Here is a 40,375-nt window from a genome sequence, read left to right as displayed (position 1 = left end):
TCGGACCGCCTTCCAGCGGACCCTCCGGGCTTCGTTCTTTCGTGTTTCCAGCTTATCAGATGTTTTCCGCTCCGTTTTCCGGAGTTTCATTCATCGGATTTGCTTTCCGCTTTGCCGCCCCGGTCTCCCGCGGCGACTCCGGAACTGTACGGGGACCGGCCCGCCACATGCAAATCGCCCCTGCCCGGGGGTCCGGGCAGAGGCGATCAGTGCCGGGTCGATGCCGGTCGGAGCCGGGTCAGCGGACCTCGGTGATCTCCGGACCGCGCGCGAACGGGTCGAGCGAGGTGCCGCCGAAGCGGTTGTCGCCCTCGCCGGCGGCGGCGGCCCCGCCACCGTCGGCGACCATCTGGGCGTCCTCGGGAAGCTTCAGGACGATCGGGTCACGGGGAGCCATCGGGGACTCGCCGCGCACGACGACCGTCTGCCGGAAGACCTGCTCCAGGATCCCGGCCATCTCCGGCTGCACCGCGGCCTGGCCCGAGATCACACCGCGCAGGAACCAGCGCGGGCCGTCGCAGCCGACGAACCGCACCAGCTGCACCCCCTGGGTGCCGTCCGGCAGCTGCACCGGGACCTGGGCGCGGAGGTGCCAGCCGAGCGGGCCCTCCTCCTCCTCGATGAGGCCGCCCTGCGAGGTGATGCCGTTGGCGATCTCCTCCCGGACCTCCCCCCAGATGCCCTCGGACTTCGGGGCCGCGAAGGCCTGGAGCTGGATGGCGCTGTTGCCGAGCACGAGGGTGGCGGCCACGATCGCGTCACCGGCGACCTCGACGCGCAGCTCCATGCCCTCGACACCGGGGACCAGCAGACCCCCGAGGTCGACTCGCCCCTCCTCGGGGTTCTCGAGCTCGGAGTGGTCCCACGGACCGTCCGGCCGGGGGGCCGGCGGCAGGCCGACCCTGTCGGCCGGGTCCAGCTCGGTCACGTTCTCGCTCTCGGCGGAACCTTCGACGTCATCGGCCGTCTCGTCGGCGCTGATGGCGTCGTCGGCGAGCTGCTCGACAGCGTCCTCGCTCTTCTGGCGACGACGGAACACGGTCACTGTCCTTCCCGGTCCAAGACCGATGCGAATACCTGCTCGGCTTCCTGCGAGGCCGCGGGCATGCTAGACCGCGGCGTGGCCGCCGGTCGACCCGAACCCGCCCTCGGCACGTGCCGACCCAGGCAGCTCCTCCACCTCGTGGAAACGGGCCTTCTCGACCTGCTGGATCACCAGCTGGGCGATCCGGTCCCCTCGGCGGAAGCTGACCCCCTCGCGCGGGTCCAGATTGACGACGATCACCTTGATCTCTCCACGGTACCCGGCATCGACCGTCCCCGGGGCGTTCACGAGGGCAACGCCGCAACGAGCTGCGAGCCCGGACCTGGGGTGGACGAAGGCCGCGTAGCCGTCCGGCAGGGCGACGGCGATGCCGGTGGGCAGGACGGCCCGCTCGCCGGGCGCCAGCTCGGCGTCGACGGTGGTGCGCAGATCGGCACCGGCGTCCCCGGGCTGCGCGTAGGCGGGCAGCGGCAGCTCGGGGTCGATGCGCTTGATCAGGACGTCCAGCTGCGGGCGGGGGGTATCGCTCAAGGGTTCACCTCAAAGGCTCGTGCGCGCTTCATCAGATCCGGGTCGTCGAGGACCTTCTCGATGTCCTCGGGGCGACCGTGCGTGGTGAAGTGTTCCAGCTTCACCTGGATGAAGAGGGCCTGCGCGCGGACGGCGAGCGGTCCGTCCGGACCGCCGATCCGCGCCTCGGCTGCGCTGTAGATCTTGCGGCCGTGCACACCGGTGATCCAGGCGCGCAGGTGCAGCACCGAGTCGACGGGCACCGGGCTGAGGAAGTCGGTCTCCAGCCGGCCGGTCACGGCGGGGGCGTGCAGCAGCCAGTTGAGCGTGCCGAGGGTCTCGTCCATGGCGGTGGTCAGCAGCCCGCCGTGGGCCAGGCCCGGGCCGCCCTGGTGGGCGTCGCGGACGGCGAACTCGGCGGTGACGTCGAGTCCCTCGCCGGCGACCGCGTCGATCCGCAGGCCGCCGGGGTGCTGCGGGCCGCAGCCGAAGCAGTGCTCGTAGTGGGAACCGAGCCGGGTACCGGGGGCGGGCGCCCGGGGGTGGCGCTCCGGCAGGACGGCGTCCGGCGGCGGGGTGGTCGGGGTCGGCGGCATGACGGGCGCCGGCCGGTCGGTGGGGGTGCTGGGGGCTGTCGTACCGGTCACGGGGGCCAACCCTACCCAGGGGTAGGGAGCCTCCGGTGGGGGTGGCGTCCCGCGCCGGACGTCAGGGCGACCACAATGGGGGGCATGTACGACGAACGCCTCACGGTGCCGCGTTCCTGGTGGCTGCTCCCGATCGCGGTGGGTCTCACGCTCGCGCTGATCCTGATCCGGGTCAGCGGTCCGGCCGCGCTGATCGGGCTGGTGGTCGGCATCGCCGCCGGCGCGGTCGCGATCAGCAGTTACGGCTCGGCCCGCATCCGCGTGGTCCAGGGCTCACTGGTGGCCGGCCCGGCCCGGATCCCGGTGGACGCGCTCGGCGACGCTCAGGCGCTGAGCCCCGCCGAGGCGGCGGCCTGGCGCGGCCCGAAGGCCGATCCGCGCGCCTTCATGCTGCTGCGCAGCTACGTCCCGACGGCGCTGCGGGTCGAGGTGACCGACCCGGCCGACCCGACGCCGTACCTCTACCTGTCGACCCGCTCGCCGATGAAGCTGGCGGAGGCCCTGGAGGACGCCCGGCGCGGCGCCCGCACCTGAGGCGGGCCCGAGCCGGCCGTGAGCCGGCCGGGCCCGGACCCGGGCCGGACGAAGGGGCCGGCCGGACGAACCGAAGAGGCCGGACAAACCGAGAGGGACGGTTCCGCTGCTGCGGGACCGTCCCTACGACTTTGTCCTGACCGGGTCTCCGGCCGACTCCGTCCTCCCGGGCCCGTCCTGCCGGACGGTACCCGGACCTGCCGTCCGGCCCCGCTGCCCGGGGCCGGAAGGAGCGGTGTGCCGGTCCCGCGGGCGCAGCCGCGGGCACCGGGCCCTGTCCGCCGCGGTGCTCAGGCGCCGCAGTCCCGGCAGATCGGGTTGCCGTTCTTCTCGCTGTAGAGCTGGCTGCGGTGGTGCACCAGGAAGCAGCTCATGCAGGTGAACTCGTCGGCCTGCTTCGGCAGGACACGGACGGCGAGTTCCTCGTTCGAGAGGTCGGCGCCGGGAAGCTCCATGCCCTCCGCGGCGTCGAACTCGTCGACGTCGACAGAGCCGCCGCCCTTGTCGTTCCGCCGAGCCTTGAGCTCTTCGATGCTGTCCTCGTTGACGTCATCGTCGGTCTTGCGTGGGGTGTCGTAGTCGGTTGCCATTTGTCGCTCTCCCCCTCCGGGTTGTGCGGTGTGTGCGGTATCTCCAGCGCACGTAACGCATGGGGGGTCGGTCTTGTGCCCGACCCGAGGCGGAGATTTTGCCTTACTTCAAGCCCTGTTACTCAATCGACACTCAGCCCGGGCTCCATCGGGGTGATCCCCGGGCCTGCGGAAGGCCTCACGCTGGGCCATCGCCGACCCCTGTCGGACCCGATAAACCAGACACGCACAGTGAGCAAGACCGGTGCGGGCGCCTGGGAAATCCCGTGCCCACCAGGGAGACCGACCGATCCCGTGGACCGGCCGGGGGCCGAAATCCGGTCACGGACGGCGATCGGCACCCCTGGGCCGGTGATCACTCTCCGGGGTTGCCCGGAATCGCGGAGCGACACGATGTGACCTTGGTCACGTTAAGAATCTTCCTGGTCAAATCACGGAAAATCCACCCACTCCGACCGCCCGGTGCCGGGCCTCAGCCGGCGGTCTTCCGAGCCGCGCGGCGGGCCAGCAGGGCGGCCTGGCGCTCCTCGAACTTCCGGGCCTGGTCGTCCAGCCCGTCCAGGAAGACGCCCAGCTCGTTCTGCGCCAGCAGGCCCTCCGGGCCGAGCCCGCCGATCTCCATGACCCTGAGGTGGCGCAGCACCGGCTGGAGCACGTCGTCGTGGTGGATGCGCAGGTTGTACACCCCGCCGATGGCGATCTGCGCGGCGGCGCGCTCGAAGCCGGGGATTCCGTGGCCGGGCATCCGGAAGTCGGTGACCACGTCGGCGACGGCCCGCATGGCCTGGTCCGGGGCGATCTCCAGGGCGGCCTTCAGCAGGTTCCGGTAGAAGACCATGTGCAGGTTCTCGTCGTTGGCGATCTTCGCCAGCAGCTGCTCGCAGAGCGGGTCGCCGGCGTACTTGCCGGTGTTGCGGTGCGCGATGCGGGTGGCGAGCTCCTGGAAGGCCACGTACGCGACCGAGTGCAGCATGCTGTGCGCGTTGTCGGACTCGAAGCCCTCGGACATGTGGCTCATCCGGGCCCGCTCCAGCTCCACCGGGTCGACCGCCCGGGTGGCGAGCAGGTAGTCGCGGATCGCTATCCCGTGGCGCCCCTCCTCGGCCGTCCAGCGGTGCACCCAGGTGCCCCAGGCGCCCTCGCGGCCGAACATGGTCGCGATCTCGTGGTGGTAGCTGGGCAGGTTGTCCTCGGTCAGCAGGTTCACCACCAGCGACACCCGGCCCACCGCGGTCACCTGGGACTGCTCCAGCGACCAGGCCTCGCCGCCCAGCACGCCGTCGAAGTCGCGGCCCTGGCTCCACGGGACGAACTCGTGGGGCATCCACTCCTTCGCCACGGACAGGTGGCGGTTGAGCTCCTTCTCGACGACCTCTTCGAGGGCGAGGATCAGCCGCGCGTCGGTCCAGCCGCTCGCGACGAGCGGGGAGCTGCTGCTCTGCACAGGGGCGATGGTCACGGTCTTGCTCCTGAGGGGACGGCACGCGCTGGGACGGGCGCGTTGAGACGGGGACACTTCGTGCGGACCCGCCGGCGGGCCGCCGACGGATTCACCTACGGTTGCGTAGGTTACGACACCGTAAGTTGCTTGGGCCGGAAAAGACAAGCCGCCCCCGCCAGGCCTTATGTCGTCTTGACGGGCCTGGCGGGGGCGGCTGGGAACGGTCGCCTACGGAAGGGTCGTTCGACCCTTACGGAGAGGGGATGCGGACCCTCATGGTGAGTCCGCCACCGGCGCGCGGCGTGGCCTCGATGGTGCCGCCGTGGGCGCGCACCACCGAGCGGACGATGGACAGGCCGAGTCCGACCCCCTTGTCGCTGCGGGTGCGGTCGGCGCCCTTGATCCGGCGGAACGGCTCGAAGATGTGCTCCAGCTCGTACCCGGGCACCACCGGGCCGGTGTTGGAGACCACCAGCTCGCCGCCGCCGGGCACCGCCGTGGTGGCCAGCTCGACCCAGCCCCCCGGGGTGTTGTAGCGCACGGCGTTCTGCAGCAGGTTGAGCGCGAGGCGCTCCAGCAGCACGCCGTTGCCGGCGGCCATGGCCGGATCGAGCTTCGAGCGCAGCTCGACCTCGCGCTTGTCGGCCTCGCCGCGGGTCTGCTCCAGCGCCCGGGTGGCCACCTCGGACAGCTCCACCGGGCGCCGGTCGGTCAGCTCGTTCTCGCTGCGGGCGAGCAGCAGCAGGCCCTCGACCAGCTGCTCGCTGCGCTCGTTGGTGGCCAGCAGGGTCCTCCCCAGCTGCTGGAGGTCGGACGAGGCCGCCGGGTCGGAGAGCTGGACCTCCAGCAGGGTGCGGTTGATCGCCAGCGGGGTGCGCAGCTCGTGCGAGGCGTTGGCGACGAAGCGCCGCTGGGAGTCGAAGGAGCGGTCCAGCCGGTCCAGCATGCCGTCGAAGGTGTCGGCGAGCTCCTTGAGCTCGTCGTCCGGGCCGTCCAGCTCGATCCGGCGGTGCAGGTCGGAGGAGGCCACGTCGCGGGCGGTGCGGGTGATCCGGCCGAGCGGGCGCAGCACCCGGCCGGCCATCGCGTAGCCCGCCGCGAAGGCGATCACGGCGAGGCAGACCAGCATGGTCAGCGACTTGCGCAGCAGGGTGTTGAGCGCGGAGTTGGAGCGCGCCAGGTAGTCGGCGGCCTGCCATTGGTTGTAGTCCGTGCTGTTCATGGTGGTGCTGACGCCGTCGGGGCTGGTGACCCGGAGGCTGCCGTCGAAGACCAGCTTGCGCGGCGCCAGGTACGAGACGGCGTCCTGGAAGAACACGTACATCAGGAGCAGCAGCACCACGCCGGCCATCAGGAACATCCCGCCGTAGAGCAGGGTGAGCCGCATCCGGATGGTGGGGCGGAAGGGCAGCCAGGCGAGCATGCCGTCGCCGGGGGTGTAGTGCCCGGGGCGGTGGACGCGCGGCGGGGTCAGGGGCTTCGGCGGGACGGCACGCGGGCCGCCGGCGGGCGCGCCGGAGGCCCCGCCGGCCGGGGGCGGGGTGGTCATGATGGTCCTCTCGGGGCGTCCGCCGGGGCGGGCGCGTACGGCGGGGAGTCCGGGGTCGGGCGGACTCCGGTCGTCAGATCCGGTAGCCGGAGCCCGGCACGGTGACGATCACCGGCGGGTCGCCGAGCTTGCGGCGCAGCGTCATCACGGTGACGCGCACGACGTTGGTGAACGGGTCGGTGTGCTCGTCCCAGGCCTTCTCCAGGAGCTGCTCGGCCGAGACGACGGCGCCGCCGGCCCGCATCAGCACCTCCAGGACGGCGAACTCCTTGGGGGCGAGCTGAACGGTTCGTCCGTCGCGGATCACCTCGCGCCGGCCGGGGTCGACCGAGATGCCGGCGCGTTCCAGCACCGGGGGCAGCGGGACGGTCGCACGGCGGCCCAGCGCCCTTACCCGGGCGACGAGTTCGCTGAAGGCGAACGGCTTCGGAAGGTAGTCGTCCGCGCCGATCTCCAGGCCCTCGACCCGGTCGCTGATGTCGCCGGAGGCGGTCAGCATGATCACCCGGGTGGCCAGGCCCTGCTCGACCACCTTGCGGCAGACGTCGTCCCCGTGCACCAGCGGAAGATCGCGGTCCAGGACGACGACGTCGTAGTCGTTGACCGCGATGCGCTGGAGCGCGGCCTCCCCGTCGTACACCACGTCGACGGCCATCGCCTCGCGGCGCAGGCCGGTAGCGACGGCCTCGGCGAGCAGCTGCTCGTCCTCGACGACGAGAACCCGCACGGTCGTTGTCCCTTCTCCAGGCCGGCCCCGGAAAGCGGACGCACGGCTCCGACGGTGCCTCCATCCTGCCTGGTCCGGCGGTAAAGCAGCGATAAGCTGCCCCTCGGGCACGGAGCCGGAGCCCCCGGCCGTCACCGTTCGCACCCGCAGCACTCCGCTTGGACTGTGACACAGGCAACTTTCTTCCGCCGGGAGGTTTCCCGCCCTCCGGGGCGGGGAGGACAGCTGCACACCCGCGATCTGGCTGACGGCCGGTCGCACCCACCCGCCGTGCGTTCATCCGCGCCGGCCCTGGGGCTGGGACATCACCGGGAGCGGCCGAAGGGCCGTCTCCGCACCTATCCGGACCTTCACCACCATCCGGGCTCGGTGCTTTCACCGGCTGGACCTCCTCGGGGCGGAGAGCGCACGACCGTGCACGTCCGACACAGTAAGGGGGCCCGTATGGACGCCTTCAAGGCCGGAATCCTGCAGCGCATAGCCAACGCCGAGCAGGATCTGCACCGCGCGATCGAGGCCGGGGACGAGTTCCTCGCCGAGGTGGAGCAGTCCGAGCTGGACGACCTCCGCCGACTCGCCGCCGAGCACGGCGTGGACACGGTGCTGGAGCGCCACCGCACCGCTGCCTGACCCGTCCGGCACACCGACCAGTCGCCGGATCTCCGGCACCAGCGGCCCTGCGGGGGCCGTGCGAAACCCAGGCCCTGGCATTCCCCGTATGCCAGGGCTCTTCGCATGTCCGGGGCCGCCCCGCCCACGCCCGTGGGTTCCGCGGGCGGGACGGGGCGGAACCGGTCAGTCCGCCCAGGCGCGCAGCGCGGCCAGCCGCTCCTGGAGCGGCTCGTACACCCCGGGGGCGGCGGCCACGGTCAGCTCGCCGTCGGGGCCGTGCCCGGGACGGCCGCCGACCAGGGCCCCGGCCTCGGCGGCGATCAGGCAGCCGGCCGCCCGGTCCCAGGGGGCGAGGCCGCGCTCGTAGTAGCCGTCCAGCCGCCCGGCGGCGACGTCGCACAGGTCCACCGCGGCCGCCCCGCCCCGGCGGATGTCGCGCACCTGCGGCATCAGTGCCAGCAGCACCTCGGCCTGCCGGACCCGCACCGACTGGACGTAGTTGAAACCGGTGGCGATCAGCGCCTGGCCCCAGGGCGGGGCGGGGCGGGCCGAGACCGGCCGGCCGTCGAGGCGGGCACCGCGGCCCAGGACGGCGTGGAACAGCTCGCCGCGGGCCGGGGCGTACACCACGCCGACGACCGCGCGGCCGTCCACCTCGGCGGCCACGCTGACCGCCCAGGAGGGCAGCCCGTACAGGTAGTTGACCGTCCCGTCGAGCGGGTCCACGACCCAGCGGACCCCGCTGGTGCCCGGCCGCTCGGCGCCCTCCTCGCCGAGGTAGCCGTCCTCCGGGCGGCGGTCGGTGATCAGCTCGAGGACGAGCTTCTCCGAGGCGAGGTCCATCTCGGTGACCACGTCGACCGGGCTGCTCTTGGTGCCGGCCACGCCGAGGTCGGCGGGGCGGCCGTCGCGCAGCAGCGCGCCGGCCTGCCGGGCCGCGTCGAGGGCGACCTCCAGCAGGTCGTCGAGGAGCCGGTCGTCGGGCAGGGCGGGGGTGGGCACGGGGTTCTCCTCCGGAGCGACGGGACGGACGGGACGCGCGGGACGGACAGGGCGCGCGGGACGGGCGGTCAGTGCTCGGCGACGGCCGGACGCGGGGCGCGCGGGTTCGGGCAGCAGGCCACCGCGCACACGTCGTGGCTGGGGCCGAGGGTGCCGAGGGCGCAGCGGGTCACCCGCTCGCCGCGCTCGACGGCGGCCCGCTCCAGGACGAGCTCGCGCACCGCCGCGGTGAACCGGGGGTCGGCGCCGACGGTGGCGGCCCGGGCCACCGGCAGGCCGAGCTCGGCGGCCTTGGCCACGGCCTCGGTGTCGAGGTCGTACTTGACCTCCATGTGGTCGGAGACGAAGCCGATCGGCACCATGACCACGGCGGGCGCGCCGTCGGCGTGCTGGGCCTCCAGGTGGTCGCAGACGTCGGGTTCCAGCCACGGGGTGTGCGGGGCCCCGCTGCGGCTCTGGTACACCAGCTCCCACGGCCGCTCGGCCACGCCGGTGCGGTCGGCCACCGCGGCGGCGATCAGCCGGGCCACGTCCAGGTGCTGGGCGACGTACGCGCCGCCGGGCTCGCCGCGGGCCGGGTCGTCCGGGGCGCCGGAGGTCTCGGCCATCGAGTCCGGGACGGAGTGGGTGGTGAACGCCAGCCGGGCGCCGGGGCGGACGGCCTCGGGCAGCTCCTCCAGGGCGGCCAGGACGGCGTCGGTCATCGGCTCGACGAAGCCCGGGTGGTTGTAGAAGTGCCGCAGCTTGTCGACCCGCAGAGCGGGCACGCCCTCCTCTGCGAGCGCGGCCAGCGCGTCGGCCAGGTTCTCCCGGTACTGGCGGCAGCCCGAGTATCCGGCGTAGGCGCTGGTGGCGAGCACCGCGATCCGGCGGTGGCCGTCGGCGGCCAGCTCCCGCAGGGTGTCGACCAGGTAGGGCGCCCAGTTCCGGTTGCCCCAGTAGACCGGCAGGTCCAGCCCGTGCTCGGCGAAGTCCTTGCGCAGCGCGGCGAGCAGCTCGCGGTTCTGCCCGTTGATCGGACTGACCCCGCCGAACATGAAGTAGTGCTTGCCCACCTCCTTCAGCCGCTCCTTGGGGATGCCGCGGCCGCGGGTGACGTTCTCCAGGAACGGGACGACGTCCTCGGGGCCCTCGGGCCCGCCGAAGGAGAGCAGCAGCAGGGCGTCGTACGGGGCGGCGCCGGAGGGGGAGGGTTTGCGCGCGTCGGACATGGCACCGATCCTGCCACTGAGGGGCCGGACGCCGTCGCGGGGGCCGCGCGGGTGTCCGGAAAATACCGTTTGCCAACGTACGTAAGCTGTGTTTGCCAGCCTTGTTCCTTACTCCCCTTGCCCGGAGCTCCCGTGCTGTCCAGCTACCGCCAGATATTCGCCTCCCCCGGCACTCTGGCCTTCTCCTCCACCGGCTTCGTCTCCCGACTGCCGATCTCCATGACCGGGATCGGCATCGTGACCATGCTGTCCCAGCTCAGAGGCTCCTACGGAGTGGCCGGCCTGGTCTCCGCCTGCCTCGCGGTCTCCGCCGCGATCCTCGGCCCCCAGGTCTCCCGGCTGGTGGACCGGCACGGCCAGCGGAGGATCATCGTCCCCGCCATGGCGCTCACCATCGTCGCCGTCACCGGCCTGCTGCTCTGCGCCCGGCTGGAGGCCCCGGACTGGACGCTGTTCCTCTTCGCCGCCGGCATGGGAGTGATGCCCAGCACCGGTGCGATGGTCCGCGCCCGCTGGGCCCACCTCTACCGCGAGGACGCCGGCAAGCTGCACACCGCCTACTCCTTCGAGGCCGTGGTCGACGAGGTCTGCTTCATCGTCGGCCCGATCCTCTCCATCGGCCTGGCCACCTCCGTCTTCCCCGAGGCCGGCGTGCTGCTCGCCGGGATCTTCCTCGCCGTCGGCGTGCTGCTGTTCGCCGGGCAGCGCTCCACCGAGCCGCCGGTCCACCCGGCCGCCCGGCACGCGGGCGGCTCGGTCATCCTCAACCGCGGCCTCCAGGTGCTGATCGTGACCTTCGTCGCCACCGGCGCGATCTTCGGCTCGGTCGAGGTGGTCACCGTCGCCTACGCCGAGGCCCAGGGCCACAAGTCGATCTCCAGCGTGATCCTCGCCCTGTGGGCGCTCGGCTCCTGCCTGGCCGGGGTGGTCTTCGGGACCCTCAAACTCACCGGCTCGATGGCGGTGCGCTTCCTCGTCGGCGTCCTGTTCATGGCGGTCAGCATGGTGCCGCTGCTGCTGGTCGCCCACGCGGTGCACGGCGTCGGCGGGCTGGTCGCGGTCGGCGCCGCGCTGCTGATCGCCGGCATCGCCATCTCCCCCACCCTGATCACCGCGATGGCCCTGGTCGAACGGCTCGTCCCGGCCTCCCAGCTGACCGAGGGCATGACCTGGACCACCACCGGCCTGGCCCTCGGCGTCGCGGTCGGGTCCTCGGCCGGCGGCTGGGTGGTCGACGCCTCCGGAGCCGCCGCGGGCTACTGGGTGCCGCTGGCCGCCGGCCTGCTCGGCGTGGTCGCCGCCCTCGCCGGCCTCGCCCGGCTGCGCGCCGGACTGGCCACCGAACCCACCGCCGAGGCGGCCGCCGACGGGGCCGGACGACCCGTAGACGCCGACCGGTGAACTGACTAGTCTCTCGCCCTACCCGCGGGCCGTACCGGCGGGTAGGGCGGTAGCGCCGCCCCGGACCGCGCCGACCCGTTCGGCCACGGAGCAGGAGGCAGCGCAATGCCCCAGGCCAGTACCGCGACCCCCACCCGGTGGACCAACTGGGCCGGCAACCAGAGCGCCCGGCCCGCCCGGGCCGCCGCCCCCGGCACCGCGGAGGAACTGGCCAAGGAGATCCTGCGGGCCGCCGAACAGGGCCGCACCGTCAAGGCCGTCGGCTCCGGCCACTCCTTCACCTCCATCGCCTCCGCCGGCGACGGCGTCCAGATCCGCCCGCACGCGCTCACCGCCGTCCGCGGGATCGACCGCGAGGCCGGCACCATCACCGTCGAGTCCGGCCTCCCGCTGCACCGGCTCAACCGGGTCCTCGCCGCCGAGGGCCTCTCGCTGACCAACATGGGCGACATCGAGGTCCAGACCGTGGCCGGCGCCACCAGCACCGGCACCCACGGCACCGGCCGCGACTCCGGCTCGCTGGCCGCCCAGATCCGCGCCCTGGAGATCGTCCTCGCCGACGGCACCGTCCGGCACTGCTCCCCCACCGAGAACCCCCGGCTCTTCCAGGGCGCCCGGCTCGGCCTCGGCGCCCTCGGCGTGATCACCGCGCTCACCTTCGGCGTCGAGCCGGCCTTCCTGCTCACCGCGCACGAACAGCCGATGGGCTTCGACGAGGTGCTGGAGCGCCTGGACGACCTCACCGCCGTCAACGAGCACTTCGAGTTCTACTGGTTCCCGCACACCGACCGCTGCGCCACCAAGCGCAACAACCGCAGCCAGGGCCCGGCCGCCCCGCTGCCCCGGTTCAAGGAGTGGCTGGAGGACGACTTCCTCTCCAACACCGTCTGGGAGGGCGCCTGCCGGGTCGGCCGGCGCTTCCCCGGCTCGATCCCCTCGATCGCCTCGATGGCCAGCCGGGCCTGGTCCGAACGCAGCTTCACCGACACCGCGTACAAGGTGTTCACCAGCCCGCGCAAGGTCCGCTTCGTGGAGATGGAGTACGCGGTGCCGCGCGCGGCCGTCGGCGAGGTGCTGCGCGAACTGAAGGCCCTGGTCGAGCGCTCCGACTGGAAGGTCAGCTTCCCGGTCGAGGTGCGCTTCGCCCCCGCCGACGACCTCTGGCTCTCCACCGCCTCCGGCCGGGACAGCGCCTACATCGCCGTCCACCTCTACCGGGGCACCGCCGACCAGGGCTACTTCACCGGCGTCGAACAGCTGATGACCGCCCATCAGGGCCGGCCGCACTGGGGCAAGCTGCACACCCGCGACGCCGAGTACCTGGCCGGCGTCTACCCGCGCTTCGGCGACTTCACCGCGCTGCGCGACGAGGTCGACCCGCAGCGGGTGTTCGGCAACGACTACCTGCGCCGGGTGCTGGGCGCCCAGCGCATGTCCTAGGAGGTCACGGCGGTCCCGTCGGCCGACGGGGCCGCCGGTGCCTTCGCCGGTTCCTTCAGCGGCTCCCTCGCCGGGGCGTCGCTCGGCGCCGGCGGCTGCGGGGTCGTCCCGCCGCCGGGCTTCCCGCCGCCCGCCGACGGGGAGGCGCCGGCCGACGGGGTCGCGCCCGGGCCCGCCGAGGGCGAGGCCGTCCCCGCGCCGGTGCTCGGCGTGTCGCCCGGCTCCCGGCTCGGCCGGGTGGTCGCCGGGGCCGAGGCCCCGCCGGACGGCGCGGTGTCCTGGCCCGGGCGGCCGCCCGGGGCGGGCCGGTCCGTCGGGGCGTCCTGCGGCCGGTCGGACTTGGACGTCAGCGCCCCGCCGAAGGACGTGCCGTTGCCGGACTCGCCCTTGACCGTCGCCGACACCGGCTGCCCGGTGGCCAGTTCGAACGCCACGATCGGCGCCATCGCCAGCACGAAGACCAGCCCGGACACCGCCGCGTACGTCTTCCAGCCCCACCGCCGGCGCGCCCGCACCACCTGCGGCTCGCTCCATTCCGAGGTGATCACCGGCGGCTGCGCCCGCGTCCCGGACGGCCCGGTCTCCACCGGCGCCTGCCGCAGGGTGTTGGCGGCCTGGTTCGGCCCCCGGTCCACCGCCTCGCGCAGTTGCTCACCGGTCCGCTTGAAGATGTGCTGGAACACCGCGCCACCGGTGGTGGCCCCGATGCTCACCACGGCGGCGCCCAGGATCGTGCCGTACACCCCCAGCTCGGAGGCCAGCAGCGCGCCCACCACCGTGGCCAGCGCACTCGCCGCGACCTGAGCCACACTCAGATCGATGCGCCTGCGCTCCTCCTTGACCTTTCCGCCCTCCTCGGCGGGGCTCCGCTCCGGCATCAACATCCCTCGGTCCGTACGACTGTTCCTCGAACAAGGCTCTCCATCTTGCACAAAGAAGGACACAAGGGACGAAAATGCGGTTCTCCGCACCCGGATTGTGTGAAGATGATCACCGTTCATCCGACGGTGGTCCGCCATTGGGGGAGCGCGCTCTTGAGATTCCCGTGAATCGCGGGAGACTTGAGCGGCGAGCCGCCCCGCTGGATGCCACGAATGGAGTACTGTTCGTAAAGCCCGAGCCTTGGGTCGACTTGTCGACTACGTCTACACCGGTAGCTTGACGAGGAGCCACTGAACGGGCACGCACGGCGACGCCGGTCCCGGATCGTCGCGAACACTCCGCGTGCGAGGACGGCCGGGACACCCAGGCGCGACGCCGACGGACGGCGTGGCAAAAAGGCAACCGTGCCACAGCGGCGCGCGCGGGCATAAGCCCGACACGCCGGGGAACTCAGCAAGGTTGTGGCCAGTCGCCAGTGGGCAGGCCACACTCAGTACGGGAGCAGCGACGCAGGTGACGTCGGCAGGCACCACCCGGGAGGTAACCGTGCCCGAACTGCGGGTTGTGGCCGTCAGCAACGACGGCACACGGCTGGTGCTCAAGGCTGCCGACAGCACGGAGTACACCCTTCCCATCGATGAGCGGCTGCGTGCCGCCATCCGCGGGGACCGGCCGCGCCTCGGCCAGATCGAGATCGAGGTCGAGAGCCATCTGCGGCCCCGGGACATCCAGGCCCGGATACGAGCCGGTGCCTCCGCCGAGGAGGTCGCCCAGGCGGCCGGCATCTCCGTCGACCGCGTCCGCCGCTTCGAGGGCCCGGTGCTCGCCGAACGCGCCTTCATGGCCGAGCGCGCCCGCAAGACCGCGATCCGCCGCAACGGCGAGTCCCCCGGTCCGCAGCTCGGCGAGGCCGTCGCCGAGCGGCTCGCGCTGCGCGGCGCCGAGAAGGAGACCGAGCGCTGGGACTCCTGGCGGCGCGACGACGGCACCTGGGAGGTCATCCTCTCCTACCGGGCCGACGGCGAGGGCCGCAGCGCCTCCTGGACGTACGACCCGCCCCGGCGCCTGGTCCAGCCCAACGACGACGAGGCCCGCGCGCTGATCGGCGAGAACGTCGAGCGCGAGGAGGAGTCGGTCTTCCCGTTCATCCCGCGGATCGCCCGGCTCCCCCACGAGCGGCCGCCCCGCCCGATGATCGACCGGCCCTCGGCCGACCGCATCATGTCGGCCCGCGAGGTCCGCGAGTCGCGGGAGGCCACCGCCGAGGCCCGGGACTCCTTGACCAGCCTGCTCGACGTGGTCCCCGCCTTCCGCGGCGACCTCGCCGTCGGCGCCCCCGCCCCGATCGAACCGGTGCCCGCCGAGGTCGCCGAGGAGAGCGAGGAGGCCGCTGCGGCGGCCGCCCCGGCCGTCGGCGCGGGCTCGGCCTACGCCGACATCCTGATGCCGCGCGCCGTCGCCCCGCACCGTGAGCGCCTGGTCGGCACCACCGACCGGCAGGCCGAGGCGGACGGCGTCCGGCCCGGGCGCCGGGCCACCGTGCCCAGCTGGGACGAGATCGTCTTCGGCAGCCGGCGCAAGAAGCAGGAGTAGTAGCGCAGCAGCAGCACGGTGGTAGGGGGCGTCGGCCGGGCCGGCGCCCCCTGGGGCGTGTCCGACCATTCGCCGCGCACCCGGCGGGAATGGTCGGACACGCCCTAGCGCTGCGCACCCGTCGGGGGATCCCGCGCAGGGTGCGCGCCGGCTCAGCCCGGCTGCTCGGTGACCGCCACCGGACGCGACTCGTCGCTCGACCACTCGCTCCACGAGCCCGGGTACAGCACGGCCGGCAGACCCGCCACCTCCAGCGCCAGGATCTGGTGCGCCGCCGTCACGCCCGAACCGCAGTACACCGCGGTCTCCCGCTCCCCCGCACCCAGCGCCCGGAACCGGGCGGCCAGCTCGGCGGCCGGCCGGAACCGGCCGTCCGGGCCCACGTTCCCGGCCGTCGGCGCCGAGACCGCGCCCGGGATGTGCCCGGCCCGCGGGTCCACCGGCTCGCTCTCGCCCCGGTAGCGCTCCCCGGACCGGGCATCCAGCAGCAGGCCGCCGCGCGCCAGGGCCGCGGCGCCGTCCCCGTCCACCGTCGGCAGCTGCCCCGGCACCGGCTTGAAGTCGCCCTCCCCCGGCTCCGGCAGCTCGGTCGACACCGGCAGCCCGGCCCCCTGCCAGGCCGCGAACCCGCCGTCCAGCACCCGGACGTCCCGGTGCCCGGCCCAGCGCAGCAGCCACCAGGCCCGGGCCGCCGCCATCGAGGCCGCGCCGTCGTACACCACGACCGGGCGCAGCGCACTCACCCCGAAGCCGCGCATCGCCGCGCCGAACTCCTCCGGGTCCGGCAGCGGGTGGCGACCGCCCCGGCCGGGGGCGCCGGGCGGGGCGGCCAGGTCCCGGTCCAGCTCGACGAAGTGGGCGCCGGGCAGGTGACCGGCCCGGTACTCCTCGGCCGCGGTCGGGCCGCCCGGCGCGGCGCCGACCAGCTGGTAGCGCACGTCCAGCAGCACCGGCGGCAGCGCGGAGGCCAGCGCCTCCCGCAGCTCGGCCGCGGAGATCAGCGGGGAACCGTCGTTGTAGGTGGTGGTCATGGCGGCCATTGTCGCGCAGCGCGGCCCCGGCGGCGGGGCATCCGGCTCCTTGTCGCGGTCCGACCCGCGAAATCCGACGGAATCCGTCGGGACACGCCCGAACCGCCGCTCTTTGTGGGGTCTTTGCCGGATTTTCCGCGCGGCCCGAGGGTTGGGCGCCCGCCAGGGTGGAAGCATCACCCTCGCGCGCGTGGATTTCCGTGCGCCAACCACCCACGAGGAGGCCCGCATTGCCCGCGGTGGAACTCCGACTGGCCCAGGGCACGCCCTGCTGGGTCAGCCTGCTGACCGACGACCTGCCCGGCGCCCGCGCCTTCTACGGCGCCCTGCTCGGCTGGACGTACACGCCCGGGCCCGGGCAGCTCGGCGACTACGTCCGGGCCGAGCTCGACGGGGCGCCGGTGGCCGGCCTCGGCGTCTCCACCGCCACCGGCTTCCCGGTGCAGTGGACCACCTACTTCGCCGTGGACGACGCCGACCGCACCGCCCAGCTGGTCCGCGAGTGCAGCGGGACCGTCGCCGTCGGACCGCTCCAGGCCGAACGCGCCGGGCGGATGGCCATCGCCGCCGACGTCTCCGGTGCGGTCTTCGGCCTCTGGCAGGGCGAGGAGCACCTCGGCCGGGAGGCCGGCCGCGAACCGGGCGCCCCGGCCTGGGCCGAACTGCTCACCCCCGACGCCCAGGGCGCCGCCGCCTTCTACTCCACCGTGTTCGGCTGCCCGGTCCGCTCCGCCGCGGACGAGACCGCGCTGCTGGTGCGCGGGCGGCCGGTCGCCGGCATTCGGCACCGCGCCGAGTTGCGCGGCCACCCGCCGCGCTGGCGCACCCACTTCGTGGTCCGCGACGCCGGGCTGGCCGCCCGTCACGCCGTGGAGCTCGGCGGCCGGGTCCTGGTCGAACCGCACGACACCGCCCGCGGCCGCGCCGCCCGGCTCGCCGACCCGCAGGGCGGGCACTTCTCCGTGCTGGAAGTGATTCCGTAGCGGCCGCCACCGTCCGGGGGCGCCGGTGCCTGCGGGCCGCCGGCCCCCTCGGGCCTGCCGATCCCCTCAGGCCTGCTGCTCCTCGAAGGGCAGCACGTCCGGGGAGAGCACCGAGGCGCGCGCCGTCGCGGCGGTCAGCCGGCGGCGGTGGTGGCGGCGGCACAGCACCTCGTAGCCGACCTCGTCCCGGTCCACCGAGATGTCGCCGATCACCACCTGCGCGCCCTCGACCACCATCACCCCGCCGACCGTCCGGGCGTTGTGGGTGGCCCGGGCGCCGCACCAGCACAGCGCCTCGACCTGGAGCACCTCCACCCGGTCGGCCAGCTCGATCAGCCGCTGCGAGCCCGGGAACAGCCGGGTGCGGAAGTCGGTGGTGATGCCGAAGGTGTAGACGTCGATGTCCATCTCGTCCACCACCCGGGCCAGCTGGTCGACCTGTTCGGCCGCGAAGAACTGCGCCTCGTCGCAGATCAGGTAGTCCACCCGCCCGCCGGCCGAGATCCGCTGCACCACGTGCGCGTGGAAGTCGAAGTCGTCCGTCACCTCGACCGCGTCGGCGCGCAGGCCCAGCCGGCTGGAGATCGTCGCCGCGCCCGCCCGGTCGTTGCGGGTGAGGATCACGCCCTGCCGGCCGCGCGCGGTGTGGTTGTGGTCCATCTGCAGCGCCAGCGTCGACTTGCCGCAGTCCATCGTGCCCGAGAAGAACACCAGTTCAGCCATGGGTGGAGCAAAGGCCTTTCAAATCAAGGGAGTTCGGGCACAGATAAGTCAAGTGGGCGGCGCGGCCCGGCTAGCCGCGGACTTCGAGCAGCGGCACGAACTGCTCGACCGGGGTCATCGAACCGTGCAGACCGATCATCGCGGACTCGCCGGGCTCGTTGCGGGAGGCGACGATCGCGATGTCGTCGCGCGCCGCGGCCACCACGTCGCCGATCCGGGCGTACACCCGCTCGTCCACCGTCGGACCGAACCAGCCCGCCTCGATCGCCCGGTCCCGGGTGGCCACCCACATCCGGTCGCCCAGCACCTCGCTCCAGACCGCGTGCACATCGGCCGCCGCACCCGGCACCGCGTACACGTGCCGGGCCCGGCCCTCGCCGCCGAGCAGGGCGACGCCGGCGCCCAGCTCCCAGTCCTCGTCGAAGTCGATCCGGTCCTCCGGCGCGATGTCGATCATGCCGTGGTCGGCCGTCACGTACATCGCCGAGCGCGGCGGCAGCTGCGCGGCCAGCCGGCGGGCCAGCCGGTCCACCGCGTCCAGCGTCATCCGCCACTCGTCCGAGTCCACCCCGAAACGGTGGCCCGCACCGTCCAGCTCGCTGACGTAGGTGTACACCAGCGCCCGGTCGTGCTCGGCCAGCCAGGAGGCCGCCAGGTCCATCCGCTCCTCGCCCGTGGTGCGGCCGAGGAAGGTGCCGCCGGACAGCGCCACCCTGGTCAGCGGGGTCTGGGCGAACAGCGGGGACGAGACCTGTGCGGTCGCCACCCCGGCCTGGTGGGTGCGCTCGAAGACCGTCGGGTACGGCTGCCAGGCGTGCGGGTCGGTCGGCGGCTGCCAGCGCAGCTGGTTCATCAGGTAGCCGGCGCCCGGCACCGCCACCGTGTACCCGGCCAGGCCGTGCAGGCCCGGCGGCGTGCCGGTGCCGACCGAGGCCAGCGAGGTCGCCGTGGTCGACGGGAAGCCCGCGGTCAGCGGACGCCCGCTGCCGCCCAGCGAACTCCCGACGAGCGAGGACAGGAACGGCGCGTACTCGGGGTGGCGCAGCAGCAGCTCCCAGCCCAGGCCGTCCACCAGGAACACCACCACCCGGTCCGCCGGGGCAATCGGGAGCGTCGCGGTGAACCCGGGGACGCCAAGCCCCGCCGCCACCGAGGGCAGCAGGTCGCACAGCGAGCCGCTGCCGTACGGGGGCGCGGGGGCCGTGGCCGGGTCAAGGATCTCGAAGGCGTCGTAGCCGTCGGCAGGAACGAAGGACATGGAACCGGATTCGTAGCGGTGCGGTCGGTCGGATGCGGCGGAGCTCAGACCCGCGGGCTGGTGCTGATCGTCGCGTCGGACAGCGCCCGGGCGAACACCAGCGCCTGGGCCACCGTCTCCGGGCCGTCGCCGGCCTCGCTCACCCGCAGGGAGAGGTCGTCGGCCGTGGCCGAGCCGGTGTAGCCGTGGTCCGCCTCGCAGTTCGGGTCCGAGCAGCCGGCCGGCTCCAGGTCCAGGCGCTGCACCGCGCCCCAGCCGATCGTCAGCACCACCTCGCGCGGCAGGGTGCCCGGGGTGTACGTCTCGGGGTTCGCCACCATCCGGCTCAGCACGACCGAACCGATCCGGTCCAGCCGGACGCTCTCCGTCGACGTCGTCGCGAACGGCACTGCCGGGCTGCCCTCGGCCCCGGACTGCTCGTCGGTGTGGCTCACCACGAACCGGGTCGGGGTGAGCACCAGCACCGTCACGTGCCGGCGCACCTCGTTGGCGTCGAACGTCGTCTCCTGGTGCACCAGGTAGGAGCTGATCGGCTCCGGGCCCACCGCGGACTCGACCGCCTCGGACACCAGGGCCGGGTAGTAGCCGCTGCGCTCGATAGCCGAGCGCAGGTCCTGAGTGGTGGTGGTACCGGTCTTCGCCATATCTCCATCCTGGCATGGTCCGCCGACGAAGCGGGCGGCACGGCGCCGAGCTTCGGACAACAGCGCCCGGGCAGGGCGCAACCAAGGAAGGTTACAGCGTGCTCATCGCGCGCGGGCCCAGATCGCTGCGGACCGGCAGGGGTGCGACCCGTACCCGCGCCCCCAGGATCGCCAGTCCGTGCGGGGCCACGACCACCGGTTCGAGATCCACCGAGGCGATCTCCGGAACGTCGTCCACCAGCTGCGAGACCCGCAGCAGCAGCTCCTCCAGCGCGCCGGTGTCCACCGCCTCGGCGCCGCGCCAGCCGAACAGCAGCGGCGCCGCCCGGACCTCCCGGATCAGTCCGGCGACGTCCTGGTCGGTGGCCGGAACCAGCCGGTGCGCCGTGTCGCCCAGCAGTTCGGCCGGCGCACCGGCCAGGCCGAAGGAGAGGATCGCGCCGACCGCCGGGTCCACCGTGGCGGCCATCACGGTGTCCACGCCGCGCGGCGCCATCCGCTGGACCACCAGCTCGGCCTGCGCGGCGCCGCCGAGCAGCGCGTCCAGTTCGCGGTGGGCGCGGCGCAGGCCCGCCTCGTCGGTCAGGTCCAGCCGGACGCTGCCCAGGTCGGGGCGGTGGCGCAGGTGCGGGGCGGTCGCCTTGAGGGCCACCGGGTAGCCGAGCGTCCCCGCGGCCCGTACGGCCGTCTCCTCGTCCGGGGCCGGCCGCACCGGGGAGACGTCGATCCCGTAGCGGGCCAGCAGCTCCTGGGCCCCGGCCTCGGGCAGGGTGATCCGGGCGCCGCCGGGCTGGGTGCGCGCCGCGACCGCGGCCCGGGTGCTCAGCGCCGCCTCCACCAGCCGGCGGGCGCCGGGCTCGTCGATCCGGTCCAGCTCGGGGACGCGCGCCGTCTCCTCGGCCTCGGCCGTGCGGCGGCGCCACTGCGCGTAGTGCACGGCGTGGGTGAGGGCGTTCACGGCCCGCTCGGGCGCCGCGTAGGCGGGGATGCCGCCGGGGCGCAGCCGGGTCGGCAGGTCGGTCAGCGCCAGGTGGGTGAGCAGCAGCGGCTTGCCCAGCTCCCGGGCGCGCAGGGCCGCTTCGAGCAGGGCGGCGGCGATCTCCGGGTCGTCCGAGCCCATCGCCGGGTCGTCCTCGCCGGTCAGCCGGCCGCCCATGAAGGCGTGGGCGGAGGTGCCGATCGGCGGGATGGCGACGGCGATCACCGCGTCCACGGCCGGGTCGGCGAGCGCGACGTCCAGGGCGATCCGGAAGTTCTCGCCGGTCGCGGCGGTGGTGAGGTCGACGGGAGTGCACGGGCGCAGGCCGGCGCTCAGCAGGGCGTCGTAGGTGAGCAGGCCGAGCGAGTCGGAGTTGCCGACCACCGCGACCCGGTCCCCCGGCGGCAGCGGCTGCTGGGCCAGCAGCTCGCCGGTGTCGTACAGCTCGGTGATCGTCGCCACCCGGGTGACGCCCGCCTGTTCGAACAGCGCGTCCACGGTGGCGTCGCGCAGGCCGGTGGCGGTGGCGGGGACGGCGTGGCCGGGCGGCAGGCTGCCGGTGTGCCGGGCGCCCTTGACCACCACGACCGGCTTGACGGCGGCCAGCCGGCGGGCGATCCGGGTGAACTTGCGCGGGTTGCCGAAGGACTCCAGGTACAGCAGCACCACCTGGGTGGCGTCGTCCTCGGCCCAGTACTGGAGGAAGTCGTTCCCGGAGACGTCGGAGCGGTTGCCGACCGAGGCGAAGGAGGAGACGCCGAGACCGCGCTTGTGGGCGGCCTCCAGCAGGGCCACGCCGATCGCGCCGGACTGGCAGAAGATCCCGAAGCCGCCGCTACCGGGCAGGCGCGGGGCGAGCGAGGCGTTCAGCGGGTGCTGCGGGTCGGTGTTGATCAGGCCGAAGGCGTTCGGGCCGATCACCCGCATGCCGGCCGCGCGGGCCTGGCGGACCAGCGCGCGCTGGCGGTCCCGGCCTTCCGGGCCGGTCTCCGCGTAGCCGGCGGTGACCACCACCAGGCCCTGCACCCCGTGGGCGCCGCAGTCGGCGACGGCGGCCGGGACGGCGCCCTCGGGGACGGCGATCACGGCGAGGTCCACCGGTCCGGGAATGTCCAGAATCGAACGGTGGACCGGGACGCCGTCCAGCTCGGTGCCGGGCGCGGCGTTGCGGTTCACCGCGTACACCGCGCGGTCGGCCGGGGCGTCGTCCCCCAGCAGGTCGCGCAGGATGGCCCGGCCGACGGTCTGCGGGGTGCGGGAGACCCCGATCACCGCCACCGAACGCGGGGTGAGCAGCCGCTGCACGGAGCGCGCCTCGGCGCGGTGCTCGCGGGCGCGCATCACGGCGAGCGAGCGGTCGGTCTGTTCGAGGTCGAACTCCAGGTGCACCACACCGTCGGCGAAGCTGCGGTGCTGGGTGTAGCCGGCGTCGGTGAAGACCTTCACCATCTTCCGGTTCTCCGGCAGCACTTCGGCCTGGAAGCGGCGGATGCCGCGCTCCTGCGCGACCGCCGCGATGTGCTCCAGCAGGGCGGAGGCCACCCCGCGGCCCTGGTGGGCGTCCTGCACGAGGAAGGCCACCTCGGCGTCGGTGCCGGTGTCGCAGGGGCGGCCCTCGGCGTCGATCCGGTCGTACCGGACGGTGGCGATGAAGCGGTCCCGGACCACCACCGCGAGGCCCACCCGGTTCACGAAGTCGTGGTGGGTGAAGCGGCGGACGTCCTTGTCGGAGAGCCGCGGATAGGGGGCGAAGAAGCGGAAGTACTTGGACTGGTCCGACACCTGCTCGTAGAACTCCACGAGCCGGCCGGCGTCGGCGGGGGTGATCGGCCGGATCCGGGCCGTGCCACCGTCACGCAGCAGGATGTCCGCTTCCCAGTGCTGCGGATAGTCGGGTTGCGCGGGGTTCGCCACCGCGGGGTCTTCCACATTCGTCAGGTTATCCGGCGGCGGGCCGAATGGCGCCGGGCACGTGCTCGCGGCAGGGTGGACAGCGCCATCGACCGGGCTTTATGCCCCGAAAAGAAACAATCACAACTCCTGAACGCGGCGGTTTCCAGGGGCCGCCTGCGTGCAACACTGGTCTAGACAACATGGCCGCTTCCCCCGCTCCCCCTGAGCACGGCCGTGACCAGCTTCACCGGAAAGGCACGTCTCATGGCTGAGCGCCGCGTCACCATCGGTTGGGCCGAGGGCCTGCACGCCCGTCCCGCCTCCGTCTTCGTCCGGGCCGTCACGGCCACCGGCGTGCCGATCACCATCGCCAAGCCCGGCGGCAACCCGGTCAACGCCGCCTCCATGCTCGGCCTCCTCGGCCTGGGCGCCCAGGGCGGCGACGAGGTCATCCTCGCCTCCGACGCCGAGAACGCCGACGACGCCCTCGACCGCCTCGCCAAGCTCGTCTCCGAAGGCCTCGACGAGCTCCCGGCCGCGGCCTGAGCCTCGCAGCACACACCCGATCGGGGTGCCGCCACACCGTGGCGGCACCCCGATCGGCTTTCGGTCAGCCCTTGACGCAGACGACCTGCTTGAGGTGCGCGACCACCTCGACGAGGTCCTTCTGCTGCTCGATGACCTTCTCGATGTTCTTGTAGGCGCCCGGGATCTCGTCCACCACGCCGCCGTCCTTGCGGCACTCCACGCCCTTGGTCTGCTCGACCAGGTCCTGGGCGGTGAACCGCTTCTTCGCCGCGGTGCGGCTCATCTTGCGGCCGGCGCCGTGCGAGGCGGAGTTGAACGACGACGCGTTGCCCAGACCGCGGACGATGTAGGAACCCGTCCCCATCGAGCCGGGGATGATCCCGAGGTCGCCGGAGCCGGCCCGGATCGCGCCCTTGCGGGTCACCAGCACGTCGACGCCGTCGTACCGCTCCTCCGCCACGTAGTTGTGGTGGCAGCTGATGACCTCGTCGAAGGTGACCTCCGCCTTGGTGAACTCGCGCCGGACGACACCCTGGAAGAGCGCCATCATCAGCGCGCGGTTGTTCTTGGCGTACTCCTGCGCCCAGAACAGGTCCTGGCGGTAGGCGGCCATCTCCGGGGTCTTCGCCAGGAAGACGGCCAGGTCCCGGTCGATCAGGCCCTGGTTGTGCGGCAGCGCGCGGGCGACGCCCATGTGGTGCTCGGCCAGCTCCTTGCCGATGTTGCGCGATCCGGAGTGCAGCATCAGCCAGACCGCACCGGTCGTGTCAACACACAGTTCTATGAAGTGATTACCTCCGCCGAGCGTCGCCATCTGCTGCATCGCCCGCTCGCGGCGCCACTTGACGTCCTCCGCGATGCCGTCGAAGCGCTGCCAGAAGTCGTCCCAGCCCGCCGCGCGGAAGTCGTTCAGCTTGGACGGGTCGACCGGGTCGGTGTGCAGGCCTCGGCCGACCGGGATAGCCCGCTCGATCTCGCGGCGCAGGACGGAGAGGTCGTCCGGGAGGTCCTCGGCGGTGAGCGAGGTCTTCACCGCGCTCATCCCGCAGCCGATGTCGACGCCGACCGCCGCCGGGCAGACCGCGTCCTTCATGGCGATGACGGAGCCGACCGTCGCGCCCTTGCCCAGGTGGACGTCGGGCATCACGGCGAGGCCGTGCAGCCACGGCAGGGAGCTGATGTTGCGCAGCTGCTGGAGGGCCTGGCCCTCGACGGTGGCCGGGTCGGTCCACATCCGGATCGGAACGCGGACGCCGGGTACCTCGGTGTACGACATGGGTGAACGACCTCCAGGGGTCGGGTGGTTCAGGAAACGTGGTGCCGCGCGAGGAATCCCGGTGCGGCTCGGGGAAGTTCAGGGGGTGGGGCTCAGGCGCCCGGGGCGACGGTGCAGGGGGAATACGGCCTCGGGGAGCGTCGTATGGCTTGCTCGACCCGCATGGTGACCGCCTCCCTTCCTTCGTCGCGGTGCGCGGTCCGCAGTCGCGGTGCGCGGTTCGCACGTGCTGTGCGCCGGGGAACATCTATCCACGGAACGGGTGCGGCCCGCAATGGATTTAAAAACGCGTCCGGCCCGGCGGAGCGGGTGCTCCACCGGGCCGGACGGAACGGCGAGAGGCGTCAGCTGACGACGGTGACCTCGCCGATGCCGAGCGCCCGCACGTCGTCGGCGATCACGGCGGCGTCGCCGACCAGGACGGTGACCAGCCGGTCCGGCGGGAAGGCCGCGACGACCGCCTCGGTGGCGGCGGCGGTGCGCAGCTCGGCGAGCTGCCGGTACACCTCGGCCTGGTAGTCGTCCGGCAGGTACTGCTCGACCTGGTCGGCCAGCGTGCCGGCGACCGAGCCCGCGGTCTCGTACTTCAGCGGGGCGACGCCGACCAGGAACTGCACGGCCTCGTCACGCTCGGCGTCGGTGAGGCCCTCGGCGGCGAGGGTGCGCAGGATGGTCCAGGTGTCGGCCAGCGCGGGGGCGGTGGAGGCGGTGTCCACCGAGCCGCTGATGGCGAGCATCGCGCGCCCGCTGCCGTCGGCGGCCGAGCGCAGCGGCTGGGCGAAGGCGCGCACGCCGTAGGTGTAGCCCTTCTCCTCGCGCAGGACGCGGTCGAGGCGGGAGGTGAGGGTGCCGCCGAGGCAGTAGGTGCCGAGGGTCTGGGCGGCCCAGACCGGGTCGTGGCGGTCGGGCCCGATCCGGCCGATGAGCAGCTGGGTCTGGACGGAGCCGGGGCGGTCCACGATGACGACGCGGCCGCGGTCGTCGCCGGTGACCGGGGCGTGGACGGACGGCTCGGCGGCCGTCCCGGTCCAGGTGCCGAGGGTGCTCTCCAGCAGCGCCGGCAGGTCCACCCCGGTGAGGTCGCCGACCACCACGACGGTGCCGGTCGCGGGGCGCACGTGGGCGTCGTAGAAGGCCTTGACGGCGGCGCGGTCGATCGACTTGACGGTGTCGGCGGTGCCGGCGCGGGGCCGGGAGAGCCGGTCGGCGGCGTCGAAGAGCTCGGCGTACAGGGCCTTGGCGGCGCGCCGGGCGGGGTTGGCCTGCTCGTGGACGATCTCGTCCAGGCGGTTGGCGACCAGCCGCTCGATCTCCGCCTCGGGCAGCGCGGGGGCGCGCAGGGCGTCGGCCAGCAGGGACAGGCCGCGCTGGAGCCGGGAGGCGGGGACCTCCAGGGAGATCCGGATGCACGGGTGGTCGGCGTGCGCGTCCAGGGTGGCGCCGGCGCGCTCCAGCTCGGCGGCGAACTCCTCGGCGCTGAGGCTGTCGGTGCCCTCGCTGAAGGCGCGGGCGAGGATCCCGGCGATGCCGTCGAGGCCCTCGGGCTCGGCCGCGAGCGGGACGTCGAGCAGGACCTCGACGGCGACCAGCTGCTGGCCGGGCCGGTGGCAGTGCAGGACGGTGATGCCGTTGCCGAGGGCGGCCCGCTCGGGGGCGGGGAAGTCCCAGGGGCTGGGCGTGCCCGGCCGGGGCTGCGGGTGGAAGGTCATGGCGGGGACGTAGTCGGTGCTCATACGGCGGCACCCTCCTCTTCGGAAGCGGCGTCGGAGTCGGCGTCGGTCTCGGCGGCGGCGGTCGGCTCGTAGGCGAGGACGGCCCGGTTGTCGGGGTGGAGCCGGGCCTTGGCGACGGCCTGGACCTCTTCGGCGGTGACGTCGAGGACCTTGGGGAGGGCGTCGTTGAGCAGCTTGGGGTCGCCGAACAGGACGGCGTAGCGGCACAGTTCGTCGGCCCGGCCGGCGACGGTGGTGAGCCGGTCGAGCCACTCGCGCTCGATCTGGGCCTGGGCGCGTTCGAGTTCCTCGGCGGTGGGGCCCTCGGCGGCGAAGCGGGCGAGCTCCTCGTCGACGGCGGTGCCGATCCGCTCGACGGTGGCGTCGCCGGAGGTCTTGACGTCGAGCCAGCCGAGGCTGGGGGCGCCGGCCAGCCGCAGCAGGCCGAAGCCGGCGGCGACGGCGGTGCGGTCGCGGCGGACCAGCCGGTTGTAGAGACGGCTGGACTCGCCGCTGCCGAGGATGGTGAGGGCGAGGTCGGCGGCGTCGGCCTCGCGGGTGCCGTCGTGCGGGAGGCGGTAGGCGGCCATCAGGGCGCGCGAGGGGACGTCCTCGTGGATCTCCTCGCGGATCTCCCGCCCGATGGTCTCGGGGAGTTCGCCCGAGCGCGGCGGCTGCTTGCCGTCGTGCGCGGGGATGGAGCCGAAGTACTTCTCGACCCAGGCGACGGTCTGCTCGGGGTCGATGTCGCCCACGATGGACAGGACGGCGTTGTTGGGCGCGTAGTACGTCCGGAAGAACGTGCGGGCGTCCTCCAGGGTGGCCGCGTCGAGGTCGGCCATGGAGCCGATCGGCGTGTGGTGGTACGGGTGGCCGTCGGGGAACGAGAGCGCGGTGAGCTTCTCGAAGGCGGTGCCGTACGGGACGTTGTCGTAGCGCTGGCGGCGCTCGTTCTTGACGACGTCGCGCTGGTTCTCCATGGACGTCTCGTCGAGCGCGGCGAGCAGCGAGCCCATCCGGTCGGCCTCCAGCCAGAGGGCGAGCTCCAGCTGGTGGGCGGGCATGGTCTCGAAGTAGTTGGTGCGCTCGAAGCTGGTGGTGCCGTTGAGCGAGCCGCCGGCGCCCTGGACGAGCTCGAAGTGCCCGTTGTTGGAGACGTTGGCCGAGCCCTGGAACATCAGGTGCTCGAAGAGATGGGCGAGGCCGGTGCGGCCCCTGACCTCGTGGCGGGAGCCCACGTCGTACCAGAGGCAGACGGCGGCGACCGGGGTCAGGTGGTCCTCGGAGAGGACGACGCGCAGGCCGTTGGCCAGGCGGTGCTCGGTGATGGCGATGCCTCGGCTGGAGGCGGGGGCCGGGTTGGCCATGCGCTCGGGTCCTTCCCGTCGTCGATGTCGGGGTTCGTGTGGCGTCCCCCATTGTGGTGCAACGTGCGGGAGCCGTGTTCGTGTCCGCGCGGACGGGGCCGTTCGCCAGGGGCGGAAGAGGGCCGCTGACCGGGAGTGTCGGCGCGAGGGTCCACAATGGGGGCGCCGCGCCCTGTCGGCGGCACCCGGTTGACGGGTCCGGCGGCGGGACGGTGCGGAGACGGCCGACGACCGCCCCCGGGCGTTCGGCGACCGACCGACGACCTACCGAGACACAGCCAGCGACACGTAAGGGAGCCCCGCCGCGATGGCCCGCCGCAGTTCGCAGACCCCGCCGCCCGGAGACTTCGAGGAGCGGATCCTCGACGTCGACGTCGTGGACGAGATGCAGGGCTCCTTCCTGGAGTACGCCTACTCGGTGATCTACTCGCGTGCGCTGCCCGACGCACGGGACGGCCTGAAGCCGGTGCACCGCCGGATCCTGTACCAGGCCAACGAGATGGGCCTGCGCCCCGAGCGCGCGCACGTGAAGTGCGCGCGCGTGGTGGGCGAGGTGATGGGCCGGCTGCACCCGCACGGTGACGCGTCCATCTACGACTCCGTGGTGCGCATGGCGCAGCCGTTCTCGATGCGGCTGCCGCTGATCGACGGCCACGGCAACTTCGGTTCGCTGGGCAACGACGACCCGCCGGCCGCGATGCGCTACACCGAGTCGCGGCTGACGGCCGCCTCGATGGCGATGGTGGAGTCGATCCACGAGGACACCGTCGACTTCGGCCCGAACTACGACGGCAGCGAGCAGGAGCCGCTGGCGCTGCCGGCCGCGTTCCCGAACCTGCTGGTGAACGGAGCGACGGGCATCGCGGTCGGCATGGCGACGAACATGCCGCCGCACAACCTCTCCGAGGTGGTGGCCGCGGCCCGGCACCTGATCAAGCACCCGAACGCCGACCTGGACACGCTGATGCGGTTCGTGCCCGGTCCGGACCTGCCGACGGGCGGGCGGATCGTGGGCCTGTCGGGCATCCGGGACGCGTACGAGTCGGGCCGCGGCACGTTCAAGATCCGGGCGACGACGACGGTGGAGGCGGTGACGGCCCGCCGCAAGGGCATCGTGGTCACCGAGCTGCCGTACAACGTCGGCCCGGAGAAGGTCATCTCGAAGATCAAGGACCTGGTCAACGCGAAGAAGCTCCAGGGCATCGCGGACGTCAAGGACCTGACCGACCGCGAGCACGGGCTGCGGCTGGTCATCGAGGTGAAGAACGGCTTCGTGCCGGAGGCGCTGCTGGAGCAGCTGTACAAGCTGACGCCGATGGAGGAGACCTTCGGCATCAACAACGTGGCGCTGGTCGACGGCCAGCCGCTGACGCTGGGGCTGAAGGAACTGCTGGAGGTCTACGTCGACCACCGCTTCACCGTGGTGCGCCGGCGCAGCGACTTCCGCCGCCGCAAGCGCGAGGAGCGGCTGCACCTGGTCGAGGGCCTGCTGGTGGCCCTGGTCGACATCGACGAGGTCATCGCGATCATCCGGTCGAGTGACAACGCCCAGCAGGCGAAGGAGCGCCTGATGGAGCGCTTCTCGCTGTCGGAGACGCAGACCGCGTACATCCTGGACACCCCGCTGCGCCGGCTGACCCGCTTCGACCGGGTGGAGCTGGAGCAGGAGAAGGCGAAGCTGACCTCCGAGATCGCGGACCTGACCGAGATCCTGGAGTCGGACACCAAGCTGCGCAGCGTGGTGTCGTCCGAACTGGGCGCGGTGTCGAAGCAGTTCGGCACCGAGCGGCGCACGGTGCTGCTGGAGGCGGGGGCGGTGCCCTCGGCGGCGCTGGCGGTGCCGCTGGAGGTCGCGGACGACCCGTGCCGGGTGCTGCTGTCGTCGACGGGCCTGCTGGCGCGGACGGCGGACGGCGAGCCGTTCGAGGTGTCGGAGAAGCGGGCGAAGCACGATGTGATCGTCTCGGCGGTGCACGCGACGGCACGGGCGGACGTGGGTGTGGTGACGTCCGCGGGCCGGGTGCTGAGGATGCCGGTGATCGACCTTCCGGCACTGCCGCCGACACCGTCGCCGACGCTGGCGGGCGGGGCCGCGGTGGGCGAGTTCCTGCGGCTGGAGGACGGGGAGCGGGCGCTGGCGCTGACCACCCTCGACGAGTCCTCGCCGGGGCTGGCGCTGGGCACGCTGCAGGGCGTGGTGAAGCGGGTGGTGCCGGAGTGGCCGGCGAACAAGGACGAGTTCGAGGTGATCGCCCTCAAGGAGGGTGACGAGCTGGTGGGCGCGGTCGAACTGCGCACCGGCGAGGAGGACCTGGTCTTCATCGCCTCGGACGCCCAACTGCTGCGCTACCCGGCGGGCCAGGTGCGTCCGCAGGGCCGCCCGGCGGGCGGCATGGCGGGCATCAAGCTGTCGGACGGCGCGCGGGTGCTGTCCTTCACGGCGGTGGACCCGGCGGCGGACGCGGTGGTGGTCTCGGTGGCCACGGCCACGGGCACGCTCTCCGACGGCGAGCAGACGAGCTGGAAGGTCACCCCGTTCGAGCAGTACCCGCGCAAGGGCCGCGCCACCGGCGGCGTGCGCTGCCAGCGCTTCCTGCGCGGCGAGGAGGCCCTGACCTTCGCCTGGGCCGGCGCCGCCCCGGCCCGGGCCGCCACCGCCAAGGGCGCCCCGGTCGACCTGCCCGAGCGCGACCCGCGCCGCGACGGCTCCGGCACCCCGGTCACCACCCCGATCGCGGTGGTCGCCGGCCCGGCGTAACGGCACCCGTACGAGCGGAGGGGCACCGGAGATCATCCGGTGCCCCTCCGCTTTTTCGTGCCCGTCCGACCGGGAATGCGGAAGGGCGATCTCCAATTCCCGGGCATGGACCGAACTTTGCCCACCCATGGGTTAGGTTCACCGAACAGGTGCTCCATATCGCACCACATGCTTTGGGGGGACGAGGAGTTGGCCGAAGAGTTCAAGATCGACATGGGCCGGATGAGAACGGTGTCCAAACAGCTCGACGAGTGCGGCAACCGCATGGGGGCGGTCGCCAAGAGCCTCGAAAACCTCGGAAAGGGCAAGCAGTTGGGCACCGAGCGGCTCGACTCGGCCTGCAAGGGCTTCGAGGACCACTGGCACGGCGGCATCGGCCGGATGGCCAAGCTCGCCCACGGCCTGCGCGAGGGCCTGGACGCCTCGCTCAAGAACTACGGGGACAACGAGCAGGGCACCGCCAAGGGCCTCGGCGCGACCTGAGCCAACACCCAGGGGACTGACTTCCACCATGAGTGACAAGAACTGGCCGGGCCTCGGCTTCTGCCCGGCCCCGGGGGACCTCCCGGCCATCGCCAAGATGTACGCGGACGTCGACGCCGTCGCCCGCGAACTGGAGGAACTGCGCCACGCGCTCGCCGACCTCGGCTCCGAGGGCAGCGCCTGGCAGGGCGAGGCGGCCCGCAACTTCGCCGGCAAGCTGGGCGAACTGCCCAAGTACCTCACCCAGGGCCACGAATCGATGGCCGCCTGCTCACGGGCCCTCAAGACCTGGCACACCCAGCTCACCGGGCTGCTCTCCACCGGCCGGACCATGGAGGCCCAAGCCGTCGAACTGCGCTCCCGACTGGGCGACATGAACGTCCAGTGCGACACCGCGGGAAAGGCCCTCGACGCCTCCGCGCAGTCCACCGACGCGGCCGCCCAGACGAAGGCCAAGGCCGACTTCGAGGCCAAACTCCAAGCCCAGCAGCAGCTCGCGCACCAGCTCGACGAGGTGATCGCGAACGGCCACAAGCAGCTGGCTGACCACAAGAACAAGGCCGAGGCGGCCGCCAAGGCGATCATGGAGGCGTCCCGCCACCACCCGCCGGACCCGAGCTTCCTCAAGCGGATGCTGGACAAGGTGGAGCACGCCTGGCAGAAGTCGCTGGACTTCCTGGCCGAGCACGCCGACGACCTGTCCAAGATTTCGGCAGGGTTGGCGATCGCGGCCCTGGTGATCCCCGGAGCCGGCCCGATCCTGGGTGCGGCGGCCATGCTGACCAGTGCGGCCGCGATGGCCGGGCACGGCATCGCCAAGTCCCGCGGCCAGGACGTCTCCTGGCTGAAGATCGGAATGGACGGGCTCGGGGTGATCCCCGGTGTCGGTGCCATCAAGGGCTTCGCCACCGCCGGAAAGTCGATCACGAAAGTTCAGGGTGTTGGCGTCGTCAACAAGGTGATCCGGGCCCCGATCAAGAACATCAGGACGTCGGTGGCCGCTGAGGGAGCCGGCGCTGCCGAGCGCACCTCGGCCGCCGGCGCAGGCCTGTTCGAGAAGACCGTGAACCCGATATCGACCAAGGCCATCGTCGGCGGGCTCAAGAAGGCAGGCGTCGAAGTGGATCCCCGCGCGGTCACCATCACGAACAAGGCGAACGGACTTGCCTACGGCTTCTACCAGGACGAGAAGAAGGAGAAGGCCCGGGAGTCCTACGTCGAGGCCCCGGGACCGCTTCCGAAGCCCGCGTACCGACCGGCGTCCGCGCCGTTCCTGAACGCCGTCGGCTGAGAGAGGAGCAGCTCATGGTCAAGGACCTCCATGTGACGCTGCCGGTTTCGGGCGGACAGCTCGCCGCCGTGCCCGAGGTGGCCGAGGCGGCGCGGCGGGCCGAAACGCTCTACGGGGTCACCCTGTTGAACGACGACGTGGCCCGCAACGTGGTGATCAAGCACCTGCGGAAGCGGGATCAGCAGGACTGGCACGACGAAGCCGCGGGTCTCCTCGTCCTCGGTGGAATCGTGGTCTCCTTGGTCACTGGCAACTGGACAGCGGCGATCCTGGGGATTCCGGCCGGAATCGCGGTCTGGCTGCGGGGCACGGGCCGCAGCTCCAGCAAGCAGACCGCCTCCGTGCACTTCACCGCGTACATCGGGCTGCTGAACCAGGCCCGGCGCGCGGGGCTGACGGTCCGGATTCCCGCCGAGTGGGGAGCCGATGCCGATCGGGCCGCATGGGAGGAAGGTGCCCGGGCCGCTCCGCAGCCGCAGCCACCAGCCGCCCCGACCCCACACCCCACCGGTCCGGTCCCGTACACCTCCCCGGTTCCCCCGCCCGGCGTCGCTGCGCAGCCCGGCTCGTGGTGGCCGGCCGGCGCCGTGATCGACCCCAGGTTCCCGGTGCTCCCGCCGGCCGCGCTCGCACAGCACTGGACACTGGCCGCCCGGGCCCGTGAACTCGGCGCCCCGTACGGTGTCGACTTCCTGGACGAACAGGCGGTCCGGGGGCTGCTCACCGCGCAGAAACGCACCGTCCGCCGGAGATCGATGTGGAGCAAGATCTTCGCCCTGGTCCTCGTCGTGGCCGTGATGGTCGGTGTTCTCGGCTCGGACTTCACCTACTCCGAGCAGCGCCGGCAGTCCATCCTCGTCATCGGCGGCCTGGTGGCCACCTGTGTGCTCACAGCTCTCCCCGCACTGAAGACGCACTGGACCTGGCACCGCTCCGGCCTGCGCGACCGGGCCAACGCCTACCTCGGCCTGCTCGTCGAGGCCCGCGCGTACGGCGTCCCGGTCCCCGTCCCGCCGTCCTGGCTGGACGTCCGCAACCGGATCCGCAAGCCCTCATGACCTCCGTGGAAGGCCCGATGTCCGACATTCCGACAGCCACCGAGGACACCCGGCTCCAGATCCGCTTCGTCGTCCCGCCCGCCTTCCACGAGGTCCCGGTACTGGGCACCGACGACGAGGTGGCCGAGGAGCTCTGGGAGCTGGTCTGCGAGGTGCTGGCCTCCCATCCCGAGGAGATGCGGGTGCGCTGGGCCGTGGCACTGGCCGAGCTGATCCCGCCGATGGCCGAGGCCGGGGTGATCCACGCCGGGATGTGCCTGGTGGACGTGGACGGCCGCCCCAGCACGGCGTCGATCGTGGCCTCGGTGTGCCCGCTGGTCGGCACCGAATACCCGGGCGCGGTGGACTTCCTGCTCACCCGCCTGGCCCTGTCCCGTCCGGAGGCGGAGGTGACGGCGATCGAGCTGCCGGCCGGGCGGGCGGTGGCGGTGATCGACGCCGTGGCGACCCCGGTCGACGACGGGTCGACCCCGCTGGACGGCCTGGCGGTCCCGCTCGTCGACGGGACGCTGACCACCTCGGTGATCCAGGTGCACCTGCCGCTGCCGAACGAGTCCCAGCTGCTCTCGCTGGAGTTGAGCACCCCGTGCCCCGAGGACTGGGTGCTCTACTCGGAGCTGTTCGCCGATGTCGTCCGCAGCATCCACCTGGAGTTCGCCGACCTCCCGACCGTCTCCGAGCCGCTGTACGACACGGTGGACGAGGAGGTGGCGCAGCGGGTGAGGGCCGCGTTCGGGTGATCCGGGTGAAGGTGATCAGGTGAGGGTAGCCTTGCCGGGGTGAGCACCTGTGCGACCGTGTCGCGTGAACTTTCGGAGCCGCTGGCAGCGACGGCGGCGGTGGCGACCACCTGGCTGCTGGTGGAGCAGAACGGACCGTGGGGCGCGAAGGCGCTGGGTGAGAGCCACCTGGACGCGGCGGTCGGGCGGGCGCTGGAGGCGGCCGCGGCGGGGACGGGCGTGCGGGTGGCCCTGATCCGGCGGCCCGGGCGGCACGCCGACTGCCTGCCGACCGCACGCCACGAGGTGCTCGTGGCGCACACGGTGCCCGGCCGCGGCTGGGTACGCCGGGCGGGGGTGGCGGATCCGGCGGAGCTGCTGGAGCTGGACTTCGCGGCGCTGGGCGCCGGTGACCACACCGGCTTCGGAACGGAGCACGTCGGCGGCCCGGTGGCCCTGGTGTGCACCAACGGGCGGCGGGACCGCTGCTGCGCGCTGCTGGGCCGTCCGCTCGCGGCGGAGCTGGCGGCGGCCGGGCACAGCGAGGTGTGGGAGGTGACCCACCTGGGCGGGCACCGCTTCTCCCCCACGATGCTGGTGCTGCCGTACGGCTACGCGTACGGGCGGCTGACGCCGGAGACGGCCAAGGAGGTGCTGGCGGCGACGGCGGCCGGGCACGTGGTGCCGGAGTGGTCGCGGGGCTGCTCGGGTTGGGAGCGTCCGGGCCAGGCGGCCGAGCACGCGGTGCGGCTGGCCACCGGCGAGACCGGGGTGGACGTGCTGACGCTCACCCAGCGGCCGGACGGCGGGGGCCGCTGGCTGGTGACGGTGCTGCACCGGGACGGGCGGTCCTGGGAGGTGGACGTGATCGAGGCGGCCAGCGAGCCGGCGCGCCCGGAGAGCTGCGGCAAGGCGGCGGGGACGCCCTCGCGGATGGACGTGCTGTCCGTACGGGGGGTCTGAAACGCGGCGGCCCCGCGCCCGTGGGGGTGAGCGCGGGACCGCTGCGGCGGAGCGTCAGCCGGCCGCCTTGGCGACGAACTCCGTGGTGTACGTCTTCGCCAGGTCGATCGTCCCCTCCTTGCCCTTGACGTCCGGGTGGAACGCGGCGAGCACCGAGAGCACCGTCTTCGGCCCGTCGGCCGGCATCACGCCGTCCGTGGTGAACATCGGCAGCGTCGCCTTGATCGCCGCCGCGTACTGCTCGGCGCCGCCCTGCGCGTAGTCGGCGGGCATCTTCGCGGCGATCTCCTCGGGGGTGTGGCCGGACATCCACTTGAGGGTCTTCACGAAGGCGTTGGCGAGCTTCTGGGTGGTGTCCTTGTTCTTCTCCACCCAGTCGGTGTTCATGTACAGCGACGAGGACGGGTACAGCCCGCCGAGGGCCTCGCGCGAGCCCTCGGGGGTGCGCATGTCGTACAGGACCTTGCCGAGGCCCTTGTCCAGGATGTTCGCGACGGTCGGGTCGGTGGTCATCCCGGCGTCGATGCTGCCCTGCTGGAGCGCGGCGATGAAGGTCTGGCCGGCGCCGACCGCGATCGGGCTGAACTCGCTGACGGCGGTGCCGTTCTTGACCGCGAGGTACTTGGTGAGGAAGTCGGTCGAGGAGCCGATGCTGGTGACGCCGAGCTTCTTCCCCTTGAAGTCGGCGCCGGACCTGATGGCGTCGGCCTGCTTGGTGGAGACCACCTCGACCTCGCCGGGCGCTTGGGCGAACTGCACGACGGACTCGACCTTCTTGCCCTTGGCCTGGAGGTCGATGGTGTGGTCGTAGAAGCCGACGGCGCCCTGGACGTCCCCGGCGAGCAGCGCGGTGGTGGCGTTGACGCCGGCCGGCTCGGTCATCAGCTCAACGTTGACGCCGGCGTCGGCGAAGTAGCCGAGCCGCTGGGTGAGCATCGCGGGCAGGTAGATGACCTTGTCCAGGCCACCGACCATGATCTTGACCTTGGGTCCGTCGACCTGCTGCCCGGCGGGGGCTGCGACGGCGCCGTGGCCGGCGGTGGCGGCGTCGTTGGCACAGGCGGAGAGCGGGAGGAGCAGGGCGGCGGCGAGGGCGGCGGCGACTGGTCTGCGCATGGGTGGGGGTGCCTCTCTCTTCTGACGACGGGGGGAGTTCAGCGGCCGTCGCCCGCGTCGGCGGGCTTCCAGCGGAACAGCTTCTTCTCGGCGAACGTCAGCAGTCCCTCGGTGAGCAGCGCGACGACGGCGAGGATGGTCATGGCCGCGTAGACGCCGGCCGCGTTGAAGGTGCCCTGGGCGGCCGCGACGAGCAGGCCGAGGCCCTTGGTGGCACCGATGTACTCGCCGACGATGGCGCCGATCAGCGCGAAGCCGAAGCTGACGTGCAGGCTGGTGAAGATCCAGGTGGTGGCGGCGGGGATGACCACCTGGAGGGTGACCCTGCGGTTGTCGGCGCCCAGGATGCGGGCGTTGGCGACGAGGTTGCGGTCCACCTCGCGGGCGCCCTGGAAGGCGTTGAAGAACACCGGGAAGAACACCAGCACCACCGCGGAGGCGACCTTGGAGGCCGGGCCCAGGCCGAACCAGATCAGGAAGATCGGCGCGAGCACGATCCGCGGGATGGCGTTGAGCACCTTGATGTACGGCCCGAGCACGTCGGCCAGGAAGCGGACCCGGCCGAGCGCGATGCCCAGCAGCACACCGCCGATGACGCCGATCACCCAGCCGGTGAGGGCCTCGTAGAGGGTGTAGCCGATCTGCTCGCCGAGCGAGCCCTGCGCGGTGCCGTGGGTGGTCCACTGCCAGATCTGGTCCCAGATCCTCGACGGCTGGGAGAAGTTGAACGGGTCGATGACGTCCGTCCGGGCGCAGACCTCCCACAGTCCGAGGAAGGCGACCAGCACCGCGACCCGGGCGCCGAAGACGCCCAGCCTCCGGTTGCGGGCGGCCCGTTCACGGGCCTCGGTCCTCGTCGTGACGGCCGGGGGCTTCCCGGCGGCGGCCGGCGCGGACGCCGGCGCCGCCCCGGACCCGGGCACGGACTCCGCCCCGGGCTCGGACGCGGACTCGGATGCGGTCTCAAGCGGCACGACCCGCTCCTCTCTCCCGGGTGATGCGCACCTCTTCGCCGAGCGAGGCCCAGATCTCGCGGTACAGCTCGACGAACCTCGGTTCCAGTCGGACGGCCTCCACGCTGCGCGGGCGCGGCAGGTCGACGGTGAAGATCTCCTTGACGGTGGCCGGTCCTGCCGTCATGACGACGACCCGGTCGGCGAGCGCGATGGCCTCGTCCAGGTCGTGGGTGACGAAGACGACCGACGCCGCGTCCCTGGAGGAACCGGTCCCCGCCCACAGCTCCAGCAGCTGGTCCGACATCAGCGCCCGGGTCTGCACGTCCAGTGCCGAGAACGGCTCGTCCATCAGCAGGATCGCCGGGTCGTTGACGAAGGTCTGGGCGAGCGCGACGCGTTTGCGCATGCCGCCGGACAACTGGTGCGGGTAGCGGTCCTCGAAGGCGGCCAGGCCGACCCGGCCGAGCCAGTCCCGGGCCCGCTCCCGGGCCTCAGCAGCGGGCACGCCGCGGAAGCGCGGGCCAGCCATCACGTTGGACAGGACGGTGCGCCAGGGGAAGACGGCGTCCTGCTGGAAGACGAACCCGACCTTGGGGTCGATCCCGCGCACGGGCTCGCCGTACACCCGGACCTCGCCCTCGGTGGGCTCCTCCAAGCCGCTGACCAGCGTCAGCGTGGTGGACTTGCCGCAGCCGGTGGGGCCGACGACGGCGACGAACTCGCCTTGGGCGACGGTCAGATCGAGATCGCGGACGGCGGTGTGCAGCGCCCCGGAAGGGGTGCGGAACCGTTTGGTCGCGCCGGTCAGCTCGATCGCCGGGGTCTTGCTCATGTCGATCCTCCCGGGTCTGTTGCCTGCCCCGGAAAGGTAGGAGCGGGCCCGGCCCCGGCGGGAGCCTTCTTCGCGTAGTGCGACTTCTCCGCATAGAGGGGTGTTCTGCTCGTTTTGCTTCCGCTACAACTGCGGGGACGCGGCTGACAGAAACACCCCGGAAACATAGGGTGTCCCGACCCCACCCATCGGCGCCCCGACCGCCCCCGAGGACGCCCGATCCCCCGCAGCCGCCGAGAGGAGGTCCGGATGAAGCTCCCCCGCGGACCCCGCCGGGTCTTCGCCCAGCTGCTGCTGAGCCAGACCGTCGTCACCGTCGGTGTCACCGCCGTGACCGCCGGGCTGTTCCTGGCCCCGGTCAGCAGCGAGCTGGACCACGACGCGATGCAGCGGGCGCTGTCGATCGCCCAGGCCACCGCCACCGACGAGAACATCGCCCGGGCCGCCGCCGGCCGCGACGTGGTGGCCGCCCAGCGCAACGCCGAGCAGATCCGGCTGGCCACCGGCGCCAGTTTCGTGGTGGTCACCGACCTGGACGGCATCCGGCTCTCGCACACCGACCCGGGCCGGATCGGCCAGCGGGTCAGCACCGATCCGGAGCCGGCCCTCAGCGGCCGCAGCGTCACCGCCATCCAGCAGGGCACCCTGGGCCGCACCGCCCGCGGCAAGGTGCCGCTGCGGATGGCGGACGGCCGGATCGTCGGCGAGGTCTCGGTCGGCATCAGCGACGACTCGATCCGCCGCCGGCTGCTGACGATGCTCACCGGCATCCTGCTGTGCGCGGGCGCCGGCCTGGCCGCCGGCACGCTCGCCACCCTCCTCCTGGCCCGCCGGCTCAAGCGCCGCACCCACAACATCGCCCTGGCCGACATCTCGGCGCTGCTGGTGGAGCGGGAGGCGATGCTGCACGGAATCCGCGAGGGCATGGTGGCGCTGGACGAACGCGGCCGGATCCGGCTGGCCAACGACGAGGCCCTGCGGCTGCTCGGCCTGCCCGAGGACTGCACCGGCCGGCCGATCGGCGCGGTGCTGCCACCGGGCCGGCTGGCGGACGTGCTCTCCGGGCGGATCGCCGGCGCCGACCTGCCGGCCGTCCGGGACGACCGGGTGCTCGTGGTGAACCGCACGACCACGCCCGAGGGCGGCGCGGTGGTCACCCTGCGGGACCGCACCGAGCTGGAGTCGCTGGTCCGCGAGCTGGACACCACCCGCAGCCTGACCGAGGCGCTGCGGGCCCAGGACCACGAGCACGCCAACCGGATGCACACCCTGCTGGGCCTGCTGGAACTGGGCCGCCACGAGCAGGCGGTGGCGTTCATCTCGGAGCAGTCCGGCTCGCACGCCGTGGTCGCCGCACGGATCGCCGAGCAGGTGCAGGACCCGCACGTGGCGGCACTGCTGGCGGGCAAGACCTCGGTGGCGGGCGAGCGCGGGGTGCTGCTGGCGCTGGCCGCGGCGGCGCACCTGCCGGACGCGGTGGTGGACGCCCGGGCACTGGTGACGGTGCTCGGCAACCTGATCGACAACGCGGTGGACGCCCTGGCCGCGGGCGGCGGGGGCCGGGTGGAGGTCAGCCTGGCGGCGGCCGGAGCGACCCTGCTGCTGCAGGTCGCGGACAGCGGCCCGGGCGTGCCGGAGGAGCTGCGCGAACAGGTCTTCGAAGAGGGGTGGACCAGCAAGGACGCGCCCGCGCACCGTCCGCGCGGGCTGGGGCTGGCGATGGTGCGGCGGCTGGTCGAGCGGACCGGCGGCCGGATCGTGCTCGACACCGGGCCGCTCGGCGGCGCCCGGTTCACCGTCGAGCTGCCCGAGGCCCTGCTCACCGGTCGGCTCGTGGAGGCATGATGATCGACGTACTCGTGGTGGACGACGACTTCCGGGTCGCGGACGTGCACGCCGCCTACGTGGCCAAGGTCCCGGGCTTCCGGGTGACCGGCACCGCGCACTCGGCCGGGGAGGCGCTGGCCGCCCTGGAGCGCCGCCCGGTGGACCTGCTGCTGCTCGACCACCATCTGCCCGACGAGACCGGCCTGGCCCTGGTGCGCCGGCTGCGGGAACGCCAGGTCGCCTGCGACGTGATGATGGTGACGGCCGCCCGGGACGTGTCGACGGTGCACGCCGCGATGCAGCACGGCGCACTCCAGTACCTGGTCAAGCCGTTCACCTTCGCCGGGCTGCGGGAGAAGCTGGTGGCGTACGCGCAGCTGCGCCACGCGCTCGCCGCGCCGGCCCGGGAGGCCGGCCAGGACGAGGTGGACCGGCTGTTCGCGACCCTGCGCAGCGCCGCCGCCCCGGCCGGAACGCTCCCCAAGGGCCACTCGGCGCCCACCACGGACCTGGTGATGGGGGTGTTGCGCCGGGCCGGCCGGCCGCTGTCCGCCCAGGAGGTCGCCGACGCCACCGGGCTGAGCCGCTCCACCGCGCAGCGCTACCTCAAGCAGTTGGAGCGGGACAGCCGGCTGCGGCTGACCCTGCGGTACGGCGACACCGGCCGGCCGGAACACCGCTACGGGCTGGCGGCCCGCGCCTAGTGAGCTGGTCCGGAGATTCTTGAGCAGTAGCGGCAGATTCGGTCGATGATCTGGTCGGCGGTCTTGGTCCACTTGAATGGGTGGGCGCTG

Annotated in this window: 36 protein-coding genes; 15 read left to right on the top strand and 21 right to left on the bottom strand. The window is 72.9% G+C overall.

The genetic code is table 11. From position 1 onward, the window contains the following. Positions 1-238: 238 nt before the first annotated feature. From ACZ6EM_RS37240 to ACZ6EM_RS37230, 3 genes are all read right to left on the bottom strand, one after another. Positions 239-1,039: a DUF3710 domain-containing protein gene (locus ACZ6EM_RS37240; RefSeq protein WP_380551264.1), complete on the bottom strand. Its 801-nt coding sequence runs from the start codon at positions 1,037-1,039 to the stop codon at positions 239-241. A 69-nt stretch (positions 1,040-1,108) separates the two neighbouring features. Beyond that, positions 1,109-1,576 carry a dUTP diphosphatase gene (gene dut / locus ACZ6EM_RS37235; protein ID WP_030239204.1) on the bottom strand — a complete coding sequence of 156 codons (468 nt, stop codon included), beginning with the start codon at positions 1,574-1,576 and terminating at the stop codon, positions 1,109-1,111. Further along, the gene (locus tag ACZ6EM_RS37230; protein ID WP_359913260.1) at positions 1,573-2,151 is read right to left on the bottom strand and encodes a PaaI family thioesterase; all 579 of its coding nucleotides are present in this window, start codon (positions 2,149-2,151) and stop codon (positions 1,573-1,575) included. The genes dut and ACZ6EM_RS37230 overlap by 4 nt, the downstream gene beginning before the upstream one ends. Positions 2,152-2,286: 135 nt before the next feature. On the opposite strand from ACZ6EM_RS37230, the gene ACZ6EM_RS37225 reads away from it, so the two are divergent. Then, on the top strand, positions 2,287-2,736 hold the full coding sequence (locus ACZ6EM_RS37225; protein ID WP_380350893.1) for a DUF3093 domain-containing protein: 450 nt from the start codon (positions 2,287-2,289) through the stop codon (positions 2,734-2,736). Positions 2,737-3,026: 290 nt separating this feature from the next. On the opposite strand, the gene ACZ6EM_RS37220 is transcribed toward ACZ6EM_RS37225, so the two are convergent. From ACZ6EM_RS37220 to ACZ6EM_RS37205, 4 genes are all read right to left on the bottom strand, one after another. Further along, positions 3,027-3,326, bottom strand: coding sequence for a DUF4193 domain-containing protein (locus tag ACZ6EM_RS37220; RefSeq protein WP_360355380.1), 300 nt, complete (start codon positions 3,324-3,326; stop codon positions 3,027-3,029). Positions 3,327-3,798: 472 nt separating this feature from the next. Continuing rightward, positions 3,799-4,785: an acyl-ACP desaturase gene (locus ACZ6EM_RS37215; protein WP_465774354.1), complete on the bottom strand. Its 987-nt coding sequence runs from the start codon at positions 4,783-4,785 to the stop codon at positions 3,799-3,801. 232 nt (positions 4,786-5,017) lie between these two features. Further along, complete coding sequence (locus tag ACZ6EM_RS37210; RefSeq protein WP_380551270.1) at positions 5,018-6,316, bottom strand: sensor histidine kinase; 1,299 nt, start codon at positions 6,314-6,316, stop codon at positions 5,018-5,020. Positions 6,317-6,389: 73 nt separating this feature from the next. Next, positions 6,390-7,043 carry a response regulator transcription factor gene (locus ACZ6EM_RS37205; RefSeq protein ID WP_359913230.1) on the bottom strand — a complete coding sequence of 218 codons (654 nt, stop codon included), beginning with the start codon at positions 7,041-7,043 and terminating at the stop codon, positions 6,390-6,392. A gap of 444 nt (positions 7,044-7,487) precedes the next feature. On the opposite strand from ACZ6EM_RS37205, the gene ACZ6EM_RS37200 reads away from it, so the two are divergent. Then, complete coding sequence (locus ACZ6EM_RS37200; RefSeq protein ID WP_030057688.1) at positions 7,488-7,673, top strand: hypothetical protein; 186 nt, start codon at positions 7,488-7,490, stop codon at positions 7,671-7,673. A gap of 165 nt (positions 7,674-7,838) precedes the next feature. On the opposite strand, the gene ACZ6EM_RS37195 is transcribed toward ACZ6EM_RS37200, so the two are convergent. Together ACZ6EM_RS37195 and ACZ6EM_RS37190 are read right to left on the bottom strand one after the other, a co-directional pair. Then, entirely contained in the window at positions 7,839-8,657 is an 819-nt protein-coding gene (locus tag ACZ6EM_RS37195; protein ID WP_380551273.1) for an inositol monophosphatase family protein, read from the bottom strand. Positions 8,658-8,725: 68 nt separating this feature from the next. Continuing rightward, positions 8,726-9,868, bottom strand: coding sequence for a ferrochelatase (locus tag ACZ6EM_RS37190; RefSeq protein ID WP_359913235.1), 1,143 nt, complete (start codon positions 9,866-9,868; stop codon positions 8,726-8,728). A gap of 132 nt (positions 9,869-10,000) precedes the next feature. Between ACZ6EM_RS37190 and ACZ6EM_RS37185 the strand changes: the two genes are divergently transcribed. Together ACZ6EM_RS37185 and ACZ6EM_RS37180 are read left to right on the top strand one after the other, a co-directional pair. Beyond that, entirely contained in the window at positions 10,001-11,269 is a 1,269-nt protein-coding gene (locus ACZ6EM_RS37185) for an MFS transporter (protein WP_465774353.1), read from the top strand. A 105-nt stretch (positions 11,270-11,374) separates the two neighbouring features. Next, positions 11,375-12,709, top strand: a complete 1,335-nt coding sequence (locus ACZ6EM_RS37180; RefSeq protein WP_452177389.1) for a D-arabinono-1,4-lactone oxidase — start codon at positions 11,375-11,377, stop codon at positions 12,707-12,709. Here ACZ6EM_RS37180 and ACZ6EM_RS37175 read toward each other — a convergent pair. Continuing rightward, complete coding sequence (locus ACZ6EM_RS37175; RefSeq protein ID WP_401051471.1) at positions 12,706-13,587, bottom strand: hypothetical protein; 882 nt, start codon at positions 13,585-13,587, stop codon at positions 12,706-12,708. The genes ACZ6EM_RS37180 and ACZ6EM_RS37175 overlap by 4 nt on opposite strands. Positions 13,588-14,104: 517 nt before the next feature. On the opposite strand from ACZ6EM_RS37175, the gene sepH reads away from it, so the two are divergent. Further along, positions 14,105-15,184, top strand: coding sequence for a septation protein SepH (sepH, locus tag ACZ6EM_RS37170; protein ID WP_359913245.1), 1,080 nt, complete (start codon positions 14,105-14,107; stop codon positions 15,182-15,184). Between the two features lie 152 nt (positions 15,185-15,336). Here the strand turns inward: sepH and ACZ6EM_RS37165 are convergent, their stop codons facing one another. After that, positions 15,337-16,215 carry a sulfurtransferase gene (locus ACZ6EM_RS37165; protein ID WP_465774351.1) on the bottom strand — a complete coding sequence of 293 codons (879 nt, stop codon included), beginning with the start codon at positions 16,213-16,215 and terminating at the stop codon, positions 15,337-15,339. A 239-nt stretch (positions 16,216-16,454) separates the two neighbouring features. Here ACZ6EM_RS37165 and ACZ6EM_RS37160 point away from each other — a divergent pair, with 239 nt between their 5' ends. Then, entirely contained in the window at positions 16,455-17,198 is a 744-nt protein-coding gene (locus ACZ6EM_RS37160) for a VOC family protein (protein WP_401051475.1), read from the top strand. A 66-nt stretch (positions 17,199-17,264) separates the two neighbouring features. Here ACZ6EM_RS37160 and ACZ6EM_RS37155 read toward each other — a convergent pair whose 3' ends face one another. The 4 genes from ACZ6EM_RS37155 to ACZ6EM_RS37140 form a co-directional block, all read right to left on the bottom strand. Next, the gene (locus tag ACZ6EM_RS37155) at positions 17,265-17,921 is read right to left on the bottom strand and encodes a thymidine kinase (protein ID WP_380551291.1); all 657 of its coding nucleotides are present in this window, start codon (positions 17,919-17,921) and stop codon (positions 17,265-17,267) included. Between the two features lie 70 nt (positions 17,922-17,991). Further along, the gene (locus tag ACZ6EM_RS37150) at positions 17,992-19,179 is read right to left on the bottom strand and encodes an alkaline phosphatase family protein (protein ID WP_359913253.1); all 1,188 of its coding nucleotides are present in this window, start codon (positions 19,177-19,179) and stop codon (positions 17,992-17,994) included. A 44-nt stretch (positions 19,180-19,223) separates the two neighbouring features. Then, entirely contained in the window at positions 19,224-19,823 is a 600-nt protein-coding gene (locus ACZ6EM_RS37145; RefSeq protein WP_359913254.1) for a DUF5998 family protein, read from the bottom strand. Positions 19,824-19,914: 91 nt separating this feature from the next. Further along, positions 19,915-22,731 (bottom strand): bifunctional acetate--CoA ligase family protein/GNAT family N-acetyltransferase, encoded by a 2,817-nt coding sequence (locus ACZ6EM_RS37140; RefSeq protein ID WP_465774350.1) that lies wholly within the window; start codon positions 22,729-22,731, stop codon positions 19,915-19,917. A gap of 228 nt (positions 22,732-22,959) precedes the next feature. Here ACZ6EM_RS37140 and ACZ6EM_RS37135 point away from each other — a divergent pair, with 228 nt between their 5' ends. After that, the gene (locus tag ACZ6EM_RS37135) at positions 22,960-23,241 is read left to right on the top strand and encodes an HPr family phosphocarrier protein (protein ID WP_049653316.1); all 282 of its coding nucleotides are present in this window, start codon (positions 22,960-22,962) and stop codon (positions 23,239-23,241) included. A 64-nt stretch (positions 23,242-23,305) separates the two neighbouring features. On the opposite strand, the gene ACZ6EM_RS37130 is transcribed toward ACZ6EM_RS37135, so the two are convergent. From ACZ6EM_RS37130 to ACZ6EM_RS37120, 3 genes are all read right to left on the bottom strand, one after another. After that, positions 23,306-24,499 carry an RtcB family protein gene (locus ACZ6EM_RS37130; protein WP_465774349.1) on the bottom strand — a complete coding sequence of 398 codons (1,194 nt, stop codon included), beginning with the start codon at positions 24,497-24,499 and terminating at the stop codon, positions 23,306-23,308. 344 nt (positions 24,500-24,843) lie between these two features. Continuing rightward, positions 24,844-26,208: a M16 family metallopeptidase gene (locus ACZ6EM_RS37125; protein WP_359912630.1), complete on the bottom strand. Its 1,365-nt coding sequence runs from the start codon at positions 26,206-26,208 to the stop codon at positions 24,844-24,846. A 20-nt stretch (positions 26,209-26,228) separates the two neighbouring features. Further along, the gene (locus ACZ6EM_RS37120) at positions 26,229-27,578 is read right to left on the bottom strand and encodes a M16 family metallopeptidase (protein ID WP_452177385.1); all 1,350 of its coding nucleotides are present in this window, start codon (positions 27,576-27,578) and stop codon (positions 26,229-26,231) included. A 307-nt stretch (positions 27,579-27,885) separates the two neighbouring features. Here ACZ6EM_RS37120 and ACZ6EM_RS37115 point away from each other — a divergent pair, with 307 nt between their 5' ends. From ACZ6EM_RS37115 to ACZ6EM_RS37090, 6 genes are all read left to right on the top strand, one after another. After that, the gene (locus ACZ6EM_RS37115) at positions 27,886-30,336 is read left to right on the top strand and encodes a DNA gyrase/topoisomerase IV subunit A (protein WP_401044894.1); all 2,451 of its coding nucleotides are present in this window, start codon (positions 27,886-27,888) and stop codon (positions 30,334-30,336) included. Positions 30,337-30,504: 168 nt separating this feature from the next. Beyond that, complete coding sequence (locus ACZ6EM_RS37110; protein ID WP_401055049.1) at positions 30,505-30,819, top strand: hypothetical protein; 315 nt, start codon at positions 30,505-30,507, stop codon at positions 30,817-30,819. A 28-nt stretch (positions 30,820-30,847) separates the two neighbouring features. Continuing rightward, positions 30,848-32,110: a WXG100 family type VII secretion target gene (locus ACZ6EM_RS37105; RefSeq protein ID WP_401055048.1), complete on the top strand. Its 1,263-nt coding sequence runs from the start codon at positions 30,848-30,850 to the stop codon at positions 32,108-32,110. A gap of 14 nt (positions 32,111-32,124) precedes the next feature. Further along, positions 32,125-33,168 carry a hypothetical protein gene (locus ACZ6EM_RS37100; RefSeq protein ID WP_465774348.1) on the top strand — a complete coding sequence of 348 codons (1,044 nt, stop codon included), beginning with the start codon at positions 32,125-32,127 and terminating at the stop codon, positions 33,166-33,168. 17 nt (positions 33,169-33,185) lie between these two features. Then, positions 33,186-33,908, top strand: a complete 723-nt coding sequence (locus ACZ6EM_RS37095) for a hypothetical protein (protein WP_401051390.1) — start codon at positions 33,186-33,188, stop codon at positions 33,906-33,908. A 39-nt stretch (positions 33,909-33,947) separates the two neighbouring features. Further along, the gene (locus ACZ6EM_RS37090) at positions 33,948-34,850 is read left to right on the top strand and encodes a sucrase ferredoxin (RefSeq protein WP_359912592.1); all 903 of its coding nucleotides are present in this window, start codon (positions 33,948-33,950) and stop codon (positions 34,848-34,850) included. A 54-nt stretch (positions 34,851-34,904) separates the two neighbouring features. Here the strand turns inward: ACZ6EM_RS37090 and ACZ6EM_RS37085 are convergent, their stop codons facing one another. From ACZ6EM_RS37085 to ACZ6EM_RS37075, 3 genes are read right to left on the bottom strand one after another with little or no spacing between them, the layout of a single operon-like run. Then, the gene (locus ACZ6EM_RS37085) at positions 34,905-35,966 is read right to left on the bottom strand and encodes an ABC transporter substrate-binding protein (RefSeq protein ID WP_359912595.1); all 1,062 of its coding nucleotides are present in this window, start codon (positions 35,964-35,966) and stop codon (positions 34,905-34,907) included. A gap of 38 nt (positions 35,967-36,004) precedes the next feature. Then, entirely contained in the window at positions 36,005-36,889 is an 885-nt protein-coding gene (locus ACZ6EM_RS37080) for an ABC transporter permease (RefSeq protein ID WP_380540235.1), read from the bottom strand. Between the two features lie 40 nt (positions 36,890-36,929). Continuing rightward, positions 36,930-37,754, bottom strand: coding sequence for an ABC transporter ATP-binding protein (locus ACZ6EM_RS37075; protein ID WP_359912598.1), 825 nt, complete (start codon positions 37,752-37,754; stop codon positions 36,930-36,932). Between the two features lie 249 nt (positions 37,755-38,003). Here ACZ6EM_RS37075 and ACZ6EM_RS37070 point away from each other — a divergent pair, with 249 nt between their 5' ends. Then, positions 38,004-39,599 (top strand): sensor histidine kinase, encoded by a 1,596-nt coding sequence (locus ACZ6EM_RS37070; RefSeq protein ID WP_401055438.1) that lies wholly within the window; start codon positions 38,004-38,006, stop codon positions 39,597-39,599. Further along, on the top strand, positions 39,599-40,285 hold the full coding sequence (locus ACZ6EM_RS37065; RefSeq protein ID WP_359912604.1) for a response regulator: 687 nt from the start codon (positions 39,599-39,601) through the stop codon (positions 40,283-40,285). The genes ACZ6EM_RS37070 and ACZ6EM_RS37065 overlap by 1 nt, the downstream gene beginning before the upstream one ends. Positions 40,286-40,375 lie beyond the last annotated feature (90 nt).

Source organism: Kitasatospora sp. NPDC041917, from assembly GCF_055589745.1.
This window is presented reverse-complemented; position numbering and strand designations above follow the sequence as displayed.

Bases quoted from the DNA above. Each gene is read 5' to 3' on its own strand.
- ACZ6EM_RS37115 (WP_401044894.1), top strand. From the start codon at position 27,886: ATGGCCCGCCGCAGTTCGCAGACCCCGCCGCCCGGAGACTTCGAGGAG.
- ACZ6EM_RS37150 (WP_359913253.1), bottom strand. From the start codon at position 19,179: ATGTCCTTCGTTCCTGCCGACGGCTACGACGCCTTCGAGATCCTTGAC.
- ACZ6EM_RS37135 (WP_049653316.1), top strand. From the start codon at position 22,960: ATGGCTGAGCGCCGCGTCACCATCGGTTGGGCCGAGGGCCTGCACGCC.
- ACZ6EM_RS37105 (WP_401055048.1), top strand. From the start codon at position 30,848: ATGAGTGACAAGAACTGGCCGGGCCTCGGCTTCTGCCCGGCCCCGGGG.
- ACZ6EM_RS37100 (WP_465774348.1), top strand. From the start codon at position 32,125: ATGGTCAAGGACCTCCATGTGACGCTGCCGGTTTCGGGCGGACAGCTC.
- ACZ6EM_RS37110 (WP_401055049.1), top strand. From the start codon at position 30,505: ATGCTTTGGGGGGACGAGGAGTTGGCCGAAGAGTTCAAGATCGACATG.
- ACZ6EM_RS37085 (WP_359912595.1), bottom strand. From the start codon at position 35,966: ATGCGCAGACCAGTCGCCGCCGCCCTCGCCGCCGCCCTGCTCCTCCCG.
- ACZ6EM_RS37070 (WP_401055438.1), top strand. From the start codon at position 38,004: ATGAAGCTCCCCCGCGGACCCCGCCGGGTCTTCGCCCAGCTGCTGCTG.
- ACZ6EM_RS37165 (WP_465774351.1), bottom strand. From the start codon at position 16,215: ATGACCACCACCTACAACGACGGTTCCCCGCTGATCTCCGCGGCCGAG.
- ACZ6EM_RS37095 (WP_401051390.1), top strand. From the start codon at position 33,186: ATGTCCGACATTCCGACAGCCACCGAGGACACCCGGCTCCAGATCCGC.
- ACZ6EM_RS37225 (WP_380350893.1), top strand. From the start codon at position 2,287: ATGTACGACGAACGCCTCACGGTGCCGCGTTCCTGGTGGCTGCTCCCG.
- ACZ6EM_RS37075 (WP_359912598.1), bottom strand. From the start codon at position 37,754: ATGAGCAAGACCCCGGCGATCGAGCTGACCGGCGCGACCAAACGGTTC.
- ACZ6EM_RS37230 (WP_359913260.1), bottom strand. From the start codon at position 2,151: ATGCCGCCGACCCCGACCACCCCGCCGCCGGACGCCGTCCTGCCGGAG.
- ACZ6EM_RS37210 (WP_380551270.1), bottom strand. From the start codon at position 6,316: ATGACCACCCCGCCCCCGGCCGGCGGGGCCTCCGGCGCGCCCGCCGGC.
- ACZ6EM_RS37120 (WP_452177385.1), bottom strand. From the start codon at position 27,578: ATGGCCAACCCGGCCCCCGCCTCCAGCCGAGGCATCGCCATCACCGAG.
- ACZ6EM_RS37155 (WP_380551291.1), bottom strand. From the start codon at position 17,921: ATGGCTGAACTGGTGTTCTTCTCGGGCACGATGGACTGCGGCAAGTCG.
- ACZ6EM_RS37190 (WP_359913235.1), bottom strand. From the start codon at position 9,868: ATGTCCGACGCGCGCAAACCCTCCCCCTCCGGCGCCGCCCCGTACGAC.
- ACZ6EM_RS37065 (WP_359912604.1), top strand. From the start codon at position 39,599: ATGATCGACGTACTCGTGGTGGACGACGACTTCCGGGTCGCGGACGTG.
- ACZ6EM_RS37130 (WP_465774349.1), bottom strand. From the start codon at position 24,499: ATGTCGTACACCGAGGTACCCGGCGTCCGCGTTCCGATCCGGATGTGG.
- ACZ6EM_RS37125 (WP_359912630.1), bottom strand. From the start codon at position 26,208: ATGACCTTCCACCCGCAGCCCCGGCCGGGCACGCCCAGCCCCTGGGAC.
- ACZ6EM_RS37145 (WP_359913254.1), bottom strand. From the start codon at position 19,823: ATGGCGAAGACCGGTACCACCACCACTCAGGACCTGCGCTCGGCTATC.
- ACZ6EM_RS37175 (WP_401051471.1), bottom strand. From the start codon at position 13,587: ATGCCGGAGCGGAGCCCCGCCGAGGAGGGCGGAAAGGTCAAGGAGGAG.
- ACZ6EM_RS37200 (WP_030057688.1), top strand. From the start codon at position 7,488: ATGGACGCCTTCAAGGCCGGAATCCTGCAGCGCATAGCCAACGCCGAG.
- ACZ6EM_RS37180 (WP_452177389.1), top strand. From the start codon at position 11,375: ATGCCCCAGGCCAGTACCGCGACCCCCACCCGGTGGACCAACTGGGCC.
- ACZ6EM_RS37220 (WP_360355380.1), bottom strand. From the start codon at position 3,326: ATGGCAACCGACTACGACACCCCACGCAAGACCGACGATGACGTCAAC.